We start from the raw sequence: 51,016 nt of genomic DNA, 5'->3' as shown, positions 1-51,016 counted from the left end.
ATAATAATCACTTTCTTAATTTGGATTAAGAAAGTGATTATTATGTTACACCTGCTTAGTACGAATGGCCGAGTAACACGAGCTTTGCTTCTGGTCTTACTCGGTCGCTTGTTATCCGCCGGATAACTTTACGGTATAGCCTTTCTTTTCAAGCGCTGCTTTGATTTTATCTCGAGCATCGCCCTGAATCTCAATTGTGCCGTCTTTAACAGAACCACCACAACCGCATACTTTTTTAAGCTCAGCCGCGAGTAGTTTTAATGGCGCATCATCTAAGTCCAAACCTGAAATGACAGAAACGCCTTTGCCTTTTCGTCCTTTGGTTTGCTTTTGAATACGAACAATACCGTCACCTTTTTCACGCTTAGGTGCTGGTTTGTCTTCTTTGATACGTCCTGTTTCCGTTGAATATACGAGTGTCATGTTATTTCTTCAGTTGCTCTGCTTTCTTTTTTGCGACCAAGTAAGCTTCGATATGCTTTTGAATCGCTAACTTACCACCTTTGATAAGTTTACCATTAAACATGCAGTACCACGCGTTATTTTCGCCAGTATCGTTTTTGATCATATAGCCATTAAACAATTCTTGTACGCCTGTACTCTCCGTTCTCTGAGCTGTCGTCGCCAATTGTGCTGGGTCGATAATTGAAGCGGTATCACACCACCAGTCGATACTTTTTTTAATCGCTGATAGGCTTCCTTTTAGTTCTCGGTTTTTTATCGTGACTTTCCAAACTTGGTTCTCAATCCCGATTGATTTAAGGGTGAACCCTCGATAACTTGCTAAAGCCATAAAGATGCATCTCTTATTTATTGTTGCTAAACTACTTTTAACGCATATATGTTATCAGTTATTATTGAGCAATCAATTAAGTTATAGTGCACTAAGATGAAAAAAGACATACCAGTGATCACAGAAAAACACCAAGTTAATAAATTTAAATCGATTTTAGTCGACTCTATAAGTCCCGCGCAATTTAATGAATTAACAAGTTGTTATTATTCAAAAAGTTCATTGCTTGCGCTTTCAAAAGACTGGCGCTTGTTTAATGAGTTTTGTCGTCTTAACGGCGTATCGAGTATTCCAGCATCAGTTACCGCAGTTAGGCGCTTTCTTGATAAAGAACGCCACTCAAGGAAATACTCAACGCTAAGGCGTTACGCGGTCACAATAGGCGTGGTACATACTGTTCTAGGGTTTAAAGACCCGACAAAAGGTCGCGAGATTGGTTTATGTCTCAATGAAATTCGAATAGCCGGCGCAGATAAAGTGAAAGAAACAAGTGCGTTTACCGACACGCATTTAACTGATTTGCACGCCCTACTTTCAGCATCTCCAGACCCAAAAGATTGTCGTGATCTTGCCATCTATTATGTCATGTTTGAATGTGCGTTAAAGAGAAAGGATTTACGACAGTTGACGCAAGAGCATCTAGAAACGTTAGACGACACGAGCTATTTAAACATTGATGGTACGCGTTATATATTAAGCGATACCGCAGCGGTAGTGTTGAACTCATGGCTAGACTGCAACCCCTACGCTCCACTTTTTGTCTCGATTGATCGCCATGGAAACATGAAAGATGGCGTTTTAGATGATTCTTCCATCTACAGGATATTGAGACGAGCCAGTGAACTTCTTAGTTTACCTGATTATCGACGTTTTTCTTCCCAGTCCGGTCGTGTTGGGGCCGTGAAGAAACTATGGAGTGAAGGCTATAAAGTTCGAGATATACAGGAGTTTGGACGCTGGGCAAGCCCCGCGATGCCACTTCAATATACGGGAAACCCTGAGAGGTCAGAAAAAGAGAAAGATAAATTTAAACCGTCATAACACCCAATTTTTTGTAGAGTGCCATGACGAGCATAGTCCTTGCAGTTTTGGTTATAACCGCTCAATACAGTCAATAACAAAATCTGCGAATTTAACCCCAGAGTGTTCTACCATTTTCGGGAACATCGAGATTGGAGTCATACCAGGGAATGTGTTCACTTCATTCAAATAGATTTCATTGTCTTCTGTTAAGAAAAAATCGATACGAGAAAGGTGTCGTAGCTTCATCTGTGTGAAGACTTTTTCCGAATACTGCTGAATCAGTGCTTGCTGCTCTTTAGTTAAATCTTTTGCTTCAACATCCGTGGTTGAATGACTTTTGCTGCTGTACTTCTCATCATATGAATAAAACGTCCCTTCCGGTGCGGTAACCTCTCCCGGTAAGGTAATGTGTAATTGCCCATTATATTCATATGCAGCCACTTCGAGTTCACGTGGTTTTACTGCTTTTTCAATCACAACTTGATCAGAAAAGCCAAATGCCGAATTAAGGGAATCAGAAAGCGCGCCTTTAGTAGTGACATTGTAACAGCCTACTGATGAGCCTTGTTTAGCAGCCTTAACAAAGACTTTGCCCCATTTATTGAATGCTTCATGAGCCTGCGCATGGGCGTTTTCATTATTTTCAGTCAAAAAGAGATACGGTGTGTTGGGAATGCCAAGTGTGTCATACCATAGCTTAGAGGTTATTTTGTTAAAACTATTGCAGCTGGCTTCAGGTCCACACCCAAAGTAAGGAATGTTTGCAATTTCCAACAACGATTGAATATCTCCCGTCTCACCTGGGAACCCGTGGATACACGGAACGACATAGTCGATATTGTGATGACGTTGCTCTCCAACTAGGGCTTTTTTATTGACATCTAAAGACACCAATTGACCATCCTGACATCGCCAACCGTCTGCGGTAATTTCAACACGTATAACATCAAAACGAGGATTGGTCTGTAACTGAGATTCAAGATAGTCTGCAGACACAAGTGAGACTTCGTGCTCACTTGAGGCGCCGCCACATAGTAGAAGAATATTCATGTTTGACATTGTACATCTGTCCTTAGGTCGTTGGACGTAAATCATAAACGATCGAGCCCTAATATTCAGTCCAAAATGTGTTAAATATCCCTAAAACCTTACTGTATGGATGTTTTACATACAAAAATGCACCCAGATCATGAGACGGTGACTCAATAGCTGGATGCATAATAATTGTCTTAGCTAACTGGCGGTCATTAGCCTCTACTCAGCTGCTCTAATTAAGCTTACTTTTCTAATTTAGTTTACTTAATGTTGGATAATCTGATTTTTTAATCTTATCAATACTTTTTACAAATGGTTTAAGCGATTGAAACTCTTTTGGTAATGTCGCAATTGCCGCTTGCGCTTTTTTACGAGTTGCATAGTCTCCGTACAAGACCGAGTACCATTTAGTACCATTTACAATTTTGTAGTTTTCCCAAACCGGTTGACCGTTTTTCGGCAACTTGCTCGAGAATAACGTGACCTTATCTTTTGTACCAACAGCCGCTACCTGAATCGTGAACCCGTACCGATAGTCTTGGTCGATTTGCTTTTTCGACGGTGGAACAATTTTAACGACACTCTTGTCTGCTGCGCTTACTTTAGCTGGCTGAGGTTGAGTTTTCGTAACAACGGGTTGAGGGTCTGTTTTTTGTGGCGTAGGGCTTTTTGCTACGTCCGTTTTCTTTACTTCTTCTGTCGCACTCGCGGCGGCCGCAACAACCACAGGCTCCGCAGCAGTGGTTTCTACCACTGGCGTGTAGTCTTCACGGTAGCTTTCAGATTTAACTTCAGACACGTAGTCACCTGAGGAACAAGCCGCCAGCAATGCGGTGATGCTGACGATAACAATTTTTTTCATAGCTTTACTGCCCAAATATCAAATTCTCTAAATCATGCCGACAGAAATTGTTTGATTCAATGATTCCGAATGTCAGCAGTCCAATGCTGTGACATGTTACACAATATTCGAGACACAGCAATATGTTATCTCTAAATTTAGACAATCAAATTCCGACACAACAAGGACTGCGCTACTATGTAGTAACTTAACCATTCATTACTTAGGGCTCTTGTCGGTAACCCGCCATTACAACCGTGAAACGAAACAAATCACGATGAGATAACTTGGTAATCACTTGTTCATTAAACACCTAGTCATCATCAGTATAAAAGGATGAACCATGTCATTAGATGTACTCTTTAAACCCGAATCTATCGCCGTTATCGGGGCATCAGCAAAGGCACAACGAGCCGGTGGCGTGGTGATCAAGAATCTGTTACTTGGTGGATTTCAAGGGACTATTCTACCCGTTCATCCAAGATACAAATCGGTAAACGGTATTCTTTGTTATCGCTCCGTTAGCGAGCTACCATTTGCACCCGATCTGGCCATTCTTTGTACGCGCGGCTCTCGAAATGTCGAGCTTTTTAATGAGCTCTCGGTCATCGGCGTTAAAGTGGTTATTGTAATGGCTTCCGATATGACGCTCGACGCCGAGCGTCCTGTCATTGAAAATGATCCGCCTCCTCACCCCTTAAATACGACGCTGGTAGACGAAGTCAGCCAATTACAAACTCTGAAAAGCTTAGAGCAGCAATGTATTGATATTGCTAAAAACGCCGGAATGCGCGTCTTAGGTTCAAATAGTCTTGGTATACTGCTGCCTTGGCAAAATTTTAATGCGTCGTTTTCACCGGTTAACTGTAAGCCTGGTAAATTGGCGTTTATTTCTCAATCTTCTGCCGTTTGCACCACCATTTTGGATTGGGCGAACGATAAAAATATCGGGTTTTCAGCATTCATCTCTTTGGGTAATGGCGCTGACATTGATTTTGATGATCTACTCGATTACCTAGCACGTGATAGCAAGACCGAATCTATTCTGCTTTACGTCGATTCTATTCGTGACGCACGGCGCTTCATGTCGGCAGCACGGGCTACGTCTCGTAACCGTCGTATATTAGTGCTTAAAGCCGGTCGCTCACGAACAACCAACAAGGGTGAATTAAACGATCCCACAGCATCACTCGACATTGTCTACGACTCAGCAATACAACGTGCTGGTATGCTGCGAGTCAATAACACCCATGAATTGTTCGCTGCAGTGGAAACATTAACGCATTCCGTCCCATTACGTGGCGAACGTCTTGCCATCATCACTAATGGTATGGGGCCAGCCTTGATGGCATTGGATACACTTTCCGATCGCGGCGGTAAACTTGCTGAATTATCCAAAACAACGATACACAACTTATCTCAAGTGTTACCAGCCACGTGGTCTCAATCCAATCCAATTGATCTCGTTGGTGACGCTACAGCGCAGCGCTACATCCAAGCGATAAATTGCGTGCTCGATAGCGACGATATAGATGCAATACTTATTATGCACAGCCCGTCTGCGGTATCTGACTCCGAAGGTACTGCTCAACAAGTGATTGACACAGTTCGTGCACATCCTAAGTCTAAGCGGTTCAATATTTTGACTAATTGGTCTGGAGAAGCAACGGCAAAACAAGCTCGCTTACTGTTTACTGAAAATGGCATACCCACTTACCGAACGCCGGAAAGTGCTGTTACCGCCTTCATGCACCTGGTGGATTATCGTCGTAACCAATGGCAACTTATGGAAACGCCAACTACCACAGATTCATATTCGTCAGAACAACTAAGCCGAGCCCATGACTGGCTTGCTAGTCATACTTCTCAACAGCAATCTCCTGAGCATATCACCTTATTAGAGTCTCATTTATGTGAGCAACTATTTGATTTATTTAAACTCCCCGTTCTGAAAACCTGGCTTGCTCATGACCCATCAGAAGCGATTCACCTTGCTGAACAGATTGGTTACCCTGTAGCGTTAAAGCTTCGCTCACCCGATATTCCACATAAATCAGATATCCACGGCGTGATGTTGAATTTGCGTGATCTCAATGAAGTGTCTAGTGCGGCCCAATCGATTTTAGATCGAACGACACTGTCTTATCCCAACGCGAAGATTGAAGGCTTAACGGTTCAGAAAATGGCGAAGGTGACCGGTGGACAAGAAATACGAATAAAAGCGGTGACCGATCCAACGTTCGGACCTGCGCTGTTTATTGGGCAAGGTGGTTCGGATTGGAACATAAGTAAAGAAGCAGTGACCGCCCTGCCACCGCTAAATACTGCACTGGCACGTTACCTGATTGTAGGGGCGATTAATAACGGCACGTTACGATTTCATAAGTCCCCCAACCCGATCAATTTAGCAAAGCTAGCCGAGTTTATTGTTAAGGTTTCACAGATAATTGTCGCCTGCCCTGAAATTTATGAACTGGATATCCATCCACTTCTATTGAATGGTGACGACATTACTATTCTCGATGCTTCCATTACGGTCAAACCTTTTAGCGGCGACCCACAAGCTCGCTTGGCCATTCGTCCTTATCCAACAGAAATGGAAGAAACGATTACGCTTAAAGATCAATCTCAAATACTACTACGACCAATCAAACCAGAAGATGAACCCCTACACGCGGATTTCATCAATAATGTCACAAAAGAAGACTTATATAAGCGCTTCTTCTCCGACGTTGGCGAGTTCAATCACGAAGCTCTAGCGAACTTAACACAAATTGACTATGACCGAGAGATGGCTTTCGTCGCCGTAGATGCAAGTCAATCAGAGCAAAGAATCATCGGTGTTTCTCGCGTACTGGTTAACCCAGACAATTCAGATGCTGAATTTGCGATATTGATTCGTTCGGATCTAAAAGGTGTCGGATTAGGACGTGTCTTAATGCAAAAGATTATTGATTATTGTGTAGCAAAGCAGACACTTAAGATATCCGGAATGACCATGCCAACCAACCGAGGCATGTTAACCTTGGCACAAAAATTAGGATTTGAACTGGATGTTCAATTTGAAGACGGCGTTGCCGATATGGTGCTGAAACTACGCTAACATGCGCTGGCTTCAAGCCGCTAATAATCATCGGAGCTTTGGTTACTCTAAACAAAGCTCCCGTATCGAAACAGATATATCAAAGACTATTTCGGCTGTAGTACAAGCCTAGTCATAGTGACAGCGTAACAAGCGAGCCAGCACTGCCCCGTAAGAAAACGATTAATAACACCATTTACGCTATTGATTTAACGCTATTTAAGGTTATTACTTTAAATTCCAATTCTTCGTCAAATGCTTGATACACCAAGATTTCGCTTCGCCGATATTGTTTCTTTTCCAAGCTAACACGATATCAATTTCCGCCTGTTTGGTACCGTCAATTTTGGAGAGTTTACCCGCTTTGATTAAGGGTTCGGCAATTTGAGTTGGTAATGTACCAATACCCAGCCCATTCACTAACGCCTCGATCTTTGCCTCTAAATTTGACACCGTAAGTCGAGGCTGTTTTTCCAAAATATTCACGCTTAACGCAGGTTGCTCTCTCGCCGTGTCGGCAATAGCAATCACGCGATATTTCTCTCTGGCTTGACTATCAAAGATACCACTTCTTTTATGAACATAATGGTCGGATGCCGCTACCCAGGTCATACTCATTGACCCTAAAACCTGCGTTTTTACTCCTTGAGGTGTCACTTCGGGTTGAGGACAAACAAGGAGATCACTTCGGTCTTCGTTTAGAGACTCCCAGCACCCTGCTAGCACTTCTTCGTCTAACTTAACTCGTGTTTTACTCACCGTTCCCAGCTTGTCAACAAGCTCGAAAAAGTTAGCAACTGGAATAATGCTGTCATAAGCAATTGTCAAATCAAGCTCCCACCCGTTCGCGAGTAAGCGAGCTTCGTGCACCATGGTTTCAGTTGCCTGCAAGATAACCCTACCACGCTCTAAAATCAAACGTCCAGCATCCGTTAACGCCGCTTTATGACCAGAGCGATCAAAGATCATAATATCGAGCTCTTGTTCGAGCTTTTGAATTTGGTAACTTAACGAGGAAGTCGCCCTATCTAGCTCGACAGCCGCAGCAGCAAACGAGCCTCTTCGATCAATTGCATCCAATATATTAAGTGCTTCTAATGTAATTGAGTGTTGCACTAACCCTTTCCCCGTAACATTGCAGATAACCCCTTAATACTAAACGTGAACCATAAAAAAAGCGACTTCCTATTGGAAGCCGCTTCGTGAGTTATATTAGATTAAAAGGTGTATTGTGCGTTTAGACGCACTGAGCGACCAGGCTGATACACTTGTGTCCATGCAGTCCGGTAGTTTTCATCAAACGCGTTAATCAGAGAAAGGTCAACTTTGAGGCCTTCTAACTCACTTGTTGGCTCCCAAGACGCATAAAAATCAACTAACTGATAAGAGTCATGAGGACCTTCAGTGTAGCCAGTTGGTACACGACCTTGCCCGCTAACAAACGTGGCTCGAGTTCCGATCTTGGTATCGATATTCCAAAATCCATACTGAGCGCTCGCCACCCATTTATCAGCGGGAATGTTGGTGATCCATTCATCGGTATCCGTATCCTTACCGCGGGTTTGACCATAGGAAAGACCAAGTGATAGTTGCTGCCAGCGATAATCTGCAGCTAGTTCGTAGCCGGTTAACTCAGCATTACTAATATTATTTGAACGACTCGTACCTGCGCAACCGACTGGTTTAACTATACTGCAACCACTAACAGGGGTTGAGTCTACATCTAAATTGATAAAATCTTTAACTTGGTTATTAAACGCACTTGTTGTAAGGGATAACTCGTCATCCGCGATAACATTGTTAAAATCAAACTGCCCTTTTAGCTCTACGTTGTGTGACTTTTCTGGTTTTAACTCAGGATTGGGAACAAATACATTACTTGGCCCACCAGGGTAATAAGAAAAGTGAGTGCCGCTCATGTAGAGTTCAGAGGTATCTGGCGCTCGAAACGCTTCGTCGTAACGTAATGACCACGCCATCCACTGCTGCGCTTGCCAGAGCAAACCAACCGATGGTGACCAAGCGGATTGATTATTGTCGTCAAAGCCTTGTGCTTTTGACGAGAAAGAATCGTATCTAACCCCTACGTCTGCCGTTAACGTTTCTAACAAATCATAGTTTATGTAACCAAAAGCACCCACAACAAACGTTTGGGCATCTTTAGGTAGTTCTGGACGTCCAGAGACAGACGCAGCTCGACTTGCATCCAACTCATCCAAATAACCGTCTACCCCTGTAAATAGCTTAAGTTTCCCAGCATCGGACTGGTTGGTAATGTTAAAGCCCGTTGTGTTGAGTTGTGAAATGTCTTCACCAACAACGGATGGGTCAACTTCAGTAATTTTAGTATCATTACGATACAAGGATGCCTCGACATTGACCCAAACACTATTCGGATTAAAATTGTAATTAATGCCATAAGATTGATCCGCGGTTTGACGGCTAATAAGTAAGCTAGGATCATTGAGTTGCCCGCTAGAATCGCCAACTACCGGAGGTCGTCCATCAAGATCAGCATAACGTAAATTAAAGCCAATTTTGTGCGCATTATTTATCTGCCAATTGAACTTAGCTAACCCCGTCTTATTTGTCGCTTCCGTACCATACAGTGTTGAACCGTCACCTTGTTTCATGTAACCACTGTCTTTGTAGCTACCTGCGATAATCCAATCTATATCATCATTTTTATTCGCTAAGGCTGCTGTATTAGTCCAAACATCACCATTGTCTTGATAACCGACTTTAACTCGCCCGCCTAAACCGTTTTCTTCAAGAATGTCGTCAGCAGTAAGTGTATTTTGCACCACCACTCCACCAATCGCACCCGAGCCGTATAATGAACTAATCGGACCTTTGACAACTTCAATACTGCCCAGTAAGGAAGGGTCTAAAAAATAGGTTGGGCGGTGCCCATATTGCATGTTTTGGCGGTTACCATCGATAACTTTTAATACTTTATTACCACTCAAACCACGAATATTAACCGATTGATTACCAGGAATATTGGCACCATCTATAGACACATTTGGCTCATACTTAATTGCTTCCGCTACAGAGTTTGGCTGAATTTCATCCAACTTCTCCATATCGACCTTTACAACAGAGCGAGTTTTATCTTGATTGGTTTTGTCAGCTCGTGATGCAGAGACAACCACTTCGTTCAAGGTGGTCACATCTTCGGCTTGAGCATTTGAAGTGAGCGCAAGTACCACTGAGCTCGCTAAAATCGACAGTTTTAGTTTCATAGTTCCTTCTTATTTCTGTTCTAACAATCAACGCAAGCGCATTATTACAAACATAAATGATAATTACTATCATTATTACTCTCAATTAATATTTAGATCGACTTTTCTCTTTTAAGATGTCTTTCTGATATTCATCAAATAGTTACATATCGAGGTTCGTCGTATCGTGAAAACGTAAGGCTAAACGCTATGACATGACGCTGTCATGGGAAGAGATTATCTAGTGATACTGATAGTTTGAAGAATGGAAATAGGCTGGTGGTAGTTTCGATTCAATAGGTAGTTTTAATGCGTTATTCAATTCGGTAACCGACAGATTACACTTAATAGTATCAGTGGTTGTTCTGTAGACGTGAAACAGCTGAGATCAAAAAGAAGGGCCTAAGCCCTTCTTTGTAAATACTATCTATTTTTCTGCTGAGGCGATTCTCACACAGTCTATCGCTTCGTCAGATTACGAAGCTAGCTGCTTTGACTTCATGATATCTGGGATTGGCATTCTACTATCTTTAAAGCTAAACCAAAGATAAGTTACCGCTATCAGGTAGAACAAATAAGACAACGAGAACACAAATGGAGATGAAATTAAGTCATAAGATACACTGACACCAACGCCAACTACCGTCACTGTCAATTTCGCCATTGTCCCTAATAGCAACAAACCCATTGCAAATTGCGGATACTTAGTGCTCGCAAATGCAATAAGGTAACAAGCCCCTACCGCTAGCGCCGCAATAGAAAACCCGAGCATATATGAATGGATATGATCAGCTGCCACATAACCCGCGCCAACCGAAAAGCCAAGTAACATACCGATTTTTGCAATGAACATAAATCACCTCGAAAAGTAGTAATAATAGGAATGAAATGTCCATTTTCATTTTTGAAAACTCATTTTGTCTATATTGTCATACGTCTTAAAACCAAATACAAGCTCAATATTTAACCATCAAATTTATTAAAATGCCTTTGCTTAGAGCAATTACAAGTCAGTAACATTGAAAACCACCACTTTCCTTTTGTTACAGCATGTTACGTAATTAACTTAATTACCCGCCGTCTATTTTAACAAAGCATTCACATAAAAATAAATCTATTTACTTTAAGAATTTGTGATCTGACCATACACACTAATAAGTTAGATTAAATTCAAACAATATTGTTACATTGTATTTACAAGGTGGTTTTTATTTCAATTAATTCAAAGAAATCGATTCCAATCACATTTTAATTGGTTATAATCCGCGCTCCTTTGCGTCGTCTGTTGATAAACGCAAACTAAATTTGAAAATTTGTCTAACCCCCGAACGTTGTTCGAAATACCAGAGAACAAAAATGAGCAAGATTGATAAAGCTATGCGCATCCTTATTGCAGGATTCTGTATCAACCTTTGTCTTGGCATCCTGTATGCTTGGAGTGTATTTAACAAAGCCTTAGTAAGTGAATGGGGTTGGAGTGCTGCTGACGCATCTTCTCCTTACGCAATTGCGACCATCACTTTTTCGCTTTGCCTACTGGTAGCAGGCGTACTTCAAGATCGCATGGGCCCTCGTAACATCCTTATTTTAGGTGCTACGCTAACAGGCCTTGGTATGATTGCTTCAAGCTTTGCCGAGTCTGTGCTTGTTCTTAACATTACTTTCGGCGTTATTACTGGCGCTGGTATTGGTTTTGGTTATGCATGTTTATCACCGTCTGCGATGAAGTGGTTCCACCCTTCTAAAAAAGGCATGGTAAATGGTTTAATCGCAGCGGGTTTCGGCTTAGCCGCGGTGTATCTTGCACCTCTTACTTCAGCCCTTATCACGCAAATGGGTATTAGCTCTAGCTTCATGATCCTAGGTATTGGTATTTTGCTCATCGCGGTTCCACTGGCGGCGACAATTAATAACCCACCAGCAGGATACCAACCACCAGAACCTAAAGTGAAAGCTGGACAAGCTCCAATCAAAGTAAAGCAAGCCGTCGATATTTCGTGGAAAGCTATGCTTAAAACTCCACAGTTTTATGCGCTTTGGGTGATGTACGCTTTAGCCTCTGCGACTGGTCTAATGATTATCGGTAACATCACTAACATTGCTAGCGTTCAAGCGAATCTGCCAAACGCTGTATACCTCGCGTCTATCCTAGCTGTTTTTAACTCTGGCGGCCGCATTGGCGCTGGTATATTGTCTGATAAGATTGGCGGAATTCGCACACTGATGCTCGCGTTTATTCTGCAAGGCATAAACATGATTTTGTTTGCGACCTTTGATAGTGAATTTACATTGATCATCGGTACTGCACTTGCTGCGCTAGGTTACGGCACATTGCTTGCGGTATTCCCGTCTCTTACTGCTGAATTCTATGGCCTGAAGAACTACGGCACTAACTACGGTGTGCTTTATACATCTTGGGGTATCGGCGGTGCCATCGGTGTAGCAGTGGTTGGATATTCAATGACCCACGGCGGCGGCTATAACCTTGCTTACACTATCTCAGCAGCAATGATGGGTGTATGTATTCTTCTATCTTTCTTCACTAAACCAATTTCTGAAGAGAAAGCAGCAGAACTTAAAGCCGCTTAATACGGCAAGATAAGCGAACGCGCATTGCACTTCGTTTCACATTAAGCCTGACATCATGTCAGGCTTTTTTTTGTTCTGAATAACAAATCACTAGATCTTTGACCGAATATAAACAAAAATTAGCACTATATTAACAAGGAGATATACGCGTTTTGACACGCTGCATTGAGAGCATATTATGAAAATTAAGCAACTTGTCGTCTATTTATGTATCGTCGTTTTCGCTGGTTGTGCGACGTACGCTGGGCTCAATTATGATGAATTGTTTGGTAAGCCTGAAGTTAGAGAAAGAACCGTCTCGGTTGAATCAACTCATGCTGACTTCTTCATTAATGAAGTCAAACCCATAATTGATAACCGATGTGTAGTATGTCATGCCTGCTACGATGCGCCTTGCCAACTTAAAATGTCATCGGTTGAAGGGATAGATCGAGGGGCAAGTAAAGCGCTTGTTTATCAAGGGGAACGTCTCACTGCTTCACAACCCACCCGTCTCTTTGAAGACGCACAAAGCACGCAAGAATGGCGAGACTTAGGTTTCTTTCCCGTTCTTAATGAACGCGACCAAACATTATCTGCCAATCTAGATGCTGGGCTTATTTCTCGTATGATCACGCAGAAAGCGCGTCACCCACTACCGGAAACAGCGCAACTCGAAGATTTTGATTTTTCAGTTAATCGTCAGCAGGTGTGTCCGACGATTGAAGAGTACGATGCCTATGAGCAAGAGAACCCTTTATGGGGGATGCCTTTTGGTATGCCAAACATAGACAATGATGAGTATGCAACATTAGTGGCGTGGCTTGGTAACGGCGCCTTAATGAATGCCCCACTCCCATTGTCTAAAGATGAACAAGCAATGGTTGATAAGTATGAAGAGCTTCTGAATACATCATCCCTAAAAAACCAACTCACCGCCCGTTACATTTATGAGCACCTTTTTTTAGCAAACCTATACTTTTCTGAAATAGAAGGTAAACCCCGTTTTTTCAAAATTGTTCGCTCGAGTACGCCACCAGGTCAACCGGTAAAACGTATCGTGACGCGCAGGCCTTATGATAATCCTGACCTAGTGCGCGTGTACTATCGGCTAATACCAAATCAAGGTACCATTGTTGATAAGACACACATGCCATTTAAGCTAAACGATGCCAAGCTTGATTTGTGGTATAAATGGTTTATCGAGCCTAATTACACGGTTGATACCCTACCAAGCTATGAGATTCACGTCGCCGCAAACCCAATGACAGCATTTGAGGCATTACCGGTTAAGGCACGCTTTAATTTCATGCTAGACAACGCGCAAAATACCATAATGGCTTACATAAAAGGGCCGGTTTGTCGTGGTCAGCTGGCACTTAATGTTATCAATGACCGTTTCTGGGTCTTTTTCATCGACCCTGATACATCAGATATCCCTGAAATCGTCGATTTTTACAAAGAGCAAGCCGACAACTTAAAGCTCCCAAGCGAACTAGAAAGTAACACCGTACCTATCACCAACTGGGTTAAATATTCCAACCAGCAAGCACGCTATTTAGAAGGCAAATCAAACTTCATGAATCAGTGGTTTACAGGTGGGAAACACCTAACCACAGATTTGCTTTGGAAAGGTAACGACGATAACCCTAACGCCGCACTTACAGTGTTTCGCCATTTCGACAGTGCGTCGGTTGTCCAAGGGCTAGTTGGCCACCCTCCAAAGACCGCATGGGTTCTCGATTATGCGCTCCTAGAGCGTATTCACTACTTATTGGTTGCAGGGTTTGATGTGTATGGAAATTTTGGCCATCAACTTATCACTCGTATGTTCATGGACTTTTTGCGTATGGAAGGTGAAAGTAACTTTTTAGCCCTACTACCAAATACCATACGACACAAAGAGTTCAGCAGTTGGTACCAAGATCAAAGCCCACAGTTTAGTACCTTTTTGCAACGCAATATCGCTCCGTTCAGTCAACCGAGCCAAGTGCTTTATCTCACACAAGATTACAAAGCTGAGTTGTACAACAAGATAAAAACAGAATTGGCGCCGGTTCTTAATGACCGATACAAAATCGTTAATACTGGTTTATCCATTGAAAACGAAGCGTTATTGAGAACCGTCGATGACATTAAAGGTGAAGGTCTTAAGTCTGTACCGCAGATTACCATGCTGATGATTGAAACAAACAAAGGGGATAATCAGTTATTTACGCTTCTTCATAACAATGCTCACATCAATATTTCTAGCCTGTTTTCAGAAGAAAATAACCGTGATTATGCCAATGACAACTTCACCCTTGTTCGGGGCGTTATTGGTAGCTACCCAGCCGCGTATTTTTCAATGAAGGAAAAACAAATAGAAAAATTTGTCGCTCAGCTGAGATCTATTGAAGATGAAGATGACTACATAAAACTACTCGATAATTATGCGGTTAGACGCAGCTCTCCCGATTTCTGGCGATTTAGCGACCAAGTGCATGAGTTCTATCAACGTACACAGCCTGTCGAATTTGGACTCTTGGACTATAATCGATTTGAGAACAGGTAAGCCGGTTTAGCCATAAATAAATCGACTTTAATTGAAATAATAGGTTAACCAATGAATGACTAACAACCTAATACGTTGGCAGCTTAATGGGTTAACCTTATAGGTGCTCTATTGAACACTTCGGAGGTGTATGATGAGCATTAAAGATAGTATTGAGGCGATCGAACAACAGATTTACGTGGCGTGCTCCGATGGTGATTATGATGCAGTCAACATGCTTGAGCATCAACTTGATCATCTACGGGAGCTCTCTAACCAAGAGCCTGAAGACCCACAATCTAGAGAGCCGTCAAACATTCAATTTCAAGATAAATCAAAATAGTGCGTAAAATAAGGGCTCACAATGAGCCCTTATAATTATTTAAACAAGTAAGCCGTCATGATGCTGGCGTCTGCCTCGCCAATACACTATTCAGCACAGCGACCGACTGAGCTCTCACACTCATTATCTGCTCCACTAATCCAATATAATCACCGATCGGGTCTTGTGATTTTTCAATCGATAAACACTGTTCCAATAGCGTTGTTAGGCCAAGTGCGCCTGCCGACCCTTTTAGCTTATGCGCTAAATCTTTAACGGCTTTTGCCTCTCCTTTTTGCGCGGCAGACTCGAGTGCTTCGAGGGTAACTTCACTGGATGTGGTAAATGCATCGACGATTTTAGTCATTCGCTCAACGCCCAGTACTTTTATATCTTGCTCTAATATTTGTTCATCAATCATCGTTGTATTTTTCAGCCCCATATCCAACGCCATATCTACCTCAAGGCGTGATATAGGAGCAGTCCTCAACTCTCGCCCGTGTATCTTAGATTGAATCAGCGATTTCAACGCCTCTCTGTCGATCGGCTTAGGAAGATACCCATCGAATCCAGCGGTTATATACCCTTCTACTTCTTCGGTAAAGACATGAGCAGAAACCGCGATCATTGGAATTTCTTCATCACCGTACAAGCATTGCCCTTTAAGACGCTTCATTAATGTCACTCCATCAGTATCTGGCAAGTTAATGTCCAACAGTGCAATATCAAAATCATTGTCTGCGAACAGCACTTCCGCATCGGCACCGTTCTCAGCGCAGCGAACGTGGTGCCCCATATTCACTAAGAAGCCTTCGGCAACCATGAGGTTAACTGGGTTATCTTCCACTAATAGTACTTTGGCACTTACCGCATCGGCTCGACCAATGGGTTCATAGACTTCTTGCTTATCAAACTCACTGGTTTCTAGCGGTACAATAAACCAAAATCGACTGCCTTCTCCTAGGTAAGAATCGACATAGATTTGACCATTCATCGCGTTGACTAGTTTTTGGCTAATGGCCAAACCTAAACCCGTGCCCCCAGAAGCACTTTTACCGTTACTTGCTTGGGTAAAGGCATCAAACAAGGTGAGTTGGTCATTAGGGCTAATCCCCATGCCAGTATCAGAGACTTCAAATACAACACACGTCTCATCGTCTGGGTCACGGGAAACATGGATAGAGACTTCGCCTTCGTCGGTGAACTTGATAGCATTCCCGACTAGGTTATTAAGTACTTGACTCAAGCGTGTTACATCACCGTCGTATACGCTTTGAACATCAACGTCGATACTAAACTTAAACTCCAGTTGCTTTTCTAGCGCTTTACCATGCATTAACTGATAACAATCGCGTACCATACGAGTCACGTCGAAAGGATTATTACGAATAGTCAAATGCCCTGCTTCAATTTTAGAGTAATCCAACACATCATTTAAAATCGCAAGCAAATTTTGTCCACTGCGATTAATCACACCAAGGTAATGCTGCTGTCTCTCATCTAAAGGCGTTTCTTCCATTAATGCGGCAGTACCTAGCACGCCATTCATGGGAGTTCGAATTTCGTGGCTCATAGTGGCAAGAAATGCGGTTTTCGCTCGGCTTGCTTGCTCCGCGTCGTTCCTGGCTTGAGCGTGATTTTTTACTTCTCTGTTCAAGCTCGCGTTACTGTTTTGTAACTCGATCGTCCTGTCTGCTATTGTCTGCTCTAAGTGTGCTTTGTGCTCTTGAAGTGCCTTACGAGCGCTAGCCTCCGACTCTGCCACCGTTTTTAATGATTGGGCGGTATCTCTTGCGGTAATGATAGCCTGCCCCATGTGAGCGAGTTCGTCGTTACCTTTCACAGATAAATCAACGTTAAGTTGCCCTTTTGCAATTAAAAGCAATGCAGAGGAATATTCAGCTAGTCGTTTGACCACCGATAAATAGACAACTCGCCAAACGATAACAACCACAATGACAAAACTCAAAATCGACAGCAGAGTCAGCGTCCATTGGGCGTAACTTAATGTCGATGATAGCTGTTCAACGGCTTTTGACGTAGCGGCATTAGACTGATCCACCAGCTTAGCCACCGTCCTGTTTAACGCGGTCAGTTGGTCAAGGGTTTCTTGGTTCAATGCCTGCGAGTGCTTTCCTTCAAAGTTGGTTTGTTTCATTAACGCGAACACGTCTGCGCCTTGGTCAAGCTGGGCCAAAAGCTGAATCATTTGCTTTGATCTTGTTGGATCCTCAACACCCTGCACACGTCTTTTCATAATGGTGATGTTCTGCTGGTAAGAAGATTGCAACTCTTCAATTCGCTCTAAAACGGTAACTGTACGTGATTCTTCTATATGATTGAGCGTTCGAAATGCTAACAAATGAAGTTCATGTAAACGTTCTGACAGATCGAGGTCTATCTCAACCAGACTGTCCAACGCGTCTAACGCCTCCTCTTGCTTGTTTTTTTCAAGCAGCCCATAGATATGAGTGACATTTGCTACCGCGATAGTGCTGGTATTGAGAACTTGAGTACGAGTGAGCTCTTCTAATTCTTGAGCAAGTACACGCAGCTGCCCAACTTTTTCTAGGATTGATTGATTCAATTCAATGCGACGTTCAACCGATATCCCCAATTCTATCAGCGAGTCTAAGATCGCCTGTACATCTTGCTCCAATTGACCGAGTAACTCGGCATCAAATGAATCCGATCCTAGCGTTTTAATGTGACTGAGTAACGCCTCGAGTTGACCAAATAGTTTCTTACCTGCGAGCTGGTGTGCTTCCTTCGTTTTCGCGTTAGACAAGGTTTGAACTGAGGAAATAATGCGAGTGCTGAGTTCGGAAACTTCGCGAGCTTCTAGCATCGATGGCATAGCGGCCTCAACGACTTTCCTTTCTGTCTTTGCGACGAGAGAAAAGCCAGACACGCCAATAACGGTCGAGAACAGCACTAAAAGTGCCATCACCGCGAATGAGAAAAATAACTTACGTCCGATACTAGCTTTAGCGAGTAACATGCATGACTCCTGAGAATCCACTTCTTTACACTCTGATAGTACGCTATATTTTGCATGGTTCGATCTTCAGTTTCTACTAAACGATGAGTCCATGTTCAAAAAAATAAAATATTTGCCAATTGTTAGCGTCATTGTACTCATGTTCTGTACGACAGCAGTTCGTGCTGGTGAAAAACTATGCGCCATCTACCCTCATTTAAAGGATTCTTACTGGCTATCAGTAAATTATGGCATGGTGGAAGAAGCACGGACACTAAATGTCGAGCTAAAAGTTTTTGAATCCGGTGGCTATCCAAACATAGAAAAACAACGTCAACAACTCCAAGCTTGTAATCATTGGGGAGCGGATGCGATTATTCTAGGGACCGTATCGCCCACCGCATTTCAGCATGATCTAGGCGTTTATACTGGAGAGACTCCGGTCTTCGCCACCGTCAATCACCTCATCGTCGATGCTAACCAAACACAGCACGTTAAAGGGGTCGTTGGTGTGGACTGGTATTGGATGGGCTATAAAACCGGACAATTTCTCGCCAACAAGCACCCTAAAGATAGTGGTGTTGTGGAATTAGCACTGCTGCCCGGCCCACAGTCTAGCGGAGGGACTAAGCCGGTTATTTTGGGCTTTCTTGAAGCCATCAAAGATTCAGATATCAACGTCACCGATACACTCTGGGCAGATAACGACAAAGAGTTACAACGTAACCTGGTGCAACAAGTGATTGAAACACGAACAGAGCTTCGTTATGTCGTCGGTAGCGCGGTTGCTATTGAAGCCGCTATTAGTGAGCTAAGGACAGCAGGCCTTAGTGAGCGTATCGACTTGCTTTCCATCTATCTCAGTCACGGTGTATATCGTGGGTTATTACGGGACAAAGTAAAATTCTCCCCCACAGACAAAATGGTAGAGCAAGGTCGAGTGTCTATTCAACAAGCTGTGTCGTATTTACGACATGAACCCTACGGTCATGATCTTGCTCCAAGCATTGACACGCTAACGCCAGATAACTTAAGTGTAGACGCTATCGAAGAATCACTGTCACCCACGGGTTTTCGACCTATTTTTAATGTTCATTCACACTAATTGTCACACTTGTTATTAAACGTAATTGATTGATAACGTAAGGACGATTACCATCGAATACAACAATATGGACGTGGAATTCTGACAGATAGCGTTAATCAAACGTAATGGATGCCGCTAGCAACTAGCAACTAGCAACTAGCTTAGTATTACTAATTTATGGCAATGACGAAAACTTTCCCATTGATAGAATTTCAATTACTCAGGATAAATGAATGCAAAAGAAAATACGTACTATGCCTGCCCATAAGCATATCGCACTTGTAGCCCATGACCACTACAAGCCAGAACTACTTCGTTGGGTACTTGAAAATAAAGAGAAGTTACAAGGTCACTTCCTTTATGCCACCGGTACGACCGGCAACATGTTAAGTAAAGACACCGGGTTAGCAATTAAAAGCATGATTAGTGGCCCAATGGGCGGTGATCAACAAATTGGGGCGCTAATTTCCGAAGGTAAGCTCGATATGCTTATTTTCTTTTGGGATCCACTTAATGCCGTTCCGCATGACCCAGATGTTAAAGCCTTACTTAGAATTGCCAGCGTTTGGAACATCCCTGTCGCGACTAATCGCGCAACCGCAAATTTCTTATTTGAATCAGACCTACTTGGCAAAGAAGTTGATATTGAAATCCCTGATTATGACGCGTACCTCGCAGAGCGCATATAAGGGTTAGCCACTTGTTGTTAATAAGGCGCCATTGGGCGCCTTATTTTTTTCTAAGTTGAATCTCTATTGCACGATTAACAAAGCCGTAGAGTTTACACCGCAAATGTTCGTCAACAGCGGGGTTTAGGCATGGAGATAACCTGTCGCCATGAGATAGATAGACACTATTGCCATCAATATTAGTAATGCTTCTAGAACTTTGTCTTTGCGTGTGTATACACTCTCGCCGAGTTTGATTCGCTCTGAATGCGTGTAACGAAAAAACGGAATACCGATAGCGTACAATATGGTTGCCATTAACAAAAACTCTACACCTGCTGCGGTAATTAGCCAGAGACAATAGGCTGCGGATGATGCTGCAATCAAAGCGAAGCGCTTTGATTTAGTTGCCGTCGACTTGTTGTCAACAATCGCAATCTTAAGGAGATATAAACTACTCAACAAGTAACAAGGCAATACCATTACCGATGCAATATTAATCGCCGCCAAATATACATTTTCAAACAGTACTACCATTAGTACCAATACCTGCATAAAACTGGTCGACATGTTTAACGAACTCGATGGCGCGCCATTGTCGTTAGTTTTGGCGAGAAATCGAGGAAACTCCCCGACTCGTCCGGCTTCAAATGGCACTTCTGCGACCAACATTGTCCAGGCAACTAACGCACCAAACACCGACACTAACACACAGATGTTCACCAAAAGGCGTCCCCAAGGTCCTACAGCATGCGCGAGTAATGAAGCCGCTGAAGGGTTAGATAATTGTGCGAGTTCTTCTTGAGGGAGGATTCCGTAAGCTAAAACCGAAATTAACGTATACATGGTAATTGCGACTAAAAATCCTATGAGTGTGGCTTTACCAACATCAGATTTTTTCCTCGCCTTGCCGGATAAGACGACCGCACCTTCGATCCCAACAAAACACCATAGCGTCACCATCATGGTGCTTTGAACTTGTGAGAAAACAGTGCCAAGATTATTTTGCTCACCCCAGACATCGACGACCATGCGCTGTGGTTCAAATGTGGCGAGGAGAATACAAATAATCAAAGTCAGACCAAGTAGTTTTCCCACGGTCGAAATAACATTAATAAATGAGGAGGCTTGGACGCCACGCAACGCAATGAAGTTCATTGTCCATAGTAAGCCTGAGCATAAAATGACGGTTTCAATACCGTGCTCTAGTAGTACAGGGAAAAACAATCCTAGAGAGTCATTGATCATCACGGAAAGTGCAACATTCCCCATGCAGCTCATGATCCAATAGCCCCACGCGGAATGGAACCCAACATATTCGCCGAAACCCGCCTTTGCATAGGAAAAAATGCCTGAATTCAAGTTGGGTTTAAGCTCTGACAATAACTTGAACGTGTGTACAAGCAATAGCATTCCCGCGCCGGTTATCACCCAGGCAAGGATGACTGCACCGAGTGACGCCCGTTCAGCCATATTCTGTGGAATGCTAAAAATGCCACTTCCAATCATAGAGCCAAATACGAGTGCAATTAGACCGATTAAGCCCACAGAGTTTTTATTCATTATCTATTCTCAATAAAAAAGCAGAAGCTCCAACGAGAAGCTCCTGCTCTATGTCTTTTTTGGATAATTATATGGATATCCACCCCAATCTCAATACGTAACACCTATACAATTGAGCTTAATCAATTTTAAACACTACTTGCCGACAAGCTTACAGATGGTTTAACTGCAATATTGACGAAGCAATGACATTTCAAGCTATAGCGCCGTGTCTATGCAAAGAAACGGCATGTAACTCACACTTTTATCATTAAATCATTCTAAATATTTGTAATACAAATAGTATAAGTGGCCAGAACTAATAAATATGATTGTATGATGAATAAAACAAAATTCTTAGGTTGTTTACTTCTTACCCCAGCTCTTTTGGCTGGTTGCGGCGGGGGATCGGATACCTCAGCCACGCCTGCAACGCCAGATCCCGTGGACCCATCAAATCCGACAGATCCAATTGACCCAGTAGTAAAACCCATTGCACCGTCAATGTACGCTAAGTACGATGCCGTACTTTCCAACTCAAAGTTGCAAAGGTCGGACCCCACCCTGGGAGATAGCAACAAATCTGATGTTGCAAGCAGCACTGAGCTCATGGCGGGATACCACGACGACTATTTCTATGCCGATGAGAATAGTAAAGACATGATTTTCAGAATGAGTGGTGATAGCAACCGTTCGGAGCTGCGAGTCAATGAGAACTTTGATACAACTGAGTCTGGTGTCTCTCGAACGTTAAGCACCAGCTTCCAACCGATCGATCTAAAAGCCACACTGGAACAGAGTGTCGATGGCGATGAAGTGACATTTCTGCAAGTTCACAATAAAGGGACGAGTGAAGACGGCACGGGTTACATCCCCCACCCTTTATTAAGGATCACTTATGAACTAGAACGCAACGGTGAGCTAGGCCATTACTGGGCGGTGGTAAAACTGAACGCGCTCAATTGTGGCAGTGGCAGCGAACATGTCGGTTCTGACGGCTGCAATAACGCCTATCAACGTGTCGATCTTGGCGAGGCGAATCTTGATGAAATGACCGACATGGATATTAGTATTCAAGAAGGACGTCTTGTGGTTGACGTTAATGGCGTTCAAAAATTGGATCACAACATAAGTTACTGGGCAAACCTACTTAGTTACTTTAAAGCTGGTGTGTATAACCAATACGATGATGGTGACGGCATCAATACTTGGTCTGAAGTCAGATTTTCTAAGCTGGATGTTGAGCAAGACAGTTTTGAACACGGCATAAATTGGGATGTTGACCAATGGAAAATCACCATTCCTGTCAGCAAAACCGAATGGGACTCTAGCGAGAGCAGCAGCTCTGCTGCAGAATTTAAGCCCTACCATTGCTACAGTTCGCCAGAGTCAGAAGAGTTCATCTTTAACAATGACTCCGACATCGTATATAACTATGATTCAGGCGAAATCTCGTTCTTCAACGTCATCGATAACCGCGTTCACTTCGCCACTGACATGGGCTACGGCACATCGACGTCTAACAGCAGCTATATTCGTTCTGAATTCAGAGAGCTCTTTAACGCTCAAACCCTGAATACCTGTAGTACAAGTACTGATGCGACGAGTTGGAAAATCAATGATTCAGCCACTAATACAGATGTTCATACATTAACCTCTACACTCAGAATTGATGATTTTCCACAAATCTCAGGGCAAGATCCTAAAGTTGTCGTGGGCCAAGTGCATGGTTGGGAAATCAGTCAGGCACTGGTCAAGTTGTTGTGGGAGGGTGAATCGAAACCCACTCGTGTCATACTTAACCAAGACTTCTTTACCGACAATAAAAAGTGTTCAGGTAACGAAAGCGGATGTGACTCTTGGCCATTCAGTGTTGAAATGGGCACGTACGCTGCCAATGAAGAATGGCAGTATCAAATTACGGTCGACGATACTGGCATCACTCTAATGACCCAGAAAGACAATGGAGAAGGACGCGTTGAGCGTTTTCTTGGCTGGGGCGTAGCATACTCAGATACGAAAGATGGCGATACGATCACGATGAGCACCGACTGGGCAGAACCAGACATTGCGTATTACTTTAAAGCAGGGCTTTATCCACAATTTAAACCAGATAGTGATAATGCCGGTCAGCGCTTCGAAGCGAGTTTTTCTCAGATCGAAATCCAGCATGACGCCAACTAGTAGACCACAGTTACAATTCAGATAACAAGAAAAAGGCACTGCATAACGGCAGTGCCTTTGTTTGTAAAAAGGGTCGTGAATAGGCTTCGCTATTCAATCTCAACTATCGTTTACCTGTCATCTCATGCACAACAATATCCACCTGTACGTCAAACTGTTGCACGTTCACTTTCCCGGAGGTGTTCAATTATGGAGTGGTTAACTGCTTTTGCGTATTCGTACTGCATCGCATGTCCTCCACCTTCTACGACCACTAAGCGGGTTTGTTGACCTAATAGCTGCTCTACTCTCGGCGCATCGTCAATGCTTATAATTTTGTCGCTTGTCCCCCATAACAATAGCTTGGGCATCTTGGTATTGCTTACATCTTTATAGTCCTGAGTGGGATCGGCACTGATCACATAACGACCTGAACTCACAATCGCGTGTCTAAACCCTTTAAACTGCATTTGACGCTCAAATCTCTTTTGCCAATATGGAAATAATGAGGGCTCGACTAAATCGTTTACTTGATTCTTAGCAAGACTAGGAACAAAAAATGTATAGCCTATCCACTTCCCAATGAGTGGCATCGCCAACGGGCCAATATCAATGGGTCTATTAAATGGCGCTAAGTAAACAACACTTTCTAAGCGATGCGGAAATTGCGCAATGTAAGCGGAGGTAATCGCACCTCCCATCGACAAACCCACGATATGAAATCTCTCGACACCAGCGACGGATTTTGTCAGTGATTCAATCTGCTCTACGAACAAATGTTTGTCATATTTAACGGCAGGTCTTGCAGAGTAGCCTCGACCATATAGATCAAAACGCAGAACTCGATAGCCTGAAGCAACCAAAGCAGGAACATTTTTATCCCACATATAGGAAGGTGCTGAAAAACCATGCACAAGAACCACTAATGGCCCGTCTGGGTCTCCAGTCAATTCATAATGAACGTCTCCGTGATCTAGTTTGATAAACTGTCCTGGTGCTTCAGCCTTATTCACGTCATTAAGCTGATACTGCTCTTTATTTCGAATAACAGGGGGCAGCACAACTGCACAAATAATAACCAACGCTAGCCAAGTCAACATTTCTTATACTCTATAACTTAATCAATGTGTCGCCGAAGATAGAAGTGACCTTCATTCAGGCATTTTTCGGCTATAGTTTAAAGCCTTAGGTTTATTAGTCATTAGCGTCAAACAGGCTCCTCTAGAGGGCTCGCATACTACAACCCTCAACGCATCGGCAAATCGACCACGATCGCTGCTTTCAAGCGATCGACCATGTTTTATTACCACTAAAAAAGCGCCTCGTGGGAGAGGCGCTTTTTTAGTTTGATTTCTATTTCATATCAGGTGCGCTGACTACTAAATTAAGTTTCTCATTTCATGAAATAACTTTTCACGACGCACAGGCTTAGGTACATATGCATCCATACCCGCGTCGAAACATTTTTGAATGTCGTCGTCAACGACACTCGCGGTTAACGCTATAATAGGTGTCGGAGTCATCCCTTCTTGTTTTTCGTAATCTCGTATATCCTTGGTCGCGGCAAAGCCATCCTTCACTGGCATCATGCAGTCCATTAAAATCACGTCAAAGTTTGAATCGCTTTGGAAAGTTTCTAACGCTTGCTGTCCGTCGTTAGCAATAACATAATCATAACCCGCTTTTTTAAGATGCAATGACGCCACTTTTTGGTTAACCATATTGTCTTCGACCAGCAATACTCTGACTGCAGGTTCATCTCCACTCTGGGAAGATGACTCGCTAGAAGTAGCATCTGTGGATTTACCCTCAATTTCCATCGCCTTTACATTAGCGATGTTTTCGAGTTTAACTTCAACAGCACTCACTAATTTTTGTTTCAAGATGTCTGCCTTAAACGGCTTTGGTACATAATCATCCATACCCGCATCAAAACACTTTTGAATATCATCGTCTACGACACTTGCCGTCAGCGCGATAATCGGAGTTTTAGGTAAACCTGCCGTACTCTCGTATTCCCTTATTACGGCGGTTGCTGTAAACCCATCCATTACCGGCATCATACAATCCATCAATACTACACTGTAATTTTTGCCTGACTTGTAGTGCTCTACAGCCTCCAACCCATTATTTGCAATATCAAACCCGTAACCCAGCTTTTTAAGATGTAAACTCGCTACTTTTTGGTTAACGAGATTATCTTCGACTAAGAGTACCTGAACACTACCCGCGTTAATCTGTTCTTTTTGAATAACAATCTCACCTTTCTCAAGGACTTTACAGCAAGATTCTATAGATTTAAGCAACCGACTTCCCAGCAAGGGATAAGTAATGAGCGCACTGATATTTCGACCAAAATCCTTATTTGTACTTTCAAACTGTCTGATTAAACATATAGCTGATGCGCCAGAATTGAGCTGAGAGAAATACGTTTCGTCCCGTTTGGAAGAGACATCCCCACCTTCTACGTAGATAATTACGGTTTTCTTATCTGATAGTTTTGAATGAACAGCTTCAATATTTGAGGAAACGCTTGTGATATCAATATTATAAAAATCGAGATCACGTCGTATACGCTCTTCATACACTTTATCTTCACACACCATGACTAATTCATCATATTTTAGTTCGTGGCGGTGCTGGTAGTGCCGTTCATCAATAGGTAAATCCAGCTTAAAGTAGAACCGGCTTCCCTTTCCTTTCTCTGAGTCCAGTTCGATCTTGCCACCCATCAACTCAATAAGCTGAGTACTGATCGCTAGCCCTAATCCCGTACCACCAAACTGTCTTGTTGTGGAGTCATCTTCTTGAGCAAAAGCTTCAAAGATATTCGCTTGACGTGCTTCATCGATACCAATACCTGAGTCTATGACTTCAAACACTAGACTGACAACATTGTCCTGTTCTTCTAATTGGTGCACGCCTATTGTCACAGTACCTTCGCTGGTAAACTTCACCGCATTTGACATGAAGTTCATCAACACTTGACGCATCCTGTGGTCATCGGCCAATACTCTAAATGGAATCGTTGAATCAATATCCACATTTAGCTGTATTCCCTTTTCTTTCACTTTTGGCGCAACAATTGACGCTATGTCATAAATCGTTTCGCGAATTGAAGTCGAATGAGGATTTATCTGTAACATCCCAGATTCAATTTTTGAGAAGTCTAAGATATCGTTTATAAGGCTTAACAATAGATGGGAGGACGTTTCTATCGTGTCTACATAGTCTTTTTGTGTTGCGGTTAAATCCGTGTCGGAGAGTACTTCAGATATGCCAATGACCCCATTAAGTGGCGTACGAATTTCGTGTGACATGTTGGCTAAAAAGCTACTTTTAGCCTTACTTGCTTCAATCGCATTTTCTTTTGCCTGCTCTGCATCTTCCTTCGCTTCAAGAAGTCGTTTTTGGCTCTCCTGTCTTTCTAGAGTCAGACGTTCCACCTCTTGAGCAAAACGGCTGAGTTCATCATTACCTCGAACACGTGCACTCAGTGACGTTTTCTGTTCTTGTTCATCTCCTTCCAAATACTTCAATACCAAATTTAGGTTTTTAATAACACGATGAGCGAGGTTCACCCCGGTTAGAATGACCAAGGCAGTCAGCAAACTAATGCCAGCAAAGAATACGGCCCGAGTTTGTTCGAATGTCGCTACAAGTCCACTGATCTCATCACGTAATTGTATCTCGATAGAATCCGCAACCGATTGTAAGAGGTTTAATCGCAATGCTAGTGCGCTTAAACCAATATCGATCTCACTTTCATTCGAGGCGCTAATTTGGTCTGTGGCGAGTAATACACTACGAAACTCACTACTCTGCTCAAATGCGATATTCGAAAACGTTTCGAGCAAAAGCGCCACTTGTTGAGGGTCTGCATTTATTGCGACAAATCGTTCAACAAACAGTTGCTGACTCAGGGTCAAACTGCGTATTTCATCCTTGATCTCATCTTTGCGTTCTTCGGTTGTAATCAGCTGTTGTATTTGCCAATTCTCCTCATCAGCCCAAAACATTAACCACTCTAGCTGAGCAAGGGCAGTGATATGACCATCAACTGCAGCTAATGTGCCGCTATAAGGCGCTTTTTCAAGAAGCAATAGGATTTGTTTATAGGTATCGACTTGCCATTCAACTATCTCATTTTTTTCTTCAACATCAGCCGCCTCACTTAATGAAGTGATACTTTCTTGATAATCAGAGATAAGACCTTGAAGGTGTTGGAGTTCAGCGTCAGAAAACAGCGTGTTCGATAATTTTATGAGTGCATCATACTGTGGGGTGGTGTTAACTGGAGCATCAGACAACCTGGCCGTATTCGCCTGAGACTGTAAATCAGACAGTACTTGTGAGAACAACACAAGTTCTTCAACCTTTTCCAAATTGGAGAGCTGCATATTAAGTGTATTCACTTGTCTTGCAGCTAAATAGACAATAAGCAATACCGGAAGTATTACCAATGTGAATATTTTACGCTTTACCGATAGGCTATTCCAAAAGTTTACCATCACCATTCCATTTGCTAAACGAAAGTTTACTTAGTAATGAGTGTAGAACAGGAACAGTGAGCTTCTAGTCAATTAACAAATATTTCCGTATTTATATGAACTTATAGGCATTTGGGTCACATTTCTTAGCACCGGAGCCGCACCGGTGCCATGAAGTTAAGTAAAACTTAACTGCACACTACTTTAGGTAAGTTATGCGTATTTTCAGGGTCCAAATAACGATTTAACGTAGTGAGCGTTTTGTGCAAACACCGTAATTTTTCACGTAACAGCTTTGGTTTACACTCTGGTGTCGTGGTACCCACCGCATCCTCAATTCTTTTGATTGAAAGCAACATAAATTCGTCACCGTCAGTTACCGCATACTCATGTAAACGAGCTATGGCATCTAGTGCTATATCAAAAGGTACTTTTCGCACTAGTGCAAGAGGACGTTCAAAAGCCTCGTTGACAACCCCTTCCAAATACACTCGATAGGTAGTGAGCTCATCCAATGCTAAAAAAGCGTGCCCCTGCAATGTGTTATAGGGATAAGGTACGGCAATATGTTGTGACACATCATAGGGAATAGATAGCGCTAACCCCTTAACTTTGCATCGTGCCACCAAAAGTTTCAACAGTCCTTGCTCATCAAGGTGTGTTTGGATTTCTATTAATCGATTAAGGTGGTAATCGTTAGAAATTAAGCGCACGGGTATGCGACTTCCATGCGTGATAAGTCCGCTTTCTATAATGACTTGTGAAAGATGCAGAACATTTTCAACCGTATTCGTTGATTGCTCTTCTAGCAAAATCGCCCCGATGCTGTTGAGATGACGCTCTGATAATTGGTGCCTAAAATACTCATACATCGAGCGCGCTTCAGACACTGATTGATTCGCTGTCACACCACCGCAAAACGAAACTATGGTGTTTGAACAGTCATTTTCTAATACGTATTTAGCTAACGCCGTTACTCTCGATTTACCCTCAAGAGTAAGTTGGTCACAACTAAGGCGTTTACCCAAAACGATAATCAGTTGGTTAAACGGCACGCTCAATTCCATCCCTACTATGAAAAATTATTGACTCGAGTGTATGTATGATAAAAAAACATCACTTGGCTGACGACTCCCTAGTCAAAGATAAACACGCGCTTCTATCAAACAATTTCCCAACTATGGGTCATCTCTATGCCTTCACCTAACATCAGGCACACCGAACAATATTTCTCTAGAGAATCTTTGGTGACTTGAGCCACAACGGTAGCATCCAGTTGCTCACCTGTGACTTCAAAATGAATGTTGATTTCAGTAAAGATTTTTGGAGCACTATCACGTCTAACTGCCGACAGTTTAGCAACGCAGCCTGTGACATTCTGATTAGCACCTTTTAGGCCATCAACGACATCAACAGAGCTACATCCACCAGCGGCCATTAAAACCATTTCCATCGGGCTCGGTGCACTCTTCCCACCACTGCCGTCCATCACTATGGTGTGGCCAGATTGAGATTCACCTAAAAACTGAAACCCGTCTACCCATTTAACTTCTGCTTGCATATCGACCTCTAACTCATTCTATTATTGTATTTGTATGACGAGACAACGGCTTACTCCTCGTTGTTACGCCATAGATGCGTCACCTTATCATTTCTAAATAAAATAAAACCACTGGAACCAAAAATATTTTCAAAGTCTGAATGACTAAACCCTAATCGCTACGTACAAATGAACAAATGGGTAGTCGATAGCCATCAAGGTGCCAATCGGCGTGCGCCACTGGCCGTGCGCCACCAATAGTTTTAGCATTTTGAAATTTTTTCTTCACTGCCCCTGTCTTATAGATTGAACGAACGGTGTTTAAGCGATTGAGGTCCTTATGAAAACATTTTCAAAATTATTTGTAGCTGCAGTACTAGCAACTCCGCTGCTGTTTTTGCTCACAAGCCAACCTGGTAATGCGGACTCGACAAAAACAATGACCGCAAAACATACAGATGTCGCCACGCTAGCCGGTGGATGCTTCTGGTGTACTGAATCTGATTTGGAGAAACTACCTGGCGTGATCAGCGTAGTATCAGGTTACGCAGGAGGAGACCTTGAAAACCCAACTTATAGACAAGTATCGAGTGGTAAGTCTGGGCATATCGAAGTCATTCAAGTGACATACAATACTGACGTTGTCAGCTATGAAAACGTTTTGGACCAATTTTTCCGACATATTGACCCAACAGACAGCAAAGGCTCGTTTGTTGACAGAGGCGCTCACTATAGACCCGCTATTTTCTATCACAACAATGAGCAAAAGCAGGTCGCTTCTGAGTTTATGTCGGAAATAGATGATCTGGGCATTTTTAAAAAGCTACTTGCAACAGAACTGATTGCTTACACTGAATTTTGGCCAGCAGAAGACTATCATCAGGACTACTATAAAAAAAGCAGCCTCAAATATAAATACTACCGCTACAACTCGGGCAGAGATCAATATTTAGATGAAATCTTTGGTGAAGATCGTGAAGAAATGCCGATGACATTAAGAATGCTCATCGACAACAAAAATGGTAGCACCAATGCCAAGCGTTACGTAAAGCCGTCACAAGACATCATTGAAAGCACGTTAACGCCTATCCAGTTTTACGTCACGCAAGAAGACGGTACAGAGCGCCCGTTTGATAACCCATATTGGGACAACAAAAAAGAAGGTATTTACGTCGACATCGTAACTGGCGAACCCCTATTCTCATCAACGGACAAATATAAATCGGGTACTGGATGGCCGAGCTTTACTAAACCAATTAATGATAAATATGTAGTAACGACTACTGATTTCAAGTTGATTTATCCACGCACCGAAGTAAGAAGCCGTATTGGTGATTCCCATCTTGGGCATGTATTTAAAGATGGACCTAAACCAACAGGGTTACGATATTGCATGAACTCTGCGGCGATGAAGTTTATTCCTAAATCAAAACTGGCTCAGCTTGGGTACGACGAATTTTTACCTCTATTTAATCAGTAGTATCACTCGCGCAAAACTGGCTGCAACATATGCAGCCAGTTTTCATTCTTTAGACACCTCTCGTTTACTCAATATGCTGAGCTATTTTCTCGCCTCAACATACATTGCAGAGCCTCATCTAACGTCCATCCCGCTATGCAACATTGATAAACGGGACAACTCAATACAAAACCAATTAAATATCCAGTATTATCTGACTATTACAAACCTTCAGCAGGCTCTACACTAACGAAGGTCATCGTTCACAAAAGGCGTTTTATCAATATGAACAGTTCCATGGATGTTCTGCAGAACTACATACAATCATTTGGTTATGACTGGTTAAGTAATGTCCTATTAATCACGTTATCGAGCTTCATTGCTTGGGTTATATGGAGGGTGGTCTATCGTCGTCTTGAAGCGTTAGCACAACACACCCATTTAGAATGGGACGACCTGCTTATTCGAGCAGTGCGTTCACCGATTAGCGCCTTAATTTGGCTCTGGCCTGCAACCATTTCAATTGGTTTAATCGTTTCAGCGTATTCTGACACTGATAACCAGTGGATTGAACAAGTGGATTTACTGCTTGTTATCGCCGCCTTTATCTGGATCTCACTCGGTCTGATTCAAAACGTGGAAACGCGCGTTCTCGCCCAAAAAAAGCGAGACGAAACGACGGTTCAAGCAATAGCAAAAGTTGCGAGACTGTTTTTTATCACCATTGGCGTCTTAACGGTGATGCAGTCTTTAGGACTAAGTTTGTCTGGCCTACTCACATTTGGTGGTGTAGGTGGCTTGATTGTCGGTCTTGCTGCTAAAGACTTACTCTCTAATTTCTTTGGCGGCATGATGATCTATTTCGACCGCCCCTTTAAAGTCGGTGACTGGATTCGCTCTCCTGATCGTAATATTGAAGGCACGGTAGAAAGGATTGGCTGGCGAATGACCATTATTCGAACATTTGATAAGAGACCACTCTACGTCCCCAACTCGGTATTTAGCAATATTGTTGTTGAAAACCCTTCTCGTATGCTTAATCGCCGGATTTTTGAGACCATCGGACTACGATATGCCGATGGTGACAAAGTCAGTGTTGTTGTCGGGGAAATCAAAACGATGCTAGAAAACCACCGCGATATCGATAGCAAACAAACGCTAATGGTTAACTTCGATTCTTTTGGAACTTCATCACTCAATTTCTTTGTTTACGCGTTTACGAAAACCGTAAATTGGGCACGCTACCATGAAGTAAAGCAAGATGTGCTCTTGCAAATTATGGCGATTATTCACAAGCACGATGCTGATATCGCCTACCCGACTCAAACGTTGAAGTTTGACCCAAGCGCATTGTCCGAAAATCCAGAAGTCACTAATGATAATTCTACCTTTCCAAACTCAATCATAAGCAAGTAATTCGATAGCTCTGGTAAGGTGTGTAAGTGATACGTTGTTTAAGTGATACGTTGCTTAAGGCATCACAGACCCACTTATCAGCTCAATACGTGACCTTGTCACGTATTGAGCTGATACTGCCTGCCACGAATTAAAGGTTGTTTACAGCACTAGTCCAAAACATCCCATTCATTATCGGTAGATGTCATGCGTTTTAGTTAAATCTCAACACTAACTATTATTAAGCTGTAACGCTTGGTATTGTGCAGATTTAACACTGCCTTTTCGTCTTTTCATCTTCACTTCGACCGAGCGACCACCATTGTTCACATCGTATCGAATTGCCTGCTTCAAATAAGCATCATTACGCGTTATGTCCCGTGCGACTATGTTCAGCGTTTTTGAACCACGATTAACATCACAACGATAATCCCAATCGTTCTGGCCATTTTTGAGTGATAGCAGTACTTGGGAATGCTTGCCTCCTTTTGCGTTAATTCCTCTCGGTTGCTTATCTATAGCCAAAGCTAACCCCGCTTTACACAATGCTTCCGATGTAAATACGTCATTAGTCCGTGCAGCGAAAGCTGAATTTGTTACTGAAAATGTACAAACAAAAGCCAATACCATTGCTGAAGTCAGCGTACCCTTTTTCATCATTAATCCTAATCGTGTTCTGATTTGTGAAAATTAAAACATGACATACGGTAAAGATCAATTAAAAAAGCCTCCAAAGCTAAATGCTAATAGAGGCTTTATTCAATGCTTTCTAGTTAACTACTTTAACGAAGCTAACGTAGGTGCGATTCTTTACGCGTTACGACGCGCAACAACTGCATCTGCAAGTTGACGAAGTACATTTTCAGTGTCTGACCAACCAATACATGCGTCGGTAATTGATTGGCCGTACTTAGCGGCAACACCATCGACAAGATCTTGACGACCTTCCTCAAGGTGAGATTCAATCATTACGCCAAAAATAGCATCTTCACCAGCAGCAAGTTGTGCTGACACATCTTCAGATACGACTTTCTGACGAGCAAACTGTTTCGAACTGTTCGCATGGCTAAAGTCAATCATCACCTTCTTAGGTAAACCTGATGCAGTTAGCTCATCTTTAATGGCACTGACATGCTCTGCGCTATAGTTAGGCTCTTTACCACCACGTAAGATTAGGTGACAGTCTTTATTGCCCGCAGTTTCGATGATAGCAGAGTGTCCAAACTTAGTAACAGACAAGAAATGGTGAGAAGCACTTGCAGATCGAATAGCGTCTGACGCTATCTTTATATTACCATCGGTACCGTTTTTGAAGCCAACCGGACAAGAAATACCCGAAGCCAACTCACGGTGTACTTGCGACTCCGTAGTACGAGCACCGATAGCACCCCAGCTGATTAAATCACCCACATACTGAGGAGTAATCATATCTAAGAATTCACTTGCCGTTGGCATGCCCATGTCTGTCAAGTCGAGTAATAGCTTACGAGCCATTCGTAAACCATCATTAATTTTAAAGGTATCGTTAAGATACGGGTCGTTAATCAAACCTTTCCAACCTACGGTCGTACGTGGCTTTTCAAAATAGACACGCATAACGATTTCTAGCTTATCGCCCAGTTCATCACGCAATGTTTTTAGTCGTTTACCATACTCGACTGCAGCTTCTGTATCGTGAATAGAACAAGGACCAACAATCACAAGTAGTCGATCATCATCACCCGTCAAAATATTATGAATCGCTTGGCGTGCATTAAAGGTTGTCGAAGAAGCAACTTCTGTCGCTGGAAATTTCTCTAGTACCGCGACTGGCGGTAGGAGTTCTTTTACTTTATTAATTCTTACATCATCAGTTTGGAACATTGCTTACTTCTTCCTATTCTTTGAATCTACGACTATCAAGCACGATGTACACTCCATTATGTGACTTATGTCGTGCTCTTTGTTGGTAACTTATCTGCTTGCAACAAATAGTGCAATCATTAATTTTAAAAAAAGGCAAATTTACCCCCTGTTTTTAATTAATGACGCACCGTAAAGTTTTAGTTACACTTCAATTGACCAATAATCAATCAGTTATCACTTCACAACGAAACAGCATATTTGTACACCTGAATAAAATACGCGTTCCCACTGATGAAAAGCGTGTTCCTAATAATAGTTTAACGCTCTGCCCACGACACTATCAATCATCGAAACGTCATCATAAATCAATTTGAACTCTTAGTTCTATCTTAAGAGATTGGCATGATGAACGACCGCAAATGTAATCACCTGTATCCAGCCCTCTAGCTTGAGAGGAACTACGTTTGACGCTACGATGTTTTTTCACCATTTAAATACCTTACTCTTTGCATTCTCCACTTATATGGTCGTGCAGGAGTAATTCATACCTCGAAATTTTCGTAAGGGTGTCCGTGGCTACATCATTCCAAATTACGCTTGCACCAAAGTATTACCTGGATAATTTTCAGACATTGTTAGGTTATGTAAAGCATCTATATGCTGATCTTCTTAATCAGGAGGAACATCGTTGGATAGAACGTTTTGCTGAGTTAACTGAAGATGCACAATGCTTACTCATACGCTTAATGACACGAAAAGGGGAATGGTTCCGTAGCGACAAACTGCACTACTCTGAACTCCAATCAATTGATCATTGCATCGACGAGCTGGTGGACAAGCAGTTTATCAGCACAAACTCTACAGACTTTGCAACCTTAGCAAGTACGTTGCTGACTAAAGCTGAAATCTTGGATTTTTATCCCGACCTCCCAAAAACAACTCGTAAACCAGAACTACTGTTGCGACTTGCAGACCTTGCAGAATCCCCATCGGTAAAGCTTCCGTTTACTGCAATACAACTACTTGATAATGATAAGCTGTCGTTGTTCTGCCTGCTTTTTTTGGTAACCAACATCAAGAGTTTGCTCAGTTTGTCCTTAATGATCTCGGAATTCATTGTTTTGAACGCTATGAAATATCATCAAATACACGCGTATTTAATGAACGAGAAGATATTGATACGGCAATGGCACTTCACGCTTTATCAGAGCAATACAAAATGATCGATAAGACGTGCCAAAGTTCCTTAAGCAAGTTTTCTTTGGATATACCTACCACTAAAGGCAGTTACCCTACTCGACTCGCTGGCAAACTCATCAACGCTGTCGGTCGAGATTTGGAACGCCTCAATAACTTTGATCAAGCCATTAACGTATTAGAACAAACCGAATTGCCCCCAGCGCGAGAACGTTGCGTTAGAATGTACATGAAACAAAAAAACTTTTCTCAAGCTCAAGCTTTTGTCACATCAATATTAGAAAGCCCGAAAAATGTATCGGAACAGGAGGTGGCGCTCCGCCTAGCGGCTACCCTAGCCAAAAAACGTCACCTCTCTCATCCAAAGACTGAGGTATTATCCATTCCAGAACGCACTATTACGCTGAATTTGAGTGAACAACGTGTCGAATTGGCCGTGCTTGATTCATTAACTAATAAAGGCTGGCAGAGCTTTTATCTCGAAAATCAATTTCTTAACACCTTATTCGGCCTCGCTTTTTGGGATATTATTTTTGCACCAATCGACGGTGCGTTCATCAATCCTTATCAACGGCAACCTCTCGACCTTTATCGAGATACCTTTCAAACCAAACGCAAACACATAATCGATGCTCGAATGGCAGAGATTCGAACATCGGGAATCCGAAGATTCACTTCAGTCCTTGATGATAAGTTCGGGCTGCAGAATCCATTTATCGTTTGGGATGTCGTTGATCGTGAGTGGATAGAGTTAGCGATTACGACCATTCCTAACCACACTCTCGCCGCTTTATTTGAAACGATGCTAATAGATTTAAAAGCTTATCAAGCTGGTATGCCTGATCTTATTGCTTTCAAAGCGAATGCATGGCTATGGTGCGAAGTCAAAGGACCGGGAGATAGACTTCAAAATAATCAGAAGCGTTGGATGAAAATATTTAACGATCTAAACATTAACTATGAGGTGTGTTACGTAAAGTCGGAAACTTAACCCGTTGGTTCATTGAGCTTTAGCCGTAATCGACACACTTTATCTAATTAAACACAACAAAGCCCAGTGAGAGAACTGGGCTTTGTTGTGTTTAATTAGGTTTTAGCTTCTAGCGATGTACAGCACTTAGCACTAGAAGTGTAAGTGAATCACCGATGTAGCAATGCACGCGGGTCGGCGGATCCCTTCTATCTCAACTCGGATCTCTCGCTCTATCTCCAAACCTTTTTTAATTGGCGTCACTTTCACTAACGTACTTTTTGCACGAAGGTTACTACCAGCTTTAACTGGATATGGGAATCGAACCTGATTCAAACCAATATTAACCATCATTTTCGCGGTTGGAAACATTGGTTTATTTTCATCGACACTATCTGTCAAAGCAGGGAGCAAAGATAAGGTCAGAAAGCCATGCGCAATCGTCGTTTTAAAGGGAGATTCCGTTGTCGCTCGTTCAGGATCAGTATGAATCCACTGATTATCTTCAGTAACAGCGCCGAACTGGTCAATACGTTCTTGCCCAACCGTTAGCCAATCACCCTCATGAATAACAGTACCCACTTTGTCCTGTAGCTCTAAATACAAACGCTGAGCTTCGGGTTTTAACACAATCTCTGGCGTCAAATCTGAAACATTGGGTTCATTTACTGCAGGCCTGTGATAGTCTCTAACCCAAGCTAGAAAATTTCGATTATGGGTTTTATCAACGAACTCAGTCCAATACTCGCGAATTGCCGGCGACATCCATTGCATAAGCTCAGACTGATGCTTAATCGAATCAGCACTTTGTTTAAACAATTTTACCACTTTCATATTGACCTCAGCTTACAGTCGTTTCAAATAACCATAATATTTTGAATCAGTTCACAACTTCGTGCAAATTTTTTTGAGCTAACACCCGTATTCTGAACAATGTTTTATTTATACTAATCATATAGTTAATCATAAAAAACATTATTTTATTAATTTTTGAACGATATCAATTCCCTATGATAACGAGATCTATTTTCAACTTCGCTCCGTAAGCCCTGACTTTTGGTCATTCTAAAAACAAAGCGCACAGGATTTAAGCAAACAGTTCACCGAGTGTAAATTTAGGCTTTACAGGGTTACGCGTACGAATAATAATAGCGCCAACAACGGAGAGATGGCTGAGTGGTCGAAAGCACCGGTCTTGAAAACCGGCAAGGGTTAATAGCCCTTCTAGGGTTCAAATCCCTATCTCTCCGCCATATTCAGAAAAGCCCGCTAAGACATTAGCGGGCTTTTTGCATTCAGTTTCGCCTATCAAGACACAAAATTACACCTCTACCTGACTGAGGTTTCAAGGTGCTACTTCGAGACAGTACGCTCGTAGATATCACTTCGGTATACGTTTGAAATGAGCACCTCGGGAATATCTTGCCGTGCTATATGCCCAGCTTCAATCATGTACTGCAATATTCGCTCTCCTTGAGCATGCTCTGGTGCATTTCCATTTGGCTTATCAGCTAAACTAAATTGATTGTATGACGGAATTCGACGCGGAGGCTCCCCAATCTGGGTCAGGCAACTTCCTAGCAATGAAGGGGCAATCACATCCAAATTCGCATTCAAATAAGGTTTTGTCGCCAATACCCGCGCAGCCTCAAATCGATTGGGTACGTGTTCTAACCAATTGCAGCTTTCTTGCAACGCCGATATGAGCATTTGAGTCGTTCGCTGATTTTGCTGATACCAAAATTGTGACACCCCCAGCACCTTCTCTGGGGAATCAGACCAGATGTCTGACGAGGTGAGAACTGTTGTGCCTACCCCTTTTCTCACCGCTTCAGCATTCCAAGGGCCTCCAACGCAAAAGGCGTCAATGTAATCTTCGGCCAATGCACTGACCATCTCTGACGGAGGCAGCACTACGATGCTGATCTCAGACAAGGCAATACCTGACATTTTCAGCCAACTCATCAACTGGTAATAGTGGCAACTGTTTGGATGGACGGTCGCAAAGCGGACTTTCTTCCCACTGCTCTTTCGCGCCGCGATCAACTTTTTCAATAACCCTGATGACAAGGGTAAATGCAACTTTTCAAGATTGTTTATCGCTATAATTTCTTGGGACAGATGCTGTGAAATGGTAATCGCATTGCCATTACAACTGAGTACAAACGGGGTCATCACAGGGTGTTGCGGACCACCTATTCCTAACGTGCTGGCAAATGGCATCGGGGCTAACATTTGAACCGCATCAAGCAAGCCACCATGGAGTTTGTCACGTAGCGTCGCCCAAGAGTTTTGCTTATCTAACGTTACCTTTAAGCCATGCTTTTTGAACAAACCAAGCTCGTGCGCCATCACGATGGGAGCACAATCCGTAAGGGGCATGAATCCAATATTTAACTCAGTGACATTCGACATCGCAGCCTCTGGGGCAATGCCTTCTAACGATAATAGGTTCATTAATCCTTCTCCAACACAGAGGCAAGAGAAAGTATATTTTTTGCTACATCTTCTATTTTCTGTGAGTTGTTCATCGCCATCTTTCGAATAGAATGATAAGCCTCTTTCTCAGACAATTTCTTCGTTTCCATCAACCACCCTTTGGCTTGTTCAACCACTTTTTGACTGGATAAACGTTGTTTGGTTTGTTGTAACTCTTCTTTTAACTGCTGATATTCAGAGAATCGCGCAACCGCAGTATCTAGTATCGTCTTAACTCTCTTCGGGTTCGAATCTCCTACAACATAGGCACTCACACCACACTTCATCATGTTTTGTATCGTGTCGGAGTCTTCTTGTTCTGAAAACATCACCACAGGCTTAGGGTTTGACTGTGACATCAAATGTAAGCTGTCTAAGACGTCGCGATTTGGAAATTCTATATTCATAATGATGAGATCGGGTTCGACTCGAACCACTTCATGTAGCAAAGAAATTCCCGTGTGAGTGACATGTTCGATGGAATACTCCGAGCTATCTAACGCTTGTCGAAGCGCCTGTACTTTTCGTTCATCATTTTCAATTAACATGACTTTAATCGTCGCGGTCATGACTCACCAATAAGGTTAAAAAAATTCTCGACATAGACGCCCTCTGCTGTTTGGTTCTTCGACTTTTATTGTTCTTAGCCTAACGCCTGTTTAACACGCGTTTGTTCTTTCTTTTTCCGAGAAAGCGGCAACGATTCTACTTTACGCTGCTTCTCATAAAGGAAAGACAGCACTTCCGAACGTAGATGATTATATGTTGAGTCTTCAGCCAGCGAGAGTCGGTCTCTCGGCCGCTCCAAGTTAACATCCAGAATCTCACCGATCGTCGCAGCCGGGCCATTTGTCATCATCACAATGCGATCAGAAAGCAGTACCGCTTCATCCACATCATGGGTGATCATAATGACGGTGTTATTCAATTCGTCTTGAATCTCCATCAAAGAGTCTTGCATATGGGCCCTAGTCAATGCATCAAGAGCACCAAAAGGCTCATCCATCAACAGGACATCTGGCTGCATAGCAAGCGCTCGAGCAATGCCGACTCGCTGCTTCATGCCTCCTGATATTTCGTCAGGACGTTTGTGCATCGCATGGTCCATGTGCACCAGATGAAGATTATGTTCAATCCACTCTTTCATCTCATGGGCGTTCATTTTATTGGCGAACACTTCCTTAACCGCTAACTCTACATTTTGGTAAGCCGTCAACCATGGAAGAAGTGAGTGGTTTTGAAATACGACAGCACGCTCAGGCCCAGGCTCTGACACTTCTTTATCATTTAGAATCACCCCGCCAGTCGTCGCCTGATACAAACCCGCCACTACATTAAGCACAGTAGATTTACCGCAACCTGAGTGCCCTATTAGAGAGATAAACTCCCCTTTGTTAATTTTCAAATCAACACCTTGCAGGGCGGTAAATGGCCCCTTAGGCGTTGGGAATACCATGTCAATATGGCTGATATCTAGAAATGGTCTCATAATATTATCTCCCTATTAGCGCACTTCGGCCGATTTATCCCAACTCAGCAAACGCTGCAACTGCATCATGCCTCGGTCGAGCAAAAATCCGATCAAACCAATCACCAGTACTGCGGTCATGATTCGACTTAACGATTGTGAACTGCCATTTTGAAATTCATCCCAAACGAATTTTCCCAACCCAGGGTTCTGTGCCAGCATCTCTGCGGCAATGAGTACCATCCAAGCAATCCCTAAAGAGAGGCGCATACCAGTAAAAATGGCGGGAATAGAAGCAGGTAGCACAATTTTCCTAATGTGAGTGAGCGGTGATAAACGCAGTACTCGGCTGACATTCACCCAGTCTTTCTCTATTGACGTGACGCCCACTGAAGTGTTGATCACCATCGGCCACAAACAACACAAAGTCACAGTAATCATAGAATTAACAAATGACTTAGCCACAATAGGGTCAGGAGAAACGTAAAGTGCACTGACAACCATGGTCACCAACGGTAGCCATGCAAGTGGCGATACGGGTTTGAATATCTGAATAATAGGGTTAATCGCAGTATTGAGTGATTTGCTCATGCCCACCGCGATACCCAGTGGAATCGCAATAATCGCCGCCAGCAAAAATCCAGCAGCCACGGTGACAAGACTTGTCACGATCTGATCTAGAAATGTCTCTTTGCCAGTGTACGCTCGAGTTTTCGGCACATAGGTTGGGTCGGCCGCGACACGTTGTGCATTTCGCGCCTCTTGTCTTTCATAGAAAGCGACTTCTTTGGTTCGCTCAGCAGTGTGTTCTTGATAAAGACCAACCACCTGTTGAGACACTTCTTGAGGCCCTGGAAATTTCCCCAGTGACGTATTGATACTGTTCGCTGTCACAGCCCAAAGGAGTAGAAAGCAACCAATTCCAACGAGTGGCAATGCTAAACTCTTCATTGTACCAGTGAGTAACTGCACTGCCCTTTGTGCCAATTTAGGCTGCTCTTGCTGATTAATGGCTTGATTTAATATTGTCATAGCGTTCTCCAGTTGCCGGCACAATGGCCGGCTACAGATTACTTTGGTGTTTTATAATGTTTGACCTGATTTAAGACCAATTTCGAACTTGTTAATGTAGGCATTTGGTTTATTACCGTCATAAACGATGTCATCGATAAAGTGCGTTTGTGGCGCTCGGTACCCATCTTCTGTCGCGAAGTCAGGGAATTCATCCGCACCAATCAAGTCTTCTTCAATTAGCGACTGAGCCGCTTTGATATAGATATCAGGTCGGTATACTTTCGCGGCTGTTTCCTTGTACCACTCGTCACTTTTATCTTCACTAATTTGTCCCCAACGGCGCATTTGAGTCAGATACCAAATCGCATCAGAGTAGTATGGGTAAGTCGCGTTATAGCGGAAGAATACGTTGAAATCTGGCACATCACGTTTATCACCTTTTTCGTACTCAAAGAACCCCGTCATACTGTTGGCTATCACCTCGTAGTCTGCCCCTACGTAGTTTGATTGAGAGAGAATTTTCACCGCTTCAGGGCGGTTAGCATTGTTGTTCTCATCCAACCATTTCGCTGCACGAATGAGCGCCCTTGTTAAACGAATCGTGGTATTTGGATACTTTTCAGCAAATTCAGCAGTAATACCAAAGACTTTTTCTGGGTTATTTTTCCAGATTTCGTAATCGGTGACGACGGGAACGCCAATGCCTTTAAATACCGCTTGTTGGTTCCACGGTTCACCAACACAGTAACCATAGATTGTGCCTGCTTCGAGCGTGGCTGGCATTTGTGGCGGAGGCGTGACTGAGAGTAATGCATCTGCCTCTATATGACCTGATGTATCCCCTTTGTGAGGTGCATAAAACCCTGGGTTAATACCACCAGCCGCTAGCCAATAACGAAGTTCGTAGTTATGTGTCGACACGGGGAACACCATGCCCATGTTGAAAGGCTTGCCTTCAGATTGGTATTTTTCCACAACAGGTTTTAGTGCGTCGGCCTTGATTGGGTGAACAGGACGGCCGTCATCCATCTTTGGGATGTTACCTTTCATTTGCTCCCAAATATCATTGGAAACGGTGATGGCATTACCATTAAGGTCCATTGAAAATGGCGTAATAATGTCAGCTTTTGTTCCGTAACCGATGGTCGCAGCAATGGGTTGCCCTGCTAGCATGTGCGCTCCGTCTAAGCGACCATCAATGACACCATCGAGCAGTACCTTCCAGTTGGCTTGCGCTTCGATGGTGACGTACAACCCCTCATCTTCAAAGTAACCATTCTCATAGGCGATCGCAATTGGAGCCATATCGGTCAACTTAATAAACCCAAACGTTAACTCCTCTTTTTCTGGCCAACCCAATTCTTGCGACAAAACACTTGCAGACGAGAACAAACAAACGCCTGTGACGACTGCTTTAAAAATCCTTTTTACTTTCGTGTTCAACATAATCCTTTCTCCAATAAAAAACCCACATGCATCAACGACGTAAGGACGTCAAATGCATGTGGGCTACTTTGCCTCAATCAACCTACTTACTACGCCGTTGCAGTTTTTATTGACTCTGTTGTTCTTACTTTCTGACTTCCTCCGTTAGAAATCAGATGTATTCGCCAAAGCGATAACTTCTCTCTTTCATAACTGCAGACACCATGCCAACTTATTAAGTACTTTTGAAACAATAAGTTACATTTAGCTCAAGCGTTTGACCCGTACCTACACCCCCCAAGTTGGTGCAGCACCCCACCAAAATGTGTCATCCAAACGAGAGCCACAAAGAAAAATTAGAATTGAGAAACTGAACCTCTTGCAGGCTAAGACCGTTACGCACACGCAATCATCCCATCGCCGGAAATTTAAACGGATTGATGCTGATTCAATCACTTAAGATGATAATCCTTAATTCTCCCTTTACAGCGTTAGTTCGAGTCGCTATTATTCACGCCGTTCGGAGGGATGGCTGAGTGGTCGAAAGCACCGGTCTTGAAAACCGGCAAGGGTTAATAGCCCTTCTAGGGTTCAAATCCCTATCCCTCCGCCACTTTTGAAGATTAAACCGCTGTTTTTACAGCGGTTTTTTCGCATCTAGAGCCTCAAAAATCATCTTGCACATATAGGTGGCACAGATATACTTATTGAAACTTCCAAATAGCGTTTACTACACACGTCTCGCAACCCCCTCTTCCGCTGCGTGAAATAGCCTATCCTAAAGAATGTAAATTCGCCCGTTTGACCAGTGAGCGAAAAGTCGCTTACCTGAAAAACATCTTACAAGTTCAAATACTTAATTCTCTTTTCGACAAAGCCAAAGCGACGGCATTAAGTTTTACCAACTTCAAAGCCGAACTTTCTGAGACTATTAATAAGCGACGTCTAGATTACCGTACCCAACTAGAAACCACGACAAGTGCATCAATGCTTAATGGTACTCACGCAGTTAAAGCATCACCAAACCACCCTAGTGTCGGCAAAAATGCTTTTTCTCGATTCATCGAGTACAAGAAGCTTGAGAATGTTACCCAACTCACCATTCAACAGCTCCCGCAGCGCTGTAGTTATTTTCTTAACTGCCTATCCAGACAAGGTGGAGCGAAACCAAATATACCCAGTGAATGCTGGTGAGTTCGGATTGCCCTCGCCACTAATGGTGATGAATTGCATCTCTTCAACGTCTACTACTTCAGGTTTAGCTTTAGGTAGGTAGAGTTTTTTTCGCCTTTACGCCATTCGTATTTCTGCATTACGCTAACTCGTTATGATCGCTTTTCTTGTAGTTTGCCAGTGTCAGATACAAGGAGTCAATGAGGCTATGCTATAGCTCTTCACCGAGCTTCGTATGTAACGCAGATCTGCCCCATTCCAAGCCAGAACCCTTTGCTTACATCATTAGACTACTTAATGATTTGCGGATAGAATTCACGCTCGCGGCTGCACATGAATTTCAGTCAACTATAGAGAAAACACAATGATTGTAGAAAGTGTGCTTCCTGAAGATTACGCAGAAATGCTCAATGTTTGGGAAAACTCAGTCCGAGCAACTCATGACTTCATTACAGAAGAAGATATTGAGTTTTTTAAACCAATTATCATCGAACAGGCTTTTCCTACTGTTACGTTAAGATGCATTAGAAGTGATGCAAGCTCAATCTTAGGCTTCGTGGGTATCTATGATTCTAAGGTTGAAATGCTTTTCATCTTAAACAAGGCCAGAGGGCAAGGAATTGGCAAGGTGCTGCTGCAATACACAATAGAGCAGTTAGGTGCAACCAAAGTCGATGTAAACGAGCAAAACCCACAGGCAGTAGGTTTCTACGAGTATATGGGCTTCAAAGTCGTTTCACGCTCGCCACTTGATGATATGGAAAAACCTTTTCCAATTCTGCATATGAGCTTCTAAATCTCGGTTTGTCGTAACCAACTTTGCTAGAAGAAACGCCCAAAGCTAATAACTTTGGGCGTTTCCGTATACGCGAGCGTTGTTCTAACTTGACTAACTTTTGCCCCAAAATAAACTAGAACAAAAGTTCATTTATATTCTGTTAATCTATGTTTGCCTTACTAGAAGTTATCTTACGGGAGAGCATCAACCTATGGATGAAAGACCTACAGATGGAGAAGTTTAACTGCAGAACGGAGTTTCGCCGATGCGAAACACTATCATGGCCGCCGTCATGCTATCTTCCATGAACGGAAGAACGTTCAAATGTCATGTTGTCTAGCAGCCGCTCAAAATATTAAGAAGATAGCCCTATTGGGTGAGTTATCCTCAAAAACGGGGCTAAATACAGCTCAAATACATCAAACCTTAGTGTTTAAGTGTCGACTCAAGCGTTGCTTGGTTGCATGCAATGGCATAATGAAAATAACTGCGAATGTGGCTGCTAATACAAAACCCCACTTTAAAAAGTGGGGTTCGTCAACAAACACAGATTTGATAACAACACTTAAAATTTAAATTTTGCTATCTGAGTGGAAAGGACGGTGGTTTGCGACAAAATGTCATTGGATACATTTGCCAAATCATCATTTACGCTTACTAGTTCTTTCGCGCTACTATCGAGACACTGCATGTCATTTGCCACTTTTGAGCTAACGTTTGATTGTTCTTCACAAGCGGATGCCACAGAGTCAACCATGCCATTGATGGATGTTACGGAAGCGATAATGCTCGACAAAGCTTGCTGAATTTGGTCTGCGCTGGTTTTTGTTTGCTCTACTAAGGCTTTTGAGCTTTGTGTTGCTTCAAAAGACTCATTTGCTTCTTGTTGCAGACGTTCAATTATGGACTCAATCTCATTGGTCGAGTCATGGGTTTTAGATGCTAACGAACGTACTTCATCTGCAACAACCGCAAAACCACGACCAGACTCGCCAGCACGTGCCGCTTCAATGGCAGCATTCAATGCCAATAAATTAGTTTGTTCTGCAATCGCTTTGATGACATCAATCACTCGACCTATATCATCACTGCTCACTTTTAGTGAGTTTGCACATTTCGCTGCACTTTCCAGACTTACGACCAAGTCATTAATATGACGTTCATTAATATCAATAGTGTGTCCACTGTGCTGACAAAGCTCTAGGGCATCATTCGATTGATGCAGGGTATTTTCTGTATGAACAGCAATTTCTTTCGTCGCTAGATCAAACTGCTCAATGCTGTGCAAACTCTCTTGAGTTAATAATGATTGTCGTTGGCTTTGTTGGTTCATCTCATCACGTAACTGCGCAATGCCGTGACCGCTCTTATCCAACAATTTGGTCGTGTTTGATGTTTCTAGAACGATAGATTGAATGGTCGCAACGAATTGGTTGAATGCTTTTGCAAGTGACGTGACTTCATCATTGCCTACTTCCGCAACTCGAGATGTCAGGTCACCTCCCCCAGAGGCAATTTCATTCATTGAGTCAGCCATGTTTTTGATAGGTTGGACAACTTTTCTATCAAGGACGATAGAAATCAAAATTAAACTAGCGATAAATACGCAAAGTAAAATACCAATCGCGAGTTTCATAGAGTTAATTAAATTAGCATTTGTTGCATCATGGTTAAATCCAACAATGATTTTACCGATAGGCAATGAATCCCACGCAATAGTCAGTGATGAAGTTTCATGAACTTCACGCGGGCTTACACTGGCCAACGTGTTGCTATTTTGATCAAGGACTTGGATTTCAGCGATGACGTCATTTTTTGCGTATGCTTCAATAATATTTAGTATCAGTGTTTTATCGTATACATAAACGGGCTCTTGTAATATCACACTCAATTCAGAGGTAATACGCTTAATGTCCAATGCAGATTTATCCGAAACGTGTGATTGGTTAATCATAAATTGAATAGGCAAAGCGATAGCGGCAACAATAAGCATTACTATTGCAATCAATAAAACCATTTTTTTTGTTATTTGATTCATGGCGGTGTGCTCAGTTAGCAAGTGGATCAAAGAAATATTTTTCTGGGATAGAACGGCTATCTTCAGTCAGATAAGGGTTTTTAAGATCGATAATAGTGCGTTCTGAAAGATTGGCTTGTGATAGCGCCATACGCACCTCCGGATCGTTAAAAAACAGTTTTTCATAGGTGCCGTCAGCGAAAATATCTTCAACAATTTCTGTGATGTGTTGTTGAAGTTCAGTATTTTCCTTTTGCACAAAGAGCATGTAAGGCATTCGGTAACGAAGCATGATATGGCTATCAACTGCTAACGGTAGCTCTGGGTATGACTGCATTTCTGCAAAAGGCTCCATGACGCCACGAGCGAAGAGGTGGCAACGGTTACCTGATAGCATCATCTCAAAAATGTTGGGGTATTTAAGAGACTTAGCGGTGTTTATCCCATTCGCATCAAGAATGGACGTGTCTGGCCATGTTTTTCCGGAACAAACTTTAAAGCGAGCGAAATCTGCTTTAGATCTTACGTTTGCGAGTAATCGTTTATCTTTTTCATGAATCAGTCCGATTCGCATACCAAGCATTCCTCGATAAATAGGGAATAATATTGGAGCAAAGCGTTTCTCCATGTCGAGACTGGTCGCTGACCAATAGAGGTCAATCTCTCCCGATTCTAAATCTGCCATAACTCTAGACTGAGCAGGCTCCCCTGTTGCTTCATAGACAAACTTTATTTCATCGAAGCGGTCAGAGCGATTAACGATCTCTTTAGCCAGAGTAAGATGCAGTTTCTTGTCATTCGGTTTGCCCGGTAATCTTAAAGATTCAGCATAACTTATTTGGCAAGCACTAAAAGCAAGAGAAAAAAGAGAAAAAAGAGAAAAAATGGAACGGTACATTCTTAGTTCTTTGATTATATGATTAAGTGACTACAATAGCGGCCATTATGTGATTTTCTACACATGAACAATTATAAATTGTGATTCATCTCTCCTTTTGTGTAATATGTATTGATACGAAACGACAAAATCACATCACAATTTTGCTAAAAATAAACGTAAAACCAGTTCACCATTCATTTTCAGACTTAAACAGGTGTTTGACCCATTTGATACCGCTTAGTGGTGCCCGTGGAGACATAGGAAGCTGAATTTCTAGTACTAACGTACAGAAGATGCGAACATTACAATGCTGAGTATGATATGCGAGAGTATTACCGCTATTAAAGCAACTATTCAGTTTGAACGTTTTGGTAAACTAGGTCTAGCCAAAGCGTCACAATAATATAGTTTTAACATACTTTTTCTAATCTATTAGAATCAAAATAGAGTTATTATTCTAAGTAATTTCTGTCCAAATCCGTGCCAGATCAGTCGTTTGGTCAACAAAGTTATTACCCAAAGTGAGTTTCAAACTTTATATGAACTACATTAATACAGTATTCTGTAGTTTTGAAATAAGGATATTCCATGAGCTATTGTGAATCATTCCAAGCAAGTTATGCTAGATGTAACATCGATGAGGATTTCCTCACCTTTTTTTTAAAACACTTCTGTTCAACCAACCCAAGATTCTCCGAACGCTTTTTTGGCGTTGACAACGAGAAGCAAACAAGAATGCTCAAAGCATCGATTATTCTTGTGCAAAACGCATCTGATAATCCATTCATACGGAATAACGTAAAAAACTTAGCTACACGTCACAAGGACATGAACTTAAACATCAAGCCAGAAGAGCTTGTGGCGTGGCAAGAGAGTCTCTTAGCTACGGTCGCAAACTTTGACCCTCTTTTTGATGATGAGATCGACCAGGCCTGGCGCTCAATGTTGGAGCTGGGTTTAGAGATAATGAGTAAGCACGCTATTGCTAACCCAATGTCAGAAATGGTCAATAAAACAGTGTAACGAGTGTGCTAACGAGCATTTAAGAATCATTCGCAACGCTTGGAAGTTTCACTTCGCTCAAATATAGCGAAGCGCCGCTCACACCTTAATGCGACTGGTAAGTTCTGGCACGCGATGTGTGCGTTTTCGATACTAAAATTAATCCGCTTTTTACTAATTTAGGATAATCACTGGCAAGGTTTTGTCCAGAGGCGTGCTGACGGGGCATGAAACACGAAAATACCCCTTTCTTGTTTCTAAACCAAAAATAACCCCGTCATCCCCTTGAAAAAGAGATCTTATGCAGCGTGCTATAAACGTAATTTACGCGATGTAGTCATTATTTTTCAATTAGCTACGCGCTTTATTAGACCCTCACTTGCGTGAGGGTGACGGACGTTTTTATTGGAGGAAAAAGGAAACTAAATTATTTTTGTCCTAAAAAGAGCCAGCGAGAGCACCAGCAACTCATTTATGCCCGATAGCTTTCCTAATATCTCGGCCAAACACTTCGTCATTGTAAGTACACTAATATTACTTATGCGCCTTCAACTTTGCAGATCAGCTCATACAGCTCTATGTTTAAATCACCTACCAAAAGGTAACAAACAATAAAATAAACCATACAAAACAATAAATTAAATAATTGTCAGACACTTTAAGAAAATCCTCTAACCCGAACTAAGACCCTTTACAACCCTCAAACTGTCAAGTTTTATTTGTATTATTAAATTATTTGAACTTATCCACAATTTAGCAAAGCCGACGCGATTCAGACCACATTCCAGAGGCGAATCGGTTTTCTCACCCTCTTTTGTGTTGCTAACCTTCCCTCATACTCAAGTACCCTACGAAAGAGAAACTTATGAAAAAGTCACCAATTGCATTCATTTTAGGTTCATTACTGTTGGCAGGCGCGACAACTAGCCACGCTAGCACAGAACAAGTTACCCAACCGACAGCAGTTATGGTTGATCAAGGTGTTGCTGTTGCTTCTGCACAAGAGGTACTGGAGCTACGCGAGAGCATCAACAACGCGCAAGATGGCGATGTGATTAGCATCAAACCAGGTCGCTATGCCGATTTAGGTCGTGTGACTTTATCAGCGAATAACGTCAAAATTGTCGCTCAAGAGCCTGGAACTGCCGTTTTTAACGGCTCAACTCAGTTCTTGATTCAGGGTGACAACAACCTAATTGAAAGCTTGGTCTTCACTGATGGTGGTGCAACATTAAGCACTGAAAGTCATGATGCAAACATCATGGGCGTGTTTGGTATCTTTGGTAAAAATAACACCTTAAACAACTCTGTCATCTATAAGTTCAACGACTACGAATACGTAGCGGATGAGAAAGGAAAATACCCTAACATCCGTTGGATCACTGTTGGCGGTGAAAACAACAAGATTACCAACAATACCTTTGAAGGTAAGTACAAGCGCGGTGCGATGCTTGTTGTGGCAACATCAGACAAGTTAGAGAAAACTCTGATCGAAGGTAACATCTTTAAAGACCTGACAGCTTTAGATATGGAGCTTATCGAAAACTCGAACCCGAAAATGGTGAGAACAAACCGTAACGACAGACAAGCTATCCGCGTGGGTGACAGCCACAATTCTCTATTTGACTCACAAAGTGTTATCCGCAATAACTACTTCGACAATATCAGTGGTTATGTCGGTAAAAATGGGTCTGGCGAGATCGAGCTTATTTCTGTGAAAGCGAGCGGTATCACTTTTGATGCCAACACAATCAAAAACAGTACTTCGATGATTTCTCTACGACACGGTCATAATAATGTTGTGACAAACAACGTGATCTTACCGGGTAACACGGCTAACTCAGGCGGTATCCGCATCTATGATGAGAACCACGTTATTGAAAACAACTATATCGAAGGCACATTGGGTAAAGGTACTTACCGTGGCGCTCTTGTGATGAACACTGGCATCATCGATGTAGCGAATGGCGAAGTGCTAAGTAAAGATTCAACGGGCGGCAAAACACTGCAAAAGCAGTGGACAC

Annotated in this window: 39 protein-coding genes, 2 tRNA genes and 1 pseudogene; 19 read left to right on the top strand and 23 right to left on the bottom strand. The window is 42.6% G+C overall.

The window, feature by feature from the left end; all coding sequences use genetic code 11:
- Positions 1-111: 111 nt before the first annotated feature.
- Positions 112-423 carry a stress response translation initiation inhibitor YciH gene (yciH, locus tag M9196_RS21215; protein WP_250619491.1) on the bottom strand — a complete coding sequence of 104 codons (312 nt, stop codon included), beginning with the start codon at positions 421-423 and terminating at the stop codon, positions 112-114.
- Position 424: 1 nt separating this feature from the next.
- Entirely contained in the window at positions 425-793 is a 369-nt protein-coding gene (locus tag M9196_RS21210; RefSeq protein ID WP_250619490.1) for a DUF3319 domain-containing protein, read from the bottom strand.
- A gap of 96 nt (positions 794-889) precedes the next feature.
- Here M9196_RS21210 and M9196_RS21205 point away from each other — a divergent pair, with 96 nt between their 5' ends.
- A complete protein-coding gene (locus M9196_RS21205) occupies positions 890-1,834 on the top strand; it encodes a tyrosine-type recombinase/integrase (RefSeq protein ID WP_250619489.1) in 945 nt (314 codons plus the stop codon).
- A gap of 51 nt (positions 1,835-1,885) precedes the next feature.
- On the opposite strand, the gene M9196_RS21200 is transcribed toward M9196_RS21205, so the two are convergent.
- Both M9196_RS21200 and M9196_RS21195 read right to left on the bottom strand, forming a co-directional pair.
- Positions 1,886-2,875 (bottom strand): D-alanine--D-alanine ligase, encoded by a 990-nt coding sequence (locus M9196_RS21200; protein WP_250619488.1) that lies wholly within the window; start codon positions 2,873-2,875, stop codon positions 1,886-1,888.
- Between the two features lie 226 nt (positions 2,876-3,101).
- The gene (locus tag M9196_RS21195; protein WP_250619487.1) at positions 3,102-3,713 is read right to left on the bottom strand and encodes an SPOR domain-containing protein; all 612 of its coding nucleotides are present in this window, start codon (positions 3,711-3,713) and stop codon (positions 3,102-3,104) included.
- Between the two features lie 322 nt (positions 3,714-4,035).
- On the opposite strand from M9196_RS21195, the gene M9196_RS21190 reads away from it, so the two are divergent.
- A complete protein-coding gene (locus M9196_RS21190) occupies positions 4,036-6,795 on the top strand; it encodes a bifunctional acetate--CoA ligase family protein/GNAT family N-acetyltransferase (protein WP_250619486.1) in 2,760 nt (919 codons plus the stop codon).
- A gap of 207 nt (positions 6,796-7,002) precedes the next feature.
- Here the strand turns inward: M9196_RS21190 and M9196_RS21185 are convergent, their stop codons facing one another.
- The 3 genes from M9196_RS21185 to M9196_RS21175 form a co-directional block, all read right to left on the bottom strand.
- The gene (locus M9196_RS21185; RefSeq protein ID WP_250619485.1) at positions 7,003-7,890 is read right to left on the bottom strand and encodes a LysR family transcriptional regulator; all 888 of its coding nucleotides are present in this window, start codon (positions 7,888-7,890) and stop codon (positions 7,003-7,005) included.
- 101 nt (positions 7,891-7,991) lie between these two features.
- On the bottom strand, positions 7,992-10,019 hold the full coding sequence (locus M9196_RS21180; RefSeq protein ID WP_250619484.1) for a TonB-dependent hemoglobin/transferrin/lactoferrin family receptor: 2,028 nt from the start codon (positions 10,017-10,019) through the stop codon (positions 7,992-7,994).
- Positions 10,020-10,473: 454 nt separating this feature from the next.
- Positions 10,474-10,851, bottom strand: a complete 378-nt coding sequence (locus M9196_RS21175) for an NADH:ubiquinone oxidoreductase (RefSeq protein WP_250619483.1) — start codon at positions 10,849-10,851, stop codon at positions 10,474-10,476.
- A 503-nt stretch (positions 10,852-11,354) separates the two neighbouring features.
- Here M9196_RS21175 and M9196_RS21170 point away from each other — a divergent pair.
- From M9196_RS21170 to M9196_RS21160, 3 genes are all read left to right on the top strand, one after another.
- The gene (locus M9196_RS21170) at positions 11,355-12,587 is read left to right on the top strand and encodes an L-lactate MFS transporter (protein ID WP_250619482.1); all 1,233 of its coding nucleotides are present in this window, start codon (positions 11,355-11,357) and stop codon (positions 12,585-12,587) included.
- Positions 12,588-12,765: 178 nt separating this feature from the next.
- Entirely contained in the window at positions 12,766-15,120 is a 2,355-nt protein-coding gene (locus M9196_RS21165) for a fatty acid cis/trans isomerase (protein WP_250619481.1), read from the top strand.
- Positions 15,121-15,253: 133 nt separating this feature from the next.
- Entirely contained in the window at positions 15,254-15,442 is a 189-nt protein-coding gene (locus M9196_RS21160) for a hypothetical protein (protein ID WP_250619496.1), read from the top strand.
- Between the two features lie 55 nt (positions 15,443-15,497).
- Here M9196_RS21160 and torS read toward each other — a convergent pair whose 3' ends face one another.
- Positions 15,498-18,422, bottom strand: a complete 2,925-nt coding sequence (gene torS / locus M9196_RS21155) for a TMAO reductase system sensor histidine kinase/response regulator TorS (RefSeq protein WP_250619480.1) — start codon at positions 18,420-18,422, stop codon at positions 15,498-15,500.
- 91 nt (positions 18,423-18,513) lie between these two features.
- On the opposite strand from torS, the gene torT reads away from it, so the two are divergent.
- Together torT and M9196_RS21145 are read left to right on the top strand one after the other, a co-directional pair.
- Positions 18,514-19,506: a TMAO reductase system periplasmic protein TorT gene (torT, locus tag M9196_RS21150; protein WP_406707705.1), complete on the top strand. Its 993-nt coding sequence runs from the start codon at positions 18,514-18,516 to the stop codon at positions 19,504-19,506.
- A 215-nt stretch (positions 19,507-19,721) separates the two neighbouring features.
- Positions 19,722-20,177, top strand: coding sequence for a methylglyoxal synthase (locus M9196_RS21145; protein ID WP_250619479.1), 456 nt, complete (start codon positions 19,722-19,724; stop codon positions 20,175-20,177).
- A gap of 123 nt (positions 20,178-20,300) precedes the next feature.
- Here the strand turns inward: M9196_RS21145 and M9196_RS21140 are convergent, their stop codons facing one another.
- A complete protein-coding gene (locus tag M9196_RS21140) occupies positions 20,301-21,719 on the bottom strand; it encodes a basic amino acid/polyamine antiporter (protein ID WP_250619478.1) in 1,419 nt (472 codons plus the stop codon).
- A 318-nt stretch (positions 21,720-22,037) separates the two neighbouring features.
- On the opposite strand from M9196_RS21140, the gene M9196_RS21135 reads away from it, so the two are divergent.
- Positions 22,038-23,882: a polysaccharide lyase family 7 protein gene (locus M9196_RS21135; protein ID WP_250619477.1), complete on the top strand. Its 1,845-nt coding sequence runs from the start codon at positions 22,038-22,040 to the stop codon at positions 23,880-23,882.
- 149 nt (positions 23,883-24,031) lie between these two features.
- Here the strand turns inward: M9196_RS21135 and M9196_RS21130 are convergent, their stop codons facing one another.
- The 4 genes from M9196_RS21130 to M9196_RS21115 all read right to left on the bottom strand — a co-directional run bounded on the left by M9196_RS21130 (position 24,032) and on the right by M9196_RS21115 (position 29,912).
- On the bottom strand, positions 24,032-24,961 hold the full coding sequence (locus tag M9196_RS21130) for an alpha/beta fold hydrolase (RefSeq protein ID WP_250619476.1): 930 nt from the start codon (positions 24,959-24,961) through the stop codon (positions 24,032-24,034).
- 279 nt (positions 24,962-25,240) lie between these two features.
- Entirely contained in the window at positions 25,241-28,375 is a 3,135-nt protein-coding gene (locus tag M9196_RS21125; RefSeq protein ID WP_250619494.1) for a response regulator, read from the bottom strand.
- 164 nt (positions 28,376-28,539) lie between these two features.
- Complete coding sequence (locus M9196_RS21120) at positions 28,540-29,406, bottom strand: YdcF family protein (protein ID WP_250619475.1); 867 nt, start codon at positions 29,404-29,406, stop codon at positions 28,540-28,542.
- A gap of 107 nt (positions 29,407-29,513) precedes the next feature.
- Entirely contained in the window at positions 29,514-29,912 is a 399-nt protein-coding gene (locus M9196_RS21115) for an OsmC family protein (protein WP_250619474.1), read from the bottom strand.
- Positions 29,913-30,231: 319 nt separating this feature from the next.
- On the opposite strand from M9196_RS21115, the gene msrB reads away from it, so the two are divergent.
- Together msrB and M9196_RS21105 are read left to right on the top strand one after the other, a co-directional pair.
- A complete protein-coding gene (gene msrB / locus M9196_RS21110; protein ID WP_250619473.1) occupies positions 30,232-31,371 on the top strand; it encodes a peptide-methionine (R)-S-oxide reductase MsrB in 1,140 nt (379 codons plus the stop codon).
- Positions 31,372-31,635: 264 nt separating this feature from the next.
- A complete protein-coding gene (locus M9196_RS21105; RefSeq protein ID WP_250619472.1) occupies positions 31,636-32,766 on the top strand; it encodes a mechanosensitive ion channel family protein in 1,131 nt (376 codons plus the stop codon).
- A 210-nt stretch (positions 32,767-32,976) separates the two neighbouring features.
- Here M9196_RS21105 and M9196_RS21100 read toward each other — a convergent pair whose 3' ends face one another.
- Both M9196_RS21100 and aroG read right to left on the bottom strand, forming a co-directional pair.
- Positions 32,977-33,402: a hypothetical protein gene (locus tag M9196_RS21100; protein WP_250619471.1), complete on the bottom strand. Its 426-nt coding sequence runs from the start codon at positions 33,400-33,402 to the stop codon at positions 32,977-32,979.
- A 153-nt stretch (positions 33,403-33,555) separates the two neighbouring features.
- Positions 33,556-34,608, bottom strand: coding sequence for a 3-deoxy-7-phosphoheptulonate synthase AroG (gene aroG / locus M9196_RS21095; protein ID WP_250619470.1), 1,053 nt, complete (start codon positions 34,606-34,608; stop codon positions 33,556-33,558).
- A gap of 554 nt (positions 34,609-35,162) precedes the next feature.
- Between aroG and M9196_RS21090 the strand changes: the two genes are divergently transcribed.
- Both M9196_RS21090 and M9196_RS21085 read left to right on the top strand, forming a co-directional pair.
- Entirely contained in the window at positions 35,163-35,813 is a 651-nt protein-coding gene (locus tag M9196_RS21090; protein ID WP_250619469.1) for a hypothetical protein, read from the top strand.
- Positions 35,814-35,851: 38 nt separating this feature from the next.
- On the top strand, positions 35,852-36,778 hold the full coding sequence (locus M9196_RS21085) for a VRR-NUC domain-containing protein (RefSeq protein ID WP_250619468.1): 927 nt from the start codon (positions 35,852-35,854) through the stop codon (positions 36,776-36,778).
- 132 nt (positions 36,779-36,910) lie between these two features.
- Here the strand turns inward: M9196_RS21085 and M9196_RS21080 are convergent, their stop codons facing one another.
- Complete coding sequence (locus tag M9196_RS21080) at positions 36,911-37,591, bottom strand: MaoC family dehydratase (protein ID WP_250619467.1); 681 nt, start codon at positions 37,589-37,591, stop codon at positions 36,911-36,913.
- 328 nt (positions 37,592-37,919) lie between these two features.
- Here M9196_RS21080 and M9196_RS21075 point away from each other — a divergent pair.
- Positions 37,920-38,010: transfer RNA gene (locus M9196_RS21075), tRNA-Ser, on the top strand.
- Positions 38,011-38,110: 100 nt separating this feature from the next.
- Here M9196_RS21075 and M9196_RS21070 read toward each other — a convergent pair.
- The 5 genes from M9196_RS21070 to M9196_RS21050 all read right to left on the bottom strand — a co-directional run bounded on the left by M9196_RS21070 (position 38,111) and on the right by M9196_RS21050 (position 43,163).
- The gene (locus M9196_RS21070) at positions 38,111-39,214 is read right to left on the bottom strand and encodes a CmpA/NrtA family ABC transporter substrate-binding protein (RefSeq protein WP_250619466.1); all 1,104 of its coding nucleotides are present in this window, start codon (positions 39,212-39,214) and stop codon (positions 38,111-38,113) included.
- On the bottom strand, positions 39,214-39,804 hold the full coding sequence (locus M9196_RS21065) for an ANTAR domain-containing response regulator (RefSeq protein WP_250619465.1): 591 nt from the start codon (positions 39,802-39,804) through the stop codon (positions 39,214-39,216). Before M9196_RS21065 ends, M9196_RS21070 begins: the two co-directional genes overlap by 1 nt.
- Positions 39,805-39,878: 74 nt before the next feature.
- Positions 39,879-40,727, bottom strand: coding sequence for an ABC transporter ATP-binding protein (locus tag M9196_RS21060; RefSeq protein WP_250619493.1), 849 nt, complete (start codon positions 40,725-40,727; stop codon positions 39,879-39,881).
- A gap of 12 nt (positions 40,728-40,739) precedes the next feature.
- A complete protein-coding gene (locus tag M9196_RS21055) occupies positions 40,740-41,654 on the bottom strand; it encodes an ABC transporter permease (RefSeq protein ID WP_250619492.1) in 915 nt (304 codons plus the stop codon).
- 132 nt (positions 41,655-41,786) lie between these two features.
- On the bottom strand, positions 41,787-43,163 hold the full coding sequence (locus M9196_RS21050; RefSeq protein ID WP_250619464.1) for a CmpA/NrtA family ABC transporter substrate-binding protein: 1,377 nt from the start codon (positions 43,161-43,163) through the stop codon (positions 41,787-41,789).
- Between the two features lie 501 nt (positions 43,164-43,664).
- Here M9196_RS21050 and M9196_RS21045 point away from each other — a divergent pair.
- The 4 genes and pseudogenes from M9196_RS21045 to M9196_RS23755 form a co-directional block, all read left to right on the top strand.
- A tRNA-Ser gene (locus M9196_RS21045) sits at positions 43,665-43,755 on the top strand.
- A 188-nt stretch (positions 43,756-43,943) separates the two neighbouring features.
- Positions 43,944-44,336 (top strand): hypothetical protein, encoded by a 393-nt coding sequence (locus tag M9196_RS21040; protein WP_250619463.1) that lies wholly within the window; start codon positions 43,944-43,946, stop codon positions 44,334-44,336.
- Between the two features lie 343 nt (positions 44,337-44,679).
- Positions 44,680-45,111, top strand: a complete 432-nt coding sequence (locus M9196_RS21035) for a GNAT family N-acetyltransferase (RefSeq protein ID WP_250619462.1) — start codon at positions 44,680-44,682, stop codon at positions 45,109-45,111.
- 201 nt (positions 45,112-45,312) lie between these two features.
- A pseudogene (locus M9196_RS23755) lies at positions 45,313-45,516 on the top strand (IS5/IS1182 family transposase); the annotation flags it as partial.
- A gap of 142 nt (positions 45,517-45,658) precedes the next feature.
- Here the strand turns inward: M9196_RS23755 and M9196_RS21030 are convergent.
- Together M9196_RS21030 and M9196_RS21025 are read right to left on the bottom strand one after the other, a co-directional pair.
- Entirely contained in the window at positions 45,659-47,131 is a 1,473-nt protein-coding gene (locus M9196_RS21030) for a methyl-accepting chemotaxis protein (protein WP_250619461.1), read from the bottom strand.
- Positions 47,132-47,141: 10 nt separating this feature from the next.
- A complete protein-coding gene (locus M9196_RS21025; protein ID WP_250619460.1) occupies positions 47,142-48,008 on the bottom strand; it encodes an ABC transporter substrate-binding protein in 867 nt (288 codons plus the stop codon).
- A 570-nt stretch (positions 48,009-48,578) separates the two neighbouring features.
- On the opposite strand from M9196_RS21025, the gene M9196_RS21020 reads away from it, so the two are divergent.
- Both M9196_RS21020 and M9196_RS21015 read left to right on the top strand, forming a co-directional pair.
- Positions 48,579-49,013, top strand: a complete 435-nt coding sequence (locus M9196_RS21020) for a globin domain-containing protein (RefSeq protein ID WP_250619459.1) — start codon at positions 48,579-48,581, stop codon at positions 49,011-49,013.
- An 844-nt stretch (positions 49,014-49,857) separates the two neighbouring features.
- On the top strand, positions 49,858-51,016 hold a 1,159-nt coding region (locus tag M9196_RS21015; protein WP_250619458.1), incomplete at its 3' end, for a chondroitinase-B domain-containing protein.

It is taken from the genome of Vibrio methylphosphonaticus, assembly GCF_023634655.1.
In the GTDB taxonomy this organism is placed as follows: Bacteria; Pseudomonadota; Gammaproteobacteria; order Enterobacterales; family Vibrionaceae; genus Vibrio; species Vibrio methylphosphonaticus.
Note: the sequence above shows the minus strand (reverse complement) of the source record. Positions and strands in the feature narration are given on the sequence as shown.

Excerpts from the sequence above, each read along its gene's own strand:
- yciH (WP_250619491.1), bottom strand. The coding sequence starts at position 423 with ATGACACTCGTATATTCAACGGAAACAGGACGTATCAAAGAAGACAAA.
- M9196_RS21210 (WP_250619490.1), bottom strand. The coding sequence starts at position 793 with ATGGCTTTAGCAAGTTATCGAGGGTTCACCCTTAAATCAATCGGGATT.
- M9196_RS21205 (WP_250619489.1), top strand. The coding sequence starts at position 890 with ATGAAAAAAGACATACCAGTGATCACAGAAAAACACCAAGTTAATAAA.
- M9196_RS21200 (WP_250619488.1), bottom strand. The coding sequence starts at position 2,875 with ATGTCAAACATGAATATTCTTCTACTATGTGGCGGCGCCTCAAGTGAG.
- M9196_RS21195 (WP_250619487.1), bottom strand. The coding sequence starts at position 3,713 with ATGAAAAAAATTGTTATCGTCAGCATCACCGCATTGCTGGCGGCTTGT.
- M9196_RS21190 (WP_250619486.1), top strand. The coding sequence starts at position 4,036 with ATGTCATTAGATGTACTCTTTAAACCCGAATCTATCGCCGTTATCGGG.
- M9196_RS21180 (WP_250619484.1), bottom strand. The coding sequence starts at position 10,019 with ATGAAACTAAAACTGTCGATTTTAGCGAGCTCAGTGGTACTTGCGCTC.
- M9196_RS21175 (WP_250619483.1), bottom strand. The coding sequence starts at position 10,851 with ATGTTCATTGCAAAAATCGGTATGTTACTTGGCTTTTCGGTTGGCGCG.
- M9196_RS21170 (WP_250619482.1), top strand. The coding sequence starts at position 11,355 with ATGAGCAAGATTGATAAAGCTATGCGCATCCTTATTGCAGGATTCTGT.
- M9196_RS21165 (WP_250619481.1), top strand. The coding sequence starts at position 12,766 with ATGAAAATTAAGCAACTTGTCGTCTATTTATGTATCGTCGTTTTCGCT.
- M9196_RS21160 (WP_250619496.1), top strand. The coding sequence starts at position 15,254 with ATGAGCATTAAAGATAGTATTGAGGCGATCGAACAACAGATTTACGTG.
- torS (WP_250619480.1), bottom strand. The coding sequence starts at position 18,422 with ATGTTACTCGCTAAAGCTAGTATCGGACGTAAGTTATTTTTCTCATTC.
- torT (WP_406707705.1), top strand. The coding sequence starts at position 18,514 with ATGTTCAAAAAAATAAAATATTTGCCAATTGTTAGCGTCATTGTACTC.
- M9196_RS21145 (WP_250619479.1), top strand. The coding sequence starts at position 19,722 with ATGCAAAAGAAAATACGTACTATGCCTGCCCATAAGCATATCGCACTT.
- M9196_RS21140 (WP_250619478.1), bottom strand. The coding sequence starts at position 21,719 with ATGAATAAAAACTCTGTGGGCTTAATCGGTCTAATTGCACTCGTATTT.
- M9196_RS21135 (WP_250619477.1), top strand. The coding sequence starts at position 22,038 with ATGAATAAAACAAAATTCTTAGGTTGTTTACTTCTTACCCCAGCTCTT.
- M9196_RS21130 (WP_250619476.1), bottom strand. The coding sequence starts at position 24,961 with ATGTTGACTTGGCTAGCGTTGGTTATTATTTGTGCAGTTGTGCTGCCC.
- M9196_RS21115 (WP_250619474.1), bottom strand. The coding sequence starts at position 29,912 with ATGCAAGCAGAAGTTAAATGGGTAGACGGGTTTCAGTTTTTAGGTGAA.
- msrB (WP_250619473.1), top strand. The coding sequence starts at position 30,232 with ATGAAAACATTTTCAAAATTATTTGTAGCTGCAGTACTAGCAACTCCG.
- M9196_RS21105 (WP_250619472.1), top strand. The coding sequence starts at position 31,636 with ATGAACAGTTCCATGGATGTTCTGCAGAACTACATACAATCATTTGGT.
- M9196_RS21100 (WP_250619471.1), bottom strand. The coding sequence starts at position 33,402 with ATGAAAAAGGGTACGCTGACTTCAGCAATGGTATTGGCTTTTGTTTGT.
- aroG (WP_250619470.1), bottom strand. The coding sequence starts at position 34,608 with ATGTTCCAAACTGATGATGTAAGAATTAATAAAGTAAAAGAACTCCTA.
- M9196_RS21080 (WP_250619467.1), bottom strand. The coding sequence starts at position 37,591 with ATGAAAGTGGTAAAATTGTTTAAACAAAGTGCTGATTCGATTAAGCAT.
- M9196_RS21070 (WP_250619466.1), bottom strand. The coding sequence starts at position 39,214 with ATGAACCTATTATCGTTAGAAGGCATTGCCCCAGAGGCTGCGATGTCG.
- M9196_RS21065 (WP_250619465.1), bottom strand. The coding sequence starts at position 39,804 with ATGACCGCGACGATTAAAGTCATGTTAATTGAAAATGATGAACGAAAA.
- M9196_RS21055 (WP_250619492.1), bottom strand. The coding sequence starts at position 41,654 with ATGAAGAGTTTAGCATTGCCACTCGTTGGAATTGGTTGCTTTCTACTC.
- M9196_RS21050 (WP_250619464.1), bottom strand. The coding sequence starts at position 43,163 with ATGTTGAACACGAAAGTAAAAAGGATTTTTAAAGCAGTCGTCACAGGC.
- M9196_RS21035 (WP_250619462.1), top strand. The coding sequence starts at position 44,680 with ATGATTGTAGAAAGTGTGCTTCCTGAAGATTACGCAGAAATGCTCAAT.
- M9196_RS21030 (WP_250619461.1), bottom strand. The coding sequence starts at position 47,131 with ATGAATCAAATAACAAAAAAAATGGTTTTATTGATTGCAATAGTAATG.
- M9196_RS21025 (WP_250619460.1), bottom strand. The coding sequence starts at position 48,008 with ATGTACCGTTCCATTTTTTCTCTTTTTTCTCTTTTTTCTCTTGCTTTT.
- M9196_RS21020 (WP_250619459.1), top strand. The coding sequence starts at position 48,579 with ATGAGCTATTGTGAATCATTCCAAGCAAGTTATGCTAGATGTAACATC.